Here is a 56,497-nt window from a genome sequence, read left to right as displayed (position 1 = left end):
CGAATGCACCGCGCGCAACCGAGGCGTCGCCCAGCGGTTCGCCGGCCTAGCGCCCGCGTCTCGGCATCCCGTGCGCGGATGACGCGCCTCGCGCTCACGACGCCTGTCGTCCTGACGAATCCCATCACGACGTCCCCGCCCCGGCGCGGACGCTGCGAGGAGACCCACATGTCCGACAAGATTCACGACTTCATCGCCATCGGCCTCGGCCCGTTCAATCTGGGGCTCGCCTGTCTGACCGACCCCGTCGAGTCGCTCGACGGGCTCTTTCTCGAGCGCGAGTCGGCCTTCGACTGGCATCCGGGGCTGCTGCTGGAGGACGCCAGCCTGCAGACGCCCTTTCTCGCCGATCTGGTCACGCTCGCCGATCCCACCAGCCGCTTCAGCTTTCTCAACTACCTCAAGGCCGAGGGCCGGCTCTACCACTTCTACATTCGCGAACACTTTTTCGTGCTGCGCCGGGAATACAACCGCTACTGCCAGTGGGTCACCGGCCAGCTCGACACCCTGCGCTTCGAACGGTCGGTGGAGCGGATCGACTACGACGACGAGGCGGGCTGCTATACGGTGACCGCCCGCCACACCCGCAGCGGCGAGCCGCACCGCTATCGCTGTCGCAAGCTGGTGCTGGGGACCGGCACCGAGCCGATGATTCCGGCCTGCTGCGAGAACGCGCGCGAGCGCCTCGTTCACTCCGCGGACTATCTCGATCACAAGGCCGCGCTGCAGGCGAAGCACTCGATCACCCTGGTCGGCAGCGGCCAGAGCGCCGCCGAGATCTATCTCGATCTGCTCGAGGAACAGCGGCAGCACGGCTACTCAATCGACTGGGTGACGCGCTCGCCGCGCTTCTTCCCGCTGGAGTACGGCAAGCTGACGCTGGAGATGACCTCGCCGGACTACATCGACTACTTCCATGCGCTGCCGGAGACGACCCGCGACCGTCTGACAAGTGAGCAGAAAGGGCTTTACAAGGGCATCGATCTCGATCTGATCAACGCCATCTACGACCGGCTCTACGCCCGCTCTCTCGAGGGGCCGGTGAACACCCAACTGGTGACCTGTGCCGCGCTGGAGAGCTGCCGCTTCGACCCGGCGCACCGTCGCTTCGCGCTCGGTTTCGTGCATACCGAGCAGGCGACCCGCTTCGACCACGTCACCGAAGGGCTGATTCTCGCCACCGGCTACGCCCCGCGCGACCCGGCGTTCCTCGCCCCGATCGAGCAACGCATCGAGCGCGACGACGCCGGGCGCTACGCCGTCGGCCGTCACTACAGCGTCGATGCCAACGCCGAGATCTTCGTGCAGAACGCCGAGCTCCACACCCACGGCCTGGTCGCGCCGGATCTCGGCATGGCGTGCTACCGCAACGCCTGCATCATCCGCGAACTCGCCGGCCGGGAGGTCTACCCCATCGAGCGCGGTTTCACCTTCCAGGACTTCGGCGCGCCGCAGAGCGAGCGCTTCACGCCCCGTCTCGAATCCCAGCGCGTTTCCGCCTGAATCGACCGCCCGCCAGGAGACACGATCATGAATCTGCCACAGACCCCCTTGCCGAACCGCGATACCGCTCACCGTCGAAGCGACGGCCACGACGCCGACACCGGCCGGCGTCGGACCGACGATGTCTACACCCGAGCGCGCACCTTCCAGCGCGACTGGCCAGGCATCGGCACCCTGGCGCTGCGCCCGCTGGACCCCTTGCACGACCTCGAATGGGTCCACGACTGGGTCAGCCGCGAGACCGCCCGTTTCTGGGGCATGACCGGCCACACCGTGGATCGAGTCGCGGCGTTCTATCGCGAGATGCAGGCGAGCCGCCGCGCCCAGGCCTATCTCGGCCTTCACGACGGCTGCCCGGCGTTTCTGGTGGAACTCTACGACCCGGCGAGCGACCCGGTCGGCGAGCACTACGCCGTCGCCCCCGGCGACCGGGGCATGCACTTTCTCGTCGCGCCGCTGGAAGACGGATGCACGCCGATCCACGGCTTCAGCCAGGCGGTGATCGACACCGTCGTCGCCTTTCTCTTCGACGACCCGGCGACGCGGCGCATCGTGGTCGAGCCGGACGTCACCAACGCCAGGATCCACCCGCTCAACCGCCGCGCCGGTTTCGTCTACGACCGGCAGATCCAGCTCGCCGACAAGACCGCACACCTGGCGTTTCGCTACCGCGAGCCGCCAGCGCAACCCCGCGAGGCGGGAGCGTCGCTCGACGCCTCGACCGCGCATCTGGAACCCCAGCGCTTCGCCCGCGCCAACCGCGAGCTGCTGGCCAAGGCGATCGCCGAATTCAGCCACGAGCGGCTGCTGCACCCGGAGGCGCTGGGCCCCGCCGATGCCGACGGCTGGGGGGATTACCGGCTGAGCGGCGACGATGCGCGCATCGAGTATCGTTTTCGTGCCCGCCGGATGGCGCTGGATCACTGGGTCATCGACCGCGCCACGCTGATCAAGACACAGGATGGCGAGCCACGCTCACTCGACGTCGCCGCCTTTCTCCTCGAGTGCCGTGAGCGCCTGGGGATCGCCCCGGACAATCTGCCGACCTACCTGGAGGAGATCGCCAGCACCCTTGCCGGCATCGCCTACAAGCTCGGCCGCGACCTGCCCGCCGCCGACGCGCTGGCGCGGGCGGACTTCCAGACGCTGGAGATGGCGATGAGCGAGGGCCACCCCTGCTTCGTCGCCAACAGCGGGCGCATCGGCTTCGACGTCGAGGACTACCACCGCTACGCCCCGGAGGCCGGCGCCGCGGTACGCCCGATCTGGCTCGCCGCCGCCCGCGCCTGCACCGAGTACAGCGCCATCGACGGCCTCGATATCGATACCCTGATGCGCGATGAGCTGGACGCCGCAACGCGTGAGCGCTTCGAGACCACGCTGCGCGACCTCGGCCTCGACCCCGACGACTACGTCTTCCTGCCGGTGCATCCGTGGCAGTGGCGGCACAAGCTTGCGGTCACCTTCGCCGGAGAAGTCGCCGAGCGCCGCCTGGTGAGGCTCGGCGAAGGGGACGACGACTACCGCGCGCAGCAGTCGATCCGCACCTGGTTCAACGTCTCGCGCCCCGAACGGCGCTACGTCAAGTTCGCGCTGTCGATCCTCAACATGGGCTTCATGCGCGGGCTCTCGAGCTATTACATGCGCGGCACGCCGGCGATCAACGCCTGGGTGGCAGGTGTCGTCGCCCATGACGCCGAGTTCACGGCGAGCGGGTTTCGCGTGCTGCGCGAAGTCGCCACGCTCGGCTATCACCACGCGCACTTCGCGGCCGCTACCGATCGCCAGAGCCCGTACCAGAAGATGCTCGCCTGCCTCTGGCGGGAGAGCCCCTACGCGGCCCTCGGCGACGGCCGGCGGCTGATGACGATGGCGGCGCTGCTCCACCGCGACGACGAGGGTCGCGCGCTGCTCCCGGCGCTGATCCGTGCGTCCGGCATCGACGCGCACGCCTGGATCGAGCGCTATCTCGGCGTCTACATGACGCCGCTGCTGCACGCCTTCTACGCCCACGACATGGTCTTCATGCCCCACGGCGAGAACCTGATCCTGGAGCTCGACAACCACGTGCCGGTGGGGGCGATCCTCAAGGACATCGGTGAGGAGACGGCGATCTTCGACGACGGCCAGACGCTCCCCGAAGCCGCTCGGCGAATCGCCGTCGAGGTGCCGGAGTCGCTCAGACTGCTGTCGATCCTGACCGATCTGTTCGACTGCTTCTTCCGCTTTCTGGCGCCGATCCTCGACGAATCCGGGCTGATGCACGCCCGCGATTTCTGGGCGCAGGTCGCGGCCTGCGTCCACGCCTACCAGGCGCGCCACCCGCAGCTCGCCGACAAGTTCGCCCGCTTCGACCTGTTCACGCCGACGTTTCGGCTCTCCTGCCTCAATCGGCTGCAGCTGCGTGACAACCGCCAGATGATCGATCTCGCCGATCCGGCCAAGAATCTGCAGTTCGCCGGTGAGCTCACCAACCCCATTGCCGACTATCGCGCCGCGCCGGCTTTCGATGTCGATGTCGATGTCGATGTCGATGGGACAGGAGACACCACTCCCCCTGAGCGGGAGGCGTAACGCGAAGACACATCGCGACACGATCATCCGACATTTATGCGAATGATAATTATTATCGTTTTTGTCATGATCGTGCCCCGCTTTCATTACCGGTCACGATCATGCAAAACGTCTTCTTCGAAACGCTCTATCGCCAATACCGCCCGGAGCTGTTGGGCTTTCTTCGCCACCGCGTGGGCTGTCGCGAGCTCGCCGCGGACCTCTGTCACGAGGTCTATCTGCGCCTGTTCCAGACGCCCGACGACACGCTGCCGGACGACCCGCGGGCCTACCTCTTTCGCGTCGCACGCAATCTGCTGATCGATCGGCACCGGCGCCCGTCACCCGCGCTGATCGCCATCGAATCGGTGGAGACGACGCTGAGCTGCCCTCGCGCCTGCCCGGAGACCACGGTCTGCGATCGACAGTGCGTGCAGCAGCTCGGCGAGACGCTCGCCCAGCTGCCGCCCCGGCCGCGTCAGGCGCTGATCTGGCATCGCCTGGAAGGGCTGACCCAACGCGAGATCGGCGCGCGCCTCGGCGTCTCCGAACGCATGGCGGGGCGCTATATCGCCGAGGCGGTCACGCACTGCCGGACGGCGCTGAAGACGATGGAGGGCGGCGATTAACGCTGGCGATTGGCGGCGGTGAGATACCAGCCCATGCCAATGGAATGCGGTGCGGTGGGCGTAAAGCCGAACTGACGATAGAGCCGATGCGCTTCGCCGTCGGCGAGCAGGCTGACGAAGGCGTTTTCCGGCGCCTCGCGCAGCAGATAGTCGCGGATCTCGCCCATGATGCGCTTGCCGAGCCCGCGCCCTTGATGAGCCGGCATCACCGCGATGTCCACCACCTGATAGAAGAGGCCGCCGTCACCGATCACTCGGCCCATGCCGACGCTCTCGTCCTCGTGCAGGACCTGGATCGCGAAGAGGCTGTTGGGCAGGCCCAGGGCCGCGCCCTCGTTGCTGCGGCTTCGCATGCCTGCCGCCTCGCGAAGCGCCATGTAAGTAGCGACGCTGGGCGGCTCGTGGATCACTCGGTAGTCGTCTTGGGCCATGATCGTCCTCTCTCTCCTTCGGCAGGGGATGGACCCTCGACCTTGCCATGGCCGGCGAGCGGCTGTCGCCTCACCATCCAGCGCGGCACCCTCGAGGTCGCCCGCAGTAGCGGCACCAGCAGCCAGAGCATCGGTGCGACCACCCAAACATAGAGAAAGCGAGCGACGATCAGTAGCGGCAGCAGCACGATCGTCCAGAGCAGGAACTGCCCCAGCCAGGCCGGCCAACCCAACCAGCCGGCGAGATTGGCGCCGAGCGCGCCGACCAGGCTGGGGTGCTCGATCACCACGTAGGCGGTGCCCATGACTGCCGCGACCCGGGCGGTTCTCGACAGCGTTGCGAAACGCCCGCTGCCGGCGATGGCATCGACGGCAGCGAGGCGCGCGCCCTGCCCTTCCGCCGCGGCGCCGACGCGTGCCGCCCGTCCGGCGCGGAGCACCTTGACCGCGCTGCCCATCACCAGCAGGTCGACACCCGCCCAGCCGATATCGGCGGCATCGATGGTTTCGCCCCGGCGCCACTGGCTCTCCAGGTTGCGCACGCCGCCGGTGAAGAAATCCCCGACGTCGCTGACCAGACGCTCGCTCTGCAAGCGCGTGACCTCCCCCTCGGGACCGACGACGAACTCGCGCAGGAAGTCGTGGCCGTCGCGCTTAAGGGTCGCGACGGCGATCTGCCCCCGGCGCTGCGGCGTCAGTGCGGTGGGCTCGGCAGACGTGGCTTGCGACGCGGCGTTCGAGGCCTGACCGTCGCCGTCGGTGGCCGCCTGATCTTCGCCGAACCCGCCGTCGCCGAACCAGCCGTCGAGCGCCTGGCTGGCAGACCGGTAGCGCTCGCCGAGCCAGTGCTGGGCGCGCACGGTGGCAATGTCGTGCTCGCGGTAGTAGCCCACCGGCAGCACGGCATCCGCCCCGAGGCGACTCAGCACCTGCTGAAAGGCGGGTTCGAGCCCGTGAGCGAGGAGTACCTCCCTCGCGACCTCGCCGTGATTAAGAATCGCCAGCTGTGCGCTCATCCATAGCGCCGGGGTGTCGGCGTAGTCGAGAAAGAGCGCATTGACCGGCGCCGACTCCGAGGCGAGCGCCGGGGCGAGCTCGGGCAGCGCCTGCTTCGCTTCCAGGCGTATCAGACGCTCGTCGAACGACTCGGCGCTATCCGTGACGCTCAGGACCGCCGCCAGCCCCAGCGCGACGACGAGCGTCGCGAGTGCAATTTTCATGGCCTCTCTCCTTGGCGCCTTGGCGTCGGCGCTACTTTACCGGGCAACTGGCCGACTCTACGCCGCCACGGGGTTGGCGAGCCACAAAGACGGCGATTGGACTCCCGCGCCCTTGTCGAGAATCGAGGCGCGAGCGAGAAACAGCGACGCTTGCCTTTGATAACCGTTCGTATCTGCATTAGGATGACATCCTGTCAATTCGCCCATCCCTGTCGTGAGGTGTCCCGCCCATGTTCGAAGTCCAGTCGGCCAGCTTCGAGATATCGGGAAAGACCCTGCTCTCCCCCATCGACTTCACCTTCGGTGAGGGGCAGATCTACGGTCTGATCGGTCACAACGGCTCGGGCAAGTCCACGCTGTTGAAACTGCTCGCCCAGCAGCAGCCGGTGAGCAACGGTCGCATCACCCTCGACGGTCGCCCGCTCGATCAGTGGAAACCCCGCGAGTTCGCTCGCCACGTGGCCTACCTGCCGCAACAGCTTCCCAGCGCGGACAACCTCACCTGCCGTGAGCTGATCGGCTTCGGCCGCTACCCCTGGCACGGCCTGCTGGGTCGGCTGTCGCGCCACGACCAGCGCCAGATCGATCGCGCCATCGCGCTCACCCAGACCGAAGCGTTTGCCGACCGCCTGGTCGACACGCTCTCCGGCGGCGAACGCCAGCGGGTCTGGCTCGCCATGCTGCTGGCTCAGGGCAGCCGCTATCTGCTGCTCGATGAGCCGCTGGCCGCGCTCGATATCGCCCACCAGGTCGAAGTGCTCGCACTGGTGCGCAAGCTCTGCCGCGAGCTGGGCCTCGGGGTGATCATCGTCCTGCACGACGTCAACATGGCGGCGCGCTACTGCGATCACCTGGTCGCCCTGCACAGCGGCTCGCTGCTCGCCGAGGGCGACCCCTCGAAGATGATGAACGGCGTCAATCTCGAAGCGATCTACGGCATCCCGATGCAGGTCATGAACCACCCCGGTACCGCCTGCCCCATCGCCGTTCTGCAGTAAGCCTACGCCGTTGCAGCCGTCCGTCAGAGCGAGTCGAGCCAGGCCTCGACGATCGGGTCGCGCTGATCCCGGCTCATCGATTCGACCCCTTTATCGACCAGCGCGCGCTTGTTACCGGTATGCGGATTCGTGACGTAGGTACGGATCGTGGGGCGGCGGTCGGGGTTGGCGCTCCAGCGCAGATTGAATGCCGCCAGCGTGGGAAACCAGACCTGCGACGTGTACGGCAGATTGTCGTGAATCCACCACGCCAACGGCGTCCAGTCGCCGCACGCTTCGTAGCGCTCCAGTAGCGCAGGTACGACGATGCACGCCGTGGCGCCGGCATGGCCCTGAGCATCGGGATAGTCCCAGATATGGTGGCCATTGTTGGCGTCGTTGGACGCACAGCTGAACTGGTTTCCGTTCTCTGCACCTATCGCATTGATGGTCGGGCTACGATACGCCGAGCGAATCGCGATGCGCCCGAATCTCTCCTGAAGCGGCTCCAGCAGCTCCTCACACAGTGAACGCCCCGCCTCGATCGCGCGGTCCGGGTAATCCGGAACGTTCGGCACCGCTTTCATCTGACTGATTTCAGAATGCAGGAAATCGCGCATGAAAAAATGGCGCGACAGTCTCACGCGGCCCAGCTGCTCCAAACTTTTCACGGAACTCGGCTTTTGCATCCTGCTCTCTCCACACCGGCGTTGAACCCTTGGAATACTCGGCCCGTTATAACAAACCGTGGACTCGACCGCTGACCCGTCACGCCTGCGCGCGTCCAGTCCATCGAGGGTGGTACCCTCTCGTCCGATATCTTCGGATGACATCCCTCTCCCTTCCGCACGCCAGCCAACGGACATACCCATGACGACTTCCGCTCGCGACACGCTCCAACGCGTCTTCGGCTTCGACGACTTTCGCGGCGGCCAGGGTACCGTGGTCGAGCGCGTCATCGCCGGGCGCTCGACGGCGGCGATCTTCGCGACCGGCGCGGGCAAGTCGCTCTGCTATCAGCTGCCGGCGCTGCACCTGCCGCATTTGACGCTGGTGGTCTCGCCGCTGCTGGCGCTGATGCACGACCAGCTCGTCTTTCTCCAGCGCCACGGCATCAGTGCCGCCAGTCTCGACTCGACCCAGGACCGCGACACCGCCCGCGACATCATGGAGCGGGCGCGCCAGGGGGAGCTGAAGATCCTGATGGTCTCGGTGGAGCGCCTCAAGAACGAGCGCTTCCGCCACTTTCTGCAGCGCGTCGAGATCTCGCTGCTGGTGATCGACGAGGCGCACTGCATCTCCGAGTGGGGCCACAACTTCCGCCCGGACTACCTGAAGCTGCCGGACTATCAGCGCGAGTTCGGCATTCCGCAGGCGCTGCTGCTCACCGCGACGGCGACACCCGCGGTCATCGCTGACATGCGCGAGAAGTTCGCCATTGCCGAGCCGGACGTGATCACCACCGGCTTCTACCGGCCCAATCTCGAGCTACTGGTCGAGCCGGTGCCTGCCGAACGCCGCGTGCAGGCGCTGATCGAGTGGCTCGCGGCGCCGCCGACGGATACGCCGACCGGGGGCGCTGCGGCCGATGACCCCGTGTTCGACGCCAACGCGCCCACCATCGTCTACGTCACCCTGCAGCAGAGCGCGGAATCGGTGGCCCGGGCGCTGGCGAACGCGGGTTTCGCCGCACGCGCCTACCACGCCGGGCTCGATGCCGAGACCCGCGAGGCGATCCAGCAGGGTTTCATGAGCGGTGAGATCCCCTGCATCGTCGCGACCATCGCCTTCGGCATGGGTATCGACAAGGGCGATATTCGCCGCGTGATCCACTTCGATCTGCCCAAGTCGATCGAGAACTACAGCCAGGAGATCGGCCGCGCCGGCCGCGACGGCAAGCGCTCCCGCTGTCTCACCCTCGCCGGTCGCGACGGCCTGCGCGTGCTCGAGAACTTCGTCTACGGCGACACCCCGGAGCGCGAGGCCATCCGCCACGTGCTCGAGGAGATCGCCGCGGCGGGACGCCAGCCGGACCGGCAGTGGCCGGTGCTGCTCAATACGCTCTCCAAGGAGTCCAACGTTCGCCTGCTGGCGCTGAAGACGCTGCTGGTCCGCCTCGAGATGCTGGGGGTGATCGCCCCGCGCTTCGCCTATCTCGCCGAGTATCGCCTGCGCTACATCGAATCGAGCGAGACGCTGATCCAGCGCTTCGAGGGCGAACGCGCGGATTTCGTCCGGCTGATCGTCGACAACGTTGCCGTGGCGAGAACCTGGGGCACGGTGGACTTCGAGCGACTCTTTCGCGCGGGCGAAGCGGCGGGCATCGACGCTTCTCGTGCCCGGGTCATCACAGCGCTGGAGTATTTTCAGGAGAAGGGCTGGGTGGTGCTCGAGGGCAAGCGCATGACCGATGTGTTCGAGGTGCGCACGCCCGATTTCGACATCGAGACGCTCACCGAGACCCTCGCCGCCGAAGGCGAGACGTTCGAGCGCCGCGAAATCGAGCGGCTGGAGGCGATGCTCGCGCTCTTCGAATCACCGACCTGTCTGAGCCGACGCCTGGCGAACTACTTCGGCGACGACCGCCTGGCGGGCAAGGATGACGGCTGCGGGCACTGCTCGGTCTGCTACGGCCGTGTCGCCCAGCTGCCGCCACCCACACCGCTGCCGGCGCCAACCGAGGCGTCTCTCGCGGCAACGCTTGCGCCATTCGTCGCTCGCCATCGCGAGCAGTTGGGTTCCCCGCCCAGCGCCAAGCGCATGGCGCACTTCCTGTGCGGGCTGCCGATGCCGGTCTTCACGCCGCTCAAGGCGCGCTCGCTCGGCGGTTTCGCGAGCTTCGAGCAGTACGCCTACCCGCAGGTGCGTCAGTGGGCGGCGGCGCTGGCCGAATCCTGAAGCGAGGTGCAAAGCGCTGACGGCTGACGGCGGCGATCCGGCGGCCCGGCGGCCCGGCGATCCGGCGGCCCGGCAATCACCGACCGGCCACGAAAAAGCCGCCATCGATGATGGCGGCTCTTCTCGGATCGGCGAGGGTCTCCAAGGATCGACGGCTCAGCTGTCGCTGGTGCCCTCGAGCCACTCGTCGACCGTATCCTGGTTCTCTTCGACCCACTGCTTGGCGTTCTCGTAGGGGTCGGCGCCCTCTTCCTGGTTCATCAACATCACTTCGCCCATCTGCTCCGGGGTCCAGTGGAAGTTGTCCAGGATGGCGTAGGCTTCCGGCATCTCGTCTTCGAGACCGTTGTGCACGATGGTGTTGATCTGCTCGGCGTCGCCGAAGGCTTTTTCCGGGTCGTCGAGGTACTCGAGATCCCAACGCGCGAACATCCAGTGCGGGGTCCAACCGGTGACGACGATGTCTTCTTCGTTCTGGATGGCGTTACCCAGCGAGGAGGTCATCGCCGCGCCGCTGCTCGACTGCAGCGACAGCTCGTCGAGTTCGTAGGTCTCCATCGCCTCTTCGGCCTGGGCCATCAGACCCGCACCCGGGTCGATCCCCACGATTTGGCCGTCGAACAGATCGGCGTTGTCGTTGAGATCGGCAATGGAGGATACCTTGTCGTGGGTGTAGCTCGGCACGACCAGCCCGAGTTTGGTGCCCTCGAGGTTCGGACCGAGATTCTCGACGTCGTCCTTCACGCGTTCGAGATAGTCGCCATGAGTCGTCGGCAGCCAGGCCGCGACGATCGCATCCGCATCACCGGTGCCGACCGCCTGCCACATCACCGCCGCGGAGAGCGAGTTCATGTTGACTTCGAAGCCCTGCTGCTCCAGCACGGCGCGAACCACGTTGGTCGAGGCCACTTCGGATGCCCACTCGACGTAGGCGAGGTCGATGGTTCCCTTGCTCTCGTCCTGCGCTTGGGCCGCACCCGCCGTGCCGGCGGCGGCCAGGGCCGCCGCAAGCGCGATACGACGTGAAGAAATCGAGATCATTTTTTCGACACCTCTTTGCAAATTGTTGTTCGTCTTCCACGGCTTAGCACCGTAAAGCTGCGTAAATGATTGTAGTCGTCCCCGCCGATCAATCAACCGCGACGGCCGAATTCGTGAGCAATGATCCTCGCCAAAAATGCGCCTGTCGGGCGCTGAAGCCCCAAATCGTCGCCCCTTTCGCCCTGCCGAAGAGGGGCGAAAATTCGCTTGCCGCGTGACAGAAATCGACCGGATTGGCGTCAGCTAACTCGCGTAAAAGCTCCCCTCGACCCGCAGATCACCCGCCATCTTGAACGCCTGTCGAATCCATCGCCGAGCGCGGGGCGTAGAGGGATAGCGGCCTGTCGTAAACAAGCGGCACGCCGTATACTGGATAAACGAACAGTTATCGAGCGGAGCGCTCATCATGGAGTTGATCGACAAGCTTTCCATCCTCGCCGATGCCGCGAAGTACGACGCCTCCTGCGCCAGCAGTGGCGCGCCCAAACGCTCGTCGCGCGGCAAGGCCGGTGTCGGCGCTTCGGATGGTATGGGTATCTGCCACAGCTTTACCCCGGATGGGCGCTGCGTCTCGCTACTCAAGGTGCTGATGACCAACTTCTGCCTGTTCGACTGTCAGTACTGCGTCAATCGCCGCTCGAGCAACATTCCGCGTGCCCGCTTCACACCGGAGGAGATCGTACGGCTCACGCTCTCCTTCTACCGCCGCAACACCATCAGCGGACTCTTTCTGAGCTCCGGCATCATTCGCTCCAGCGACTACACCATGGAGCAGATGATCGAGGTGGCACGCCAGCTTCGCGAAGTGCACGAATTTCGCGGCTATATCCACCTGAAGGCGATCCCCGAGGCCGACCCCAAGCTGCTCGAGCAGGCGGGACGCTATGCCGATCGGCTCAGCGCTAACGTCGAGCTGCCGACGCTAACCAGCCTGAAGACGCTGGCGCCGGAGAAAGAGTTGGGCACGATCCACTCGGCGATGGGCCAGATCCGCGAGGGGATCGATGCGGCCAACGACGATGCTCGCGCCGATGCGCGCCATCCGCCGCGAAGCGCCAACCCCAAGCGTCAGGCACCGCGCTACGCCCCGGGCGGGCAGAGCACCCAGATGATCGTCGGCGCGGATGCCACCGACGATCGCACCATTCTGCAGTCCGCCCAGCAGCTCTATCGCAGCTTTCGCTTGAAGCGCGTCTACTATTCCGCGTTCAGCCCCATCCCCGAGCGCCCGGCGGGTCTGCCGCAGGCCGCACCGCCGATGCTGCGCGAGCACCGTCTCTATCAGGCCGATTTCCTGATTCGTACCTACGGTTTCCAGGCCGAAGAGATACTCGGTGGCCCCGGCAATCTGGCGCTGGATATCGACCCCAAGCTCGCCTGGGCGCTGAACCACCGCGAGGCGTTTCCCGTCGATCTCAACCGGGCCGAACCGGGCATGATCGGCCGCGTCCCAGGCATCGGTTTGAGAAGCGTCCAGCGCCTGGTCGAACTCCGACGTCATCGCAAGATTCGCTTCCAGGATCTGGTGGCACTGCGCTGTCGACTGGAGACATTGAAGCCGTTCGTGATCACCCAGGACTATCGCCCCGCCGATGCAGCGCGAGACAGCCAGCGGCTGCGAGAGACGATGACAGCGCCGGAGCCGGCGCAGCTGGCACTGATCTGAACGTCTTTCGACGAGCGTTCGCGCCCCCCTTCGTTCGCGCCCCGTTAGCGAGGAGAATCGAAATGCCTGGAATCGACATGTCTGGGATAAACAGCCACGCCGGCACGGCGGCCATGGTCGCAAGCGCCGTCGATTTCGACGCCTGGCGTGCCCGGGCGCGTGAGCTGCTGAAAGCCGGCGTTCATCCGGCGAGAGTCACCTGGCGGGACGGCAGCGACGTCTGCGACGACCTGTTCGCCGAAAGCGCCGATGCGCCACAGCCGGTAATACGCAATGCGCCGGCCCCCAGAATCGCTCGCGCCCACCTGCAAACGCTCCAGCGCGCCGCACGCTATCGTCCGCAGGGTCACGAGCTTGGCCGCTGGCCGCTGCTCTACCAGACGCTGTGGCGACTTTCCCGTGGCGACGAAACGGCGCTCAACGCCGCCGACGCGACCGGCGCAGAAGTGCAGCGACGCGTCCACGCGGTCAAGCGTGAGGCGCACCACATGCATGCCTTTCTCCGCTTTCACAACGATGTCGAGACGGGAGACGAAAGCTTCATCGCCTGGTTCGAGCCGGCCCACGACGTTCTCGATCTGGGCGCCGAACACTTCGCCGATCGCCTGGGCAACGCGCGCTTTCGCATCGCCACGCCGCAGGGAGGCGTCGAGTGGGACGGCGAGCGCTTCACCTATCACGCCAGCTGCCCTGTCGAATGGCACGCCCGCGCACAGGCGGCCGCGACGGCCGACGACGATCGCACGCTCTGGCGCACCTACTTCGTCAGCACGTTCAATCCCGCCCGGCTCAATCACAAGGTGATGACGCAGCACATGCCACAGCGCTTCTGGCGGCATCTCAGCGAAGGGGATCTGATCCCCGCGCTCGAGGCCAAGGCACGCCACGGCGGTCAACGCCTCGCGCAGGAAGCGAGCGTCGGTGAACGCAAGGGGAAGGCGCTGCCACCGGGCCGTCTACGGCGTGACGCCGACGCTTGACGTCACACCCGCGCCGGCGTCGCCGCTAGGCGTCGTCGATCCGCGCGACCGCGTCGAGACTCGCAAGTTTGCGCTCCTCTCCCGTCAGCTCGCGAAGCTGACCGTCGCGCATCTCCAGCAGTCGATCGGCATGGACGAAGTAGTGATCGTCGTGGCTGATCGCGAACACCGTGATACCGAGTTCGCGGAAGCGCGGCATCAGCTCGCGATAGAAGGCGCGCCGGAACTGCGGGTCCTGATCCGCCGCCCACTCGTCGAGCAGCAGAATCTGACGCTCCTCGACCAGCGCCATCAGTAGTGCAAGCCGCTTGCGCTGCCCCTGCGAGAGATCCGTGTCCATCACCTGTCCCGCCTCCAGGCGCAGCTTGCGGGCCAGGTCGAGAACCTGCAACCAGTCCTCCAGCAGGGCCGGATCCGCCTCGGCGCCACCCGGCCCCATGAGCCGATCGAACTGATGGAAATCGGTATGCACCGCGGAGAAGCGCTGGCGATAGCGCTGCCACTCCGCTGGCGTCACTGGCTCGCCGTCGATGAGAATCTCCCCGTCGTGCGGGCGGTAGAGGCCGGTGAGCAGCTTGGCCAGGGTCGACTTGCCGCTGCCGTTGCCGCCGATCAGGTAGACCTGCTCGCCGCGCTCGAGGCGAAACGTGATCGGCCCCACGCCGAAGCCCTCGTGGCCGTCCTTCGCCGGGTAGCGATAGACGACGTCGCGAAGCTCCAGGGTCTGCCATTCGCCGTGGTGCTCGACGAGATCGAACGAGGCCTCGAAGGGCGCAAGCTCGAGCTCGCGCAGCTTGTCGAACGAGACCTGCGCGGTGATCAGCGTGGGGGTCGCACCCACCGCCTGGATCAGCGGTGAGCGCAGGAACAGTAGCGTCAGCGAGAACGTCGCCGCCACCGCCGTATTGGCCCAGCCCACCGCGTTGGCGAGAAAGAACACCACGCCGATGGCGCCGAGCATCATGATGTTGGTCCAGTTGCCGGCGCTCAGGTGATAGGTGTCGGCCCGGATGATGTGATCGCGGTAGGTGCGCGCATCGACGTCGTAGACCTCGTCGATCAGATGGCGGGCGCGGTCGCGGTTGAGCGCGAGCTCCTTGCGTCCGTGAATCAGCGTCTCGTAGTCGCGGTAGAGCCGGTCGTCGGTGGTACGCGTGATGTGAATGTGGTGATAGACCTTCGATACCAGCCACCATCCCACCAGCATGGTGATCGCGATCCACACCGCGGTGACCAGCAGCAGCGGCGGCGAGAGCCAGAAGAGATAGCCGATCGAGGCCAGCGTGATGACGATGCCCTGAACCAGCTCGGGCAGGCGGACGAAGGCGATGGTGACGTTGCGGATGTCGCTGGACAGACTCGCCAGCAGGTGCGCGCTGCCGAGCTGCTCGAGGCGCTCGAGGTCGGTATCGAGAATGCGCTTGACCAGACGCCCGCGCAGGCGATAGACGAAGTGATGCCCGAGGGCCGTTAGCGCCAGCTGTGAGCCCAGCGTGACCGCCAGCAGCAGGACGACGAGGCCGATGAACGGCGCAAGCGTCGTCGCGGCACTCGCCCCGAGCGCCTCGGCCCCGGTCACGATCAGGTAGTGGTTGATGAAGGCGATCACACCGATACCGAGCGCGGCACTCAGCAGGCTGAGCAGCATGACGCCGACGAACGGCCAGCGATAGTGACGAAAGACGACGCGCAGCAATTCCATGGCGATTCCGTGGGCGGGTGGAGTCCATCGAGACTGGCGCGGTAGACGCCGATATCGACGCGGTCCGCCTCGACGCAGGCGCGAATGATTCTGATCTTCAGTTTCGAAGTCAAGCCGCGGGCCGATTCACGCCTCGTCGTCGCCGAGCACCATCTGGATTCGCGCCCGCAGCCAGCGCTCTGCCGGATCGGTGTCGTGCACGCTCTGCCACACCATGCTCAGCGGCGACGGCGCTCGCTCCAGCGGTAGCTCGTCGACCCGCAGCCCGCCCTGGGCGGCGAGTACGTCGGCGGCATACTCGGGCACGGTGGCGATCATGTCGGTGTCCTTGAGCAGCGACGCGAGACTGTTGAACTGCGGCACCGCCAGCACGATCCGCCGCTTGCGTCCGAGGGTCGTGAGCAGGTCATCGACGTAGCCGTGGAGATCGCCATCGAAGGAGACCAGGGCATGCGGGCGCTCGCAGTATTCGTCCAGCGTCAACGCGCCGAGGCGACCGTCGGCTCGCAGCACCTTGGGCCGGGCGTAGCGCAGCGTCTTCTGCTTGGCATTGGCGGGCAGCTCTCGGGCATATCCCACCGCCACGGTGATCTCCCCGGTATTGAGCAGCTGGGGCATCAGATGGAAGTCCGCGCGACGCACCACGAGCACGATACCCGGCGCCTCGCCACGCAGCCGTTTGAGCAGCGCCGGCAGCAGGGCGAACTCCACGTCATCGGTGAAACCGACGCGAAATATCGCCTCGCTGGTGGCGGGGTCGAAGTTGCTGGTCTGGCTGAGAACGTTGGAGATGGCATCCAGCGCCGGCTGCAACTGCTCGTAGATCTCCAGCGCGCGTGCGGTGGGCACCATCTGACGCCCGGTACGTACCAGCAGCGGATCGTCGAAGATGTCTCGAAGCCTGGCCAGCGCCGCGCTGGTCGCCGGCTGGCCGAGAAACAGCCGCTCGGCGGCACGCGAGACGCTGCGCTCCTGCATCAGCGTCTCGAACATCACCAACAGCTTGAAATCGATCCCACGCAGGTCGCTACGATTCATGAATGCCTCGTCTGGAACGAGCATGACAGCGCCACCGCCATCCTCGTGGATGTTGCCTTGCCCGCCCGGTTGGCCGTCGACTCGGCTAGGCTTTCGCTACGCTACGGGCGCTCGTCGATCTTCAATGCATCGATACGCGTTATAGAGAGTATCGATTAGCCTGCATAGTATTCGTCACGAACCGTGGTTACAGTCGACAACCGCTACTGGATTCGACCGTTCCCGACGAACGTTCGTCGTCACCTTTTTACTCAACCTATTCACCCCACTGACCGTACTGACCGAGGTGCACGATGTCCCGCGCAATACAATTCCAACGCTTTGGCGGCGCCGAGATCCTCGACATCATCGACCGCGACACTGCCGCCCCCGGCGAGGGCGAGGTGCTCGTCGCCCCCGAGGCGATCGGCATCAACTGGTTCGACGTGCTCTGGCGCCGCAACATGGCCCCGACCAAGGCCAAGCTACCCGCCGGGCTCGGCAGCGAAATGGCGGGCGTGGTCATCGACACTGGCCCCGGCGTCGACGATTTCGCCCCGGGAGACCGGGTCGCCTCGATTCCCGCCTTCGACCCCAACCGCTATTCGAGCTACGCCGAACGAACCCCGCTGCCCGTCGAATCGCTGATCCGCTATCCGACCTGCCTGACGGCCACCGAAGCCAGCGTACACTATGTGCCGTCACTGCTGAGCTGGCTGGCGTTTCGCGAGGTGGCCTCGCTCGCCCCCGGCGCGAGCGTACTGATCACCGGTGCCTGCTGCATCTCCGGCCCCTACGCGGTGCAGGTCGCCAAGGCACTCGGCGTGAGAGTGATCGCGGCGACCCCGTTCGATAGCGCCATCGACTATCTCCGCGGCCTGGGCGCCGAAGCGGTGGTCCACACCGAAACCCAGGATCTGGCCAAAGCGGTCGACAAGCTGACCGACGGTCGCGGCGTGGACATGGTGCTCGACGCGCTTGGCGGGCCGCAGATGAGCCTGCTGGGAGACGTCGTGGCCCCCGGCGGCGATCTCGTGCTCTATGGTCTGCTCGGCGGCAACGAGACCTCGTTCCCGGCAACGGCGGCGTTCAACAAGAACATCCACTTTCACGTCCACTGCCTGTCGAATTTCAGCGGCCGCCCCGAGATCGGTATTCCCCAGAATCGACCGGTGCTCGAGCGCGCCATCGCCGCTATCGATGCCATGACCGAGCGCGGCGATCTGGCGCCTCAGATCGACCGGCAGTTCGATTTCGACGAGGTCGTCGAGGCGCATCGCTATCTCGAGAGCTGCGCCAATCATCACGGGCGGATCGTGCTGAACGTGGCGGGCGACAGGGCGTGATGCGACACCTTCGACATTGCCAGGCCGCCGCGGGATTGACGACAATGCGGCTTTTGACTTTCGTCGCACATCACCGCTAGGGGTCTTTCATGTTCGCTCAACTCTTCGCCGTCATGGCTCCGGTCCTGGTCGGCGCGGGGATCGGCTTTACCTGGATACGTTGCGGCTACGCCTATCCGACGGAGTTCGTCACCAAGCTGGTCTTCAACATCGGCACGCCGGCGCTGGTGGTGGCGTCGTTGGCGAACGCCGACGTGGAGCCGGGTGACTTCTGGCGGACCCTGATCGCCACCTTTCTCGTGCTGGCGGGAATGGCGGTGGCAAGCTTCGGCGTCGCGGCGCTGCTGGGTAAATCCTGGCGCGTCATCATTTCGCCGATGATGTACCCCAACGCCGGCAACATGGGGCTACCGGTCTCGCTCTACGCGTTCGGGCATTACGGTTTCACCTTCGCCATGGCCGCCTGGGTCGCCAACGCGCTGATCCAGTTCACCGTGGGGATGGCGCTCGCCTCACGCGGCAGCCCCTGGAAAGCGCTGACGCGAAACCCGACGCTCTACGCCATCGCCCTGTCGCTGACGCTGTTGCTGACGGGCACCTCGCTGCCTGCCTGGGTGGACAATACGGTCCACCTTCTCTCGGGGCTGACGATCCCGCTGATGCTGATCACGCTTGGCGTGTCGCTGGCGAGCATTCAGGTGAAGAGTCTGTCGTCGGGCGTGCTGTTCACGCTGTGCCGCGTCCCCATCGCGCTCGGGCTCTCCTTCGGATTCGCGACACTGCTCGACCTTCCCCCCATCGCCGCCAGCGCCGTCGCGCTTCAGATGAGCATGCCGGTCGCGGTCTACAACTACCTCTTCGCCCAGCGCTCGCGCCGAGAGCCGGAGTATGTCGCCAGTCTGGTCTTCTGCTCGACGCTGATGGCCTTGATCTACGTTCCCGTCGTGCTCGCCTTCGTCATGGAATGAGACCATTTCATGACAGCGGCGGCTTGCAAAGCGGTGGTCAGCATCTACCTTGAAAGAGTGATCTCCGCGTAAATTCGTGGGATTACAAGCAGTTGTAGATCAACTCAAATGCAAGGCAGGAGTATCGAATGCGCACACTGACATGGAAGCAGACGTTTGGCGCCGCCCTGATCGCCGGTACCGCAATGACCCAGACCGCGGTCGCGCAGGAAGGCAGCCAGCAGGACGTTCAAGGACTCTACTCCGCCGAAGAACTGATGGACGCCGACGTCTATCTCACCAGCTCACCGAATGACGAAGTCGGTGAAGTGGAAGACATTCTGCTCGGCGAAGACATGGGCGTGCAGGCGCTGGTGATCGAAGCCGGCGGCGTGCTCGACATGGGGGATCGCGAGTTCGTCGTCGAGAAAGGCGATTTCACGGTTGAAACCGAGCGTGGCGACGACTTGGACGATCTCGAGTACCGTATTCTCCTGAACATGGACGAGAGCGAGCTCGAGCAGCGCCCCGAGTACGATAACGACTGGTGGCAGCACGCCAAGAACGACGCTGCCGATGCCTGGGAAAATACCAAGCAGAACGCCAATAGCGCCTGGAACGATACCAAGGCGGCAACGTCCAGCCTGCTCAAGGACGCTGGCGAAGCACTCGACGACAACTGAGTTGCCCTAGGCTCACTCATCGAGAGTCGAGCCGAGGCCGAGCGCCAGACAGTGCTCCAACGAAAAAATCGCCGGCTTGTGCCGGCGATTTTTTTGGCTTCCAACAAGGCTGGCGAGACGGGTAAGACCCTCTACCCGCCGAGACCTGCGCTTACTGCTGCGCCATGCCTTGCACGCGCTGCATCAGCTGCGGATCCTGCTGGATCGCCTGACCGATCGAGTTGAACTGCTCGACGCTCATGCCGCTGTCCTGCACGGCCTGAACCATCTCGTCGTTGGCCTGCTGACGAATCTCCTGCTGCTCTTCGTCACCGGAGGCGTTCTGCAGCTGCTCGGTGTAATCCTGCGAGACTGCGGCGATTTCCTGCGAGGCATCGGCGAACTGCTGAAGCTGCTCGTCGGAGAAATTCTGGGCCGCGGCGCCCTGGCTCTGCGTCTGCGCGCCGCCGTTGGCCGTGTCCTGAGCCATGGCCGGTGCACTGACGATGCCTGCCGTCATGGTCGCTGCCGCGATTAGTGCCGTGATCCTTTGCATGATGCCTCCAAATCTCAATTTTACGTATTGCCCCCCGTGGGATGCCGCTTGAGCGCGAGAGTTCCCACGAAAATGTATCGCTAGGCAATTTAATGTTGCCTTAACGATGCGCGACGACGCAAAAACCCCGCGCGATCGACGCCGATTCAGTGCGTTACCGCGTCTCGAGCGTCGTCGTCTGCGATACGCGTTTCGATGCCGGAAAACCCCGCCACGATCTCTTTCAAAGGCGCTAACCTGATACCGGCAGACCGGAGCGTGAGGCGCCATCGACGGGGCGTACCGCCTTCTTCGCCTGTCCGGATAGGCAGATGACACCTCGAACCCCGAGCCCCCATACTAAGGAGAGCGTCAATGAAGCGCTGGTTGATCCTGGCCGCTCTGGCCGTTGGAGTTTTCGGCATCGGCAATGCGCAGGCCCAGACCGCCGATCAGCGGGCGAATGCCGCCAATCCGCTGATCACCGACAAATGGCAGTTTCGCCCGCTAGTCTTGATAACACCTAGCGCCGACGCGCCCGCCTATCGGGCACTGCGCGAGCAGCTGGCGCAAACCGAATCCCAGTTTCGCGACCGGGAGATGATGCTCTACACCGTCGAAGGCGGTGAGGGAATGCGCCATGGCAAACCCATGACACCCTACGAGACGCAGGCGCTGCTCGATGCTCTCGACGTCGAGGCCGACCAGGGCGTCACGCTCGTGCTGGTCGGCAAGGATGGCGGCAAGAAAGTCCAGCAGCGGGGTCAAGTCGATCTACAGCAGATCTACGACACGATCGATCGCATGCCGATGCGCCGGGCCGACAGCGGGAGCTGAAGCGGCGCACCGGATCAACGCCAGCGGGCGAACTGTGCCTGCATCTGTCGCCGCGTCCGATGCGGCGATACCGGTACCAGGCGTAGCTGGGTACCCGGCGGGCACTGGCCCAGCCGCGCGCAGGCCAGTGGCGTCAGCGCGCCCAGCCTTGGGTAGCCGCCCACGGTCTGGCGGTCGTTGAGCAGCACGATGGGCTGACCGTCCGGGGGAACCTGAACCGCCCCCAGCGGAATGCCCTCGGAGATCATGCCGCCGGCGCCGTTGCGAAGCGCCTGTCCGATCAGGCGCACGCCCATGCGGTCGGCGCGGGCGTCCACCTCCCAGCGCTCGTTGAACGTGGCGAAGACGCTGGCGCCGTCGAACTGCGCGATCTGCGCCCCGGGGACCATCTCCAGGTCAACGGTCTCTTCGGTGAAGCGCGGCGGCGTCTCGATGACGCGCGCCTCGCCCGCCGGCTCGCGGCCCGCGGCGACGATGACGTCGTCGACCGCCAGCGCCCGCCCCTCGCCGTCGAGTCCGCCGAGGCACTCGCGTATCACGCTCGACGTGCTGCCCATGAACGGTGTCGCCGCCACGCCGCCGGGCAGCGCCAGGTAGGCTCGAAGCCCCGATGTCGCCTGACCGAAGGCGAGCGTCTGGCCCGCGTCGACGCGAAAGCGGGTGTGGGGTGGCACCGGCTCGCCGTCGAGCGTCGCTCCCAGCTCGCCACCGGCGAGCGCCAGCGTCGTCGACGTCTGCACCTCGACGACGAAACCGCCGAGGGTGATCTCGATGCCGGCGGCGTCGACGGCGTTGCCGAGCAGCCAGTTGGCCCAGCCCAGCGAGACCCAGTCGACGGCCCCGCCCTGGGTCACCCCGAGATGGCGCACGCCGAAGCGACCGCCGTCCTGCACCAGCGCGAGCGCCCCGGCATCGCGAACGATCAGTGTCGCGCCCTTCTCTTGCGCCGCCATTGGCTCGCCCTGGTTGATCGATTCGTCTGCGCCCATCAGCTCGCCTCCATCGGTGTCGGATCGCCACCCTGCTCGACGAAGGTGTCGCGGTCGATCGCCTCGAAGCGAACACGGTCGCCCGGTCGGAAGAGGCTCGCCTCGTCTCGCGAGCGGTCGAAGAGGGTGACCGCCGTGCGCCCGAGAATGTTCCAGCCGCCCGGGGAGCGCATCGGGTAGATCGCGGTCTGACGCTCGGCGATGCCCACGCTGCCGGCCGGCACGCGCTGACGCGGGGTCGAGAGCCTCGGCGTGGCCAGTGCCTCCTCGACCAGCCCCATGAAGGCGTAGCCGGGGGCGAAACCGAGGGCGAAGGCGCAGTAGTCGCGCTCGCAGTGGCGCCGAATGACGTCCGCCGGCTCGACCCCGAGTCGCTCGGCGATGGTGACGAGCTCCGGGCCGACGCTCTCGTCGTACCAGACGGGAATGACGTGATGCCGCCCTTCCCGATCGCTCGCCGGCGCGAGATCGGCGAGCGCTTCGACGATCATCGCTCGCGCCTCGGCCTGGCCGAGACGCAGGGCGTCGTAGTGCAGCATCAGCGTGGTGTAGGAGGGCACGAGATCGATCAGCGCCTCGTCGAAGCGCTCACGCAGTGCCGCATCCGCGGCGAGAATCCAAGGCATGTGCGCTTCGTCGATCGCCTCGAACAGACGCACCGTCAGCGTGTCATAAGCGACGGTCTCGATTCGGGGCCGCGGCGCGCTCATGCCGACTCCAGGGCTGCGAAGGCCTCGCGAATCGCCTTCACGGCGGCGATCGATTCGGCGTTGTCGCCGTGGACGCAGAGCGTATCCGCCGTCAGCTCGAGCGCACTGCCGTCGCTCGCCACGAGCGCCTCGCCGCGGGCGAGCTTGACCGCCTGTGCAACGATCGCCTCGGCGTCGTGATGAACGGCACCCGCAAGCCGACGCGACATCAGATGCCCCTCGGGGTCGTAGGCGCGGTCGGCGAAGGTTTCGAACAGCAGCGCCACGCCCTGCTCGTCGGCGATCTCGCGGGCGACGCGGGTGTCCGCCGTCGCCAGGGTCACGAGAGGTAGGTCAGCGTCGTAGCGCGCCACGGCGGTAACGGCGGCACGCAGCAGTGCCGGATCTCGAGCCATGTCGTTGTAGAGCGCGCCATGAGGTTTGATGTAGCTGACACGCGTGCCCGCCACCCGGCAGAACGCCTCCAGCGCCCCGATCTGGTAGAGCATCAGATTCTCGATCTCCGCCGGCGAACAGGCCATCGAGCGTCGACCGAAACCGGCCAGATCGGGATAGCCGGGGTGCGCACCGATGCGCACCTCGTGAGACGCTGCCAGCGCCACCGTCCGACGCATGACGTCCGGGTCGGAGGCGTGAAAGCCGCAGGCGATATTGGCGCAGTCGACGAACGGCATCACCGTCTCGTCGAGGCCGAGCGGCCAGTTGCCGAAGCTCTCGCCCATGTCGCAGTTGAGCAGGGGAACGCGCATCGATTCACCTCGCGGCGTGGAGTGTTGTTATGAAGCCCTCGCCGACATCGAGACACCGACGGCGCCCAAGGGCCACCGGCGATGTCGAAAGGCCACCGATGGTGTCGAAAGGCCACCGGCGACGTCGAAGGGCTAGCGGCGACGTCGAACGAGCCAGCGCTCGTGTCGTAAGGACCACCGGCAATGTAAGAAAGTCGCCGCCGCCCGGTCCAATCGTTTTTGGCGATGCGCGATATCGGGGGACCCTTTCACCCCGCCACCCGCGTCTCTTCGCCAAGCCGCCGCTCCGCGACGACCGCTCGACGTCGACGACCGATTCAGGTCGAGGCTCGATCGACGGTCGCGATGAATCTCGGGTTCCAGGCCCGTGTCGCGGACAACGACGTTTGACGTCTCGGCCCCGGCATCGAAAACTTCCTCATCGCCAAGGCGCAGGAGAGACAGGATGTTCGATTTCAAGGAGCTCGAGGCCTTCGTCTGGGTGGTCAGGCTGGGCTCGTTTCGCAAGGTCGCGACGAGGCTGCACCTGACGCAGCCCTCGATCTCCGACCGCATCACGCGCCTGGAAGCCGCAGTCGGCGAGTCGCTGCTCGAGCGCTCCGCCCGCCCGGTCCGGCCGACGCTGCGCGGTCGCGAGTTCTACGCGCACGCCGAGCGGTTGCTGGACAATCGCGACGAGGCGCTGCGCCTTTTCCAGAACCAGGATGACTTCTCGGGCACGCTACGCCTGGGGGTGATCGAGACCATCGCCCACAGCTGGTTCAGCGATTTTCTGACGCAGCTCGCCGAGCGCTACCCGGCGATCACCATCGAGCTCACCGTCGATATCTCGCCGGCGCTGCACCAACGGTTGGCGGACAACGACCTCGACATGATCTTCGCCATGGACGGCGCGCCCTCGCATCTGAGCGTCGAGCAGCTGCCGCTGGCGACCTACGAGATGGGGCTGTTCATCGCGCCCTCGCTGGTCGGGGCGCTAGGGGACGGCGACCTGGAGGCGCTGTCGCGCTTCGCCTTCGTCTCCTTCAGTCGCCTCGCTCGCCCCTACGGCGAGCTGGTGAGCTACCTCGCCGAGCGAGGGGTTGACGACCCCAAGATCCACTGCGCCACCACGCTGATGACGATCGTACGCATGACCGTCGATGGCGTCGGCATCGGCTCGCTGCCGATCTCCACCGTCGCCGATGCGTGCGAGCGGGGCGAGCTATTGCGCCTGGACCTGCCGGTGCCGCTACCGGCGATGGTCTACGACGCGATCTGGCGTACCAGCAACTATCCCAGCTTCTGTCACCGGGTGACTCAGCTGGCGCAGGCGTGCGCGACCCGATACGCCGACGCCCACCGCGTGGGCGACCCGTGCCCGCGGGTGAAAGTCTTGACCGATACTCGACATAAGAATTAACGATTTGACCTGATCGACGCCGTCCCCGAAGAATGATTGCGGCGCCGGTCGTCGACTCCCATGGAGACGACGCCCGGCGCAACAGCACTCCAACCGCCTCACTCAACAACAACTCGAGGGCGATACGATGCGACACCTTCCCCTGATCTGCGGGCTGACGGCCAGCGCACTCACGCTTGCGACATCGGCCGGCGCCGCCCAGTGGAACCTGGCCACGCCCTACGGCGATGCCAGCTTCCACACGCAGAACACCCAAGCGTTCGCCGAAGACGTCGCCGAGGCCACGGATGGCGAGTTGACGATCAACGTTCACAGCGGTGGCTCGCTGATCAGCCACGCCGAGATCAAACCCTCGGTGCGCCGCGGTACGGTGCAGGCCGGCGAAATATTTCTCTCCACGCTCTCCAACGAGTCGCCGATCTACGAAGTCGACACCCTCCCCGGGCTCGCCACCAGCTATGAAGACGCCTTCGATCTGTGGCAGGCGTCCAAACCGATCATCACCGAGCTGTTCGCCGACGAGGGATTGATGCCGCTCTACGCGGTCGCCTGGCCGGCCCAGGGCATCTATACCGACTTCGAACTCACCGATGCCTCGCAGTTCGAGGGGCTGCGCGTGCGTGCGCCCAACATCAACACCCAGCGTTTCGTCGAGAACCTCGACGGCATTCCCACCCAGACCGAAGAGGCTGACATTCCCACGGCGTTCAGTACGGGGCGCGTCGATGCCATGATCACCTCGGTCTCCACCGGCAACTCGATGGCCGCCTGGGACTACGTTTCGCACTACAGCGACGCCAAGCTCTGGCTGCCCAAGAACATCGTCTTCGTCAACCAGCGCGAATTCGACCGCCTCGACGAGGCGACCCAGCAGGCCGTGCTCGACGCCGCCGCCGAGGCCGAGCGCCGCGGCTGGGAGATGAGCCGTGAGGACGGCACCGAAAGCAGCGAAGCGCTCGAATCCCACGGTGTCAGCGTCAGCGAACCGAGCGAGACCCTGCAGGCGGACCTCAACGCCGCCGGCGACACGCTGTTCGAGGCGTGGCAGGCGCGCGCCGGGGATCAGGCCGAAGCGCTGATCGAGAGCTACCGCGAGCGTCAGTCCCAGTAACGCCGCCGAGCGCGCCCTGACTTCCCGGCCGGGGCGCCGCTCCCACCCGCTCACTCAGCGCGGAGTCTCTCATGACGTATCGATTCGACCCCCTCTATCGGCTCGGGGCGTGGGGTGCGGCCGTCTGCATGATGGCGATCTGCGCCCTCGTCACCGCCCAGGTGCTGCTGCGCTGCCTCGATGCGGGGCTGGTGGCTTTCGGCGCCGGGCGGCTCGGCTATGAAATCAGTGGCGTGTCGGAGATCGCCGCCTATCTGCTCGTCGGCGCGACCTTTCTCAGCCTCGCCTACACCTTTCGTCATCACGCCCACATCCGGGTCACGCTGATCGTCTCGAAGCTCGCGCCTCGCATTCGGGTGTGGAGCGAAGTCGCCTGTCTGGCGGTCTCGCTGGCGCTCACGGTGCTACTGAGCTGGGAGCTCGTCGGCTTGGTGAACGAAAGCCTCGAGTACGGTGATGTCTCCGCCGGGCTGCTGGCGATTCCGCTCTGGATACCCCAATCGGTGCTGGTCGTCGGGCTGCTGCTGCTCTGCCTGGCGCTGCTCGAGGCGCTCATCGGCACGCTGCACCAGGCCGTCGTCGCCCCATCGCGTTTCTCGCCGCCCGGCGACAGCCACGACCTGAGCGGAGAGGGATGATGCCGGCGACGCGACTCCCGAACGCCACTACCGCGCCGCTGCGCTCTGGCGCCTTCCCTTCTCCTATCGTTGCAGGTGCCCGCCCGTGCTGACGCTCAGTCTCGCCACCCTTTCGACGCTCGCCGTTCTGCTCGGCGGCGGCGTCTGGATCGCCTTCGCCCTGCTCGGCACCGGCTGGATCGCGCTGAGCGCGTTCACGACCTTCGATGTCGGCCCCATTCTCGCCTCGGATTTCTGGGGCGCCAGCTACGGCTGGGATCTCACCGCGCTACCCATGTTCGTGTGGATGGGCGAGATCCTTTTCCGCTCCGGCCTCGCCGACAACATGTTCCGCGCGCTGTCGCCCTGGCTGAACCGAATCCCCGGGCGTCTGCTGCACTCGAACATCATCGGCAGCGGCCTGTTCGCCGCGGTCTGCGGCTCCTCCGCCGCCACCTGCGCGACGGTCGGCAAGATGACGCTGCCGGAACTCGAACGCCGCGGCTACAGCGAGACGCTGGCGGTGGGCACGCTGGCCAGCGCCTCCACGCTGGGGCTGCTGATTCCGCCGTCGATCATGATGATCGTCTACGGCGTGGTCACCGAGCAGTCGATCTCGCGGCTGTTCATGGCGGGGGTCGGCCCGGGTGTGCTGCTGCTCGGGCTGTTCATGGGCTATCTGGTGATCTGGTCGCTGACCGCCGGCCGCAACGGCGGCGCGGGCCATGCCGAGCCGACGCTGTCGCTCGCCGACAAGATTCGTCACAGCTGGCAGCTGTTGCCGCTGCTGGCACTGATCGGCGGCATTCTGGGGAGCATCTACGGCGGCGTCGCCTCGCCCACCGAGGCCGCGGCCATCGGCGTGGTGCTGTCGATGTTGATCGCCCGACTCAACGGCCACTTCGACCGCGGAATCTTTCTGGAATCGATGTTCGCGGGGCTCAGAACGTCCTGCATGATCGCCTTCATCATCGCCGGCGCGTCGTTTCTCTCCTCGGCGATGAGCTTCACCCAGCTACCCGCGCAGCTCGCCACCGCGATTGGCGAGCTGGGTCTGTCGCCGAATGTTCTGCTGATCGTGCTGACGCTGTTTCTGCTGGTGCTGGGCTGCTTTCTCGACGGCATCTCGCTGATCCTGCTGGTGACGTCGATCGTCATGCCGCTGATCGACGCCGCCGGCATCGATCCGATCTGGTTCGGCATCTATCTGGTGATCGTGGTGGAGATCTCGCAGATCACGCCGCCGGTGGGCTTCAACCTGTTCGTGATCCAGGGGCTGACGGGCAAGAACATCTTCACCATCGCCAAGGCGACGCTGCCGTTCTTCCTGCTGATGCTCGCCGCCATCGTATTGATGCGCCTGGTGCCGGAGATCGTGCTCTATCTTCCCCGGGCGATGAGCGGCTGACGCCGCGAGCCGCGAGCCGCGAGCCGCGAGCCGCAGGAGAAGCCTGACTTGGGCACACAAAAAAACCGCGACCGTGTCGCGGTTTTTCGTTCCGAGCTGCGCTGTCGCCAGCGCAGCGTCGAGACCCGTTATTCGATGAAATCTTCCACCGTGCGTCGCTGACCCAGCATCAGCGCGTCGGCGACGTGGCGGAAGGGGGCGACGTCGACATCGGACTCGCCTTTCTGGATCAGTGAGGCAAAGCGCTCGTAGAGCCCGGGATATTCGACGTCCGGGCCGGCGTCCACTTCCTCGCCGTCGATGGAGAGCCGGCTGCCGCCTTCGGAGAGGGTCAGGCGCCCTTCGTCGGTCTCGACGTGAATCTCCCAGATCGGCGGCGTTCCGGTCTGGCGGAAGTCGAACTCGGCGTGAATCGGCATGTTGACGCCGTCGACGAAGTCCAGCGAGGCGGCGATGGGCGTCTGGCAGTTGCCCGGCATCTGGAGTTCGGCGTCGGTGAGATGGAACGGCCGCGGCAGAATCGCGGTGACGATGGAGAGCGCGTTGATGCCGGGGTCGAACACGCCCATACCGCCCGGCTCCCAGATCCACGCCTGCCCCGGGTGCCAGACGCGAACGTCCTCCTTCCACTCGATGTCGACGCGGCGAATCTTGCGCGTGGCGAGCCAGCGTCGCGCCGGCGCCACGCAGTAGGCGTGGCGGGAGTGCCAGCTAGCGAACAGCGTCACGCCGCAGCGGTGGGCGTCCTCGCGCAGCGTCTCGATCTCCGCAAGCGTCGCCCCCGGCGGCTTCTCCAGCATCACGTGCTTGCCGTGGGCCATCGCCAGCCGCGCCTGGGCGGTTCTCACGCTCGCCGGGGTGCAGAGGGATACCGCGTCGATCGTCGGCCCCGCTTTCAACAGCGCGTCGAGCGACTCGAAGTTGGCGGTGTTGGCGACCTCGGCGTTACGGCTGGCAACCGCGCTCAGGCGGTAGCTGTCGTTGGCGTCGATGGCCGGATGATGCTGATCGCGGGCGATCTTGCCGTAGCCGACGATAGCGAGACGGATGACATCCATGGCGGAAAATTCCTCGCGGGTGAACGGTCACTACCGCAGCACATAGACGATGGCCGCGGTCAGGACAGAGACGATAACGATGCCGATCATGACATCCCGCGGCACCCGCTCCAATCCTTCTTTGGCCAGCAGCGCAATGCGCGCATCACCCGGCGCCGGCGTGTCGCGAGTGCCCAGCAACCTGGCCCAGAGCGCGGTGAAAAGCGCCGTGGCGACGAACAGAATGCCGCCGATGATGGTGAAGTGGATCGGCAGCACCCCGGTCTCCACCAGCACGAACAGCACCGCACTCAGGGCGTGACCGCACCCCAGCCCGCGCAGCGCCGCCGAGGGGCCCAGCGACTTGAACCAGAGTCCCATGAGGAAGGTCGCTACCAACGGCGAGGCGACGAAAGCGAACACCTGCTGCAGGTAGGTCCAGAGACCGGAGAAGTACTGGATCATCGGCCCCCAGAGCGCGGCGATCGCCGCCAGCCCGAAGGTGCAGATACGCCCCCACTTGGCGAGCTCGGCGTCACTCAGCTTGGGTCGCGCCGGCTGGATGAAGTCCACGGTGAGTAGCGTCGCCGACGCGTTGAGGGTCGAGGAGAGCGTCGACATCAGCGCGGCGATGAGTCCCGCCAGGATCAGCCCGGTGAGTCCCACGGGAGTGAACTCCGCCACCATGGTGGGATAGACCTGATCGGGATGCTCGAGCCCCGGCAGCAGCGGCACCACCATCGCCCCGGGGATCGTCATGATGAAGATCGGCAGCAGCTTGAGCGCGGCGGCGAAGATCGAGGCGCGTCCGGCGGCGCGGATGTCCCGCGCCCCGAGCAGGCGCTGCACCACGTACTGGTTCATCGCCCAGTAGTAGAAGCCGACGATCGGCACGCCGGTAATGAGTCCGAGCCAGGGCACGCTCGGATCGTCGAGGGGACGGATCAGCGAGAGTCGCTCGGGGCTCACCGCTTCCTTGACGTTGCTCCAGCTGTGGTCGAACTCGCCGAAGATGATCCAGGTCATTGCTGCCGAGCCGCCGATCAGCACCACCGCCTGCAGCACGTCGGTGTAGACCACCGCCTTGAGTCCCCCGAAGGCGGTGTAGACGCTGGTGAACAGCGCCAGCAGCGCACACACCTGCCACAGGTTGGTGCCGGGGATGAAGGTCGTGACGATCAGCCCGCCGGCGTAGAGCGTGCCGGCGGTATCCAGGATGATCGAGAGAAAGAGCGTGATCACCGAGAGATACTTGCGCAGCCGGGAGTCGAAGCGTCGCTCCATCAGCTCCGGCATGGTGGTGACGCGGGCCCGCATCAGCACCGGCAGCACGAAGATCGCCGCGAACATCAGCACCACCCCGGCCATCCACTCGTAGTTGGCCGCCGAGATACCGTGCTGATACGCCGCCCCCGGCAGGCCGATCAGCGTGTCCGAGGAGATGTTGGAGGCGAACAGCGAAAAGCCGATCGCCATCGGCCCGAGCGTGCGCCCGGCCAGAAACAGCTCGTCCGGTGTGGTGCGTCCGCGCGCCGTCTTGTAGCCGATGGCGGTGACGATGAGGAAATAGACCGCAATGACGGCGAAATCGCCGAGTCCGAGGTTGTTCATGAACCGTTCGCCCTATCGCTATTGTTGTCGTTAGCGCAGGCATGGCGTCGGGGTCAGTCAGTTCTTCGAGCGTCGCCGACGTCGGTTGCCAGACGCGCGAATGCCGGGCGTCGGTGACGACCGGCATCGAGTTCAGGCTAGCGATTTTGGTTGGCGATTGACAGCTCTGGCGCGGTCCCGCGGCCTACCCCACGCCGGCGAGCGCTCACGACGCCGGCAGGGCGGCTTCGAGTATCCGTGCGACATGAAGCGCCTCGCGAGCGGCGCCGTCGCGAATCTGATGGCGACAGCTGGTGCCATCGGCGACGATCCAGACGTCTTCGGCAGACTCGCGTATCGCCGGCAGCAGCGAAAGCTCCGCCATCTGCTGCGAGGCCTCGTAATGTTCCGCCTCGTAGCCGAAACTCCCCGCCATCCCGCAGCAGGAGGAGACGATGGGCGTGGCCTCGAAATCGGGAATCCAGCCGAGCACGGTCATCACCGGCGAGAACGCATCGAACGCTTTCTGGTGGCAGTGGCCGTGTATCCGCGCCCGGGAGACGGCGAGCGGCGCGAAATCGAGAGCGAACCGCCCCGCCTCGCGCTCGGCGACCAGAAACTCCTCGAAAAGCTGGGACGCCGCGGCCAGACGCTCTGCCTGCGCGCCGAAGCCGTAATGGAGAAACTCGTCACGTAGCGTCAGCAGGCAAGACGGCTCGAGGCCGACGATCTTCACGCCCCGCTCGACGTAGGGCATCAGCGCCTCCAGGGTGCGCTCGGCCTCGCGTTTCGCCTCGCTCACGCGCCCGGCGGCGAGATAGGTCCGCCCGCAGCAGAGCGGTCGCGTCCGCTTGCGCCGGTTGAGATGGACCCGATACCCCGCCGCCTCCAGTACTCGCCGGGCGGCACGGGCATTGTCAGGCTCGAAGTAGTTGTTGAAGGTATCGACGAACAGCAGCACTTCGCCCGCCGGGGTATCGCCGGCTCGAGAGCCGAGTGAGCCGTCACCGGCGGCGCGCGCTTCCCGCCCTGCCGCGCGGAGAAAGTCGCCGCCGAAGACCGGCAGCGTTCGCGCCTCGGCGAAGCCGAGGGCGCGCTTGGCCCGCCCGCCGAGCCAGGCAACGCGCTCCAGACGCGCGGCGAGACCGCCGACGCCGCCGACGCCGCCGACGCCGCGCATCCACGGCGCGTAGCGCGGCAGCGCCGAGACCAGGCGCTCGCGCAGCCCGAGGCCCTTCACCTTGAGCCGCGCCGCGCGCGCCTCGATCTTGAACTTGGCCATGTCGACGCCGGTCGGGCAGTCGCGCTTGCACCCCTTGCAGGAGACGCAGAGATCGAGGGTTTCCGCGACCTCGTCGCTGGCGAGGCCCTCCTCCCCGACCGCGCCGGAGAGCACCAGGCGCAGGGTATTGGCTCGCCCGCGGGTGACGTGGCGCTCGTCGCGGCTGATGCGATAGCTCGGGCACATGGTACCGGCGTCGAACTTGCGGCAGTGGCCGTTGTTGTTGCACATCTCCACCGCCTTGGCGAGGCCGTGGGCCGGATCGCCGCCGCTGCCCGGCGCCCCCTGCTCGCCACTCGCCGGGTCGCGGGTGACGTTCCAGGCGGACCAGTCGAGTTCGGTGGCGACGGGGATGATCCGGTGATCGCTGGGAAAGCGGAAAAGGCGCGCGTCGTCCATCTTGGGCGGATCGACGATCTTGTTGGGATTGAAGCGGTTGTCGGGGTCGAACAGTCGCTTGATCTCGCCGAAGGCGGCGTTGAGTGCATCGCCGAACTGCCAGGCGATCCACTCGCCGCGGCAGATACCGTCGCCGTGCTCCCCGGAGTAGGCGCCCTTGTAGCGACGCACCAGCGCCGCGGCCTCCTCGGCGATGGCGCGCATGTGCTCGGCCCCGCCACGGCGCATATCGAGGATCGGCCTGACGTGCAGCGTGCCGACGCTTGCATGGGCGTACCAGGTACCCTCGGTGCCGTGTCGACGAAAGACCTCGGTGAGCTGATCGGTGTACTCGGCCAGATGCTCCAGCGGCACCGCGCAGTCCTCGATGAAGGAGACCGGCTTACCGTCGCCCTTCATGCTCATCATGATGTTGAGCCCCGCCTTGCGCACGTTCCAGAGCGCCGCCTGCTCGCTCGCGCTGGTCAACCCGACGACGCTACCGGGCAGGCCGAGATCCCCCATCAGTTCTTCGAGCCTTGCGAGCTGCACCCGCTGCTCGTCGTGGTTTTCACCGGCGAACTCCACCAGCAGCAGCGCATCCGGCCGGCCGATCAGGGATTTCTCCACGGTGGGGCGAAACGCCGGATTCTCCAGCGCCAGCTCGATCATGGTGCCGTCCACCAGCTCCACCGCCGCCGGCCCCAGCGCGACGATGTGCTGGGTCATGTCCATCGCCTGGTAGAAAGTGGGGAAGTTGATGACGCCGAGCACCTTGTGAACCGGCAGCGGCGAGAGCTTCAGCGTCAACCGGCGCGTGAACGCCAGCGTCCCCTCCGAGCCGATCAGCAGATGCGCCAGGTTGGCGCGCCCGGCGGCGTCGTAGGGGATGGGGTTGCGACAGTCGAGAAAGTCGAGGTTATAGCCGCCTACGCGGCGAAGTACCTGCGGATAGTGCTCGCGGATCGCCGTCGCCTCCCGCCGGGCGATCGCGATCACCGAGTCGGCGAGTCCGCTCAGCGGCGAGCCAGGGGCGATCTCGTCGAGATAGCCGAAGCGGGCGTCGCGACCGTCCGCCAGCGTGGCGTCGAGGCTTGCGACGTTGTGGACCATGTTGCCGTAGCGGATCGATCGGGAGCCGCAGGAGTTGTTGCCGGCCATGCCGCCGAGGGTGCACTGCGCCGAGGTCGACACGTCCACCGGAAACCAGAGCCCGTGGGGCTTGAGCCAGGCGTTGAGATGGTCGAGTACCACGCCGGGCTCCACCTCGACCGTACGCGCGTCGAGGTCGAGATTGCCGATCCCGGTGAGCCAGCGGCTGGTATCGATCACCAGTGCCTCGTTGACGGTCTGGCCGCACTGACTCGTTCCGCCACCCCGCGGCAGCACTGCTACACCCGCCTCGCGGGCGATCTCCAGCGCCAGCGCCAGATCCTCCTGATGCCGCGGCACCACCACGCCGAGCGGCATCATCTGATAGATGGAGGCGTCGGTGGCGTAGCGGCCCCGGGCACCGACGTCGAACGCCACCTCGCCACGGAGCTCACGACGCAGCCGCCGCTCTAGCGTCTCCAGCGTGGCGCTGGCCGAGGTCGCAGTGTCCGATGGGGCGCTGCCCGAAGGCGTCGGCCGTTGGGTGATGACGTTCATGGGCACTCCCTAGCGATCGCGCGACGCGTTGGGGTTGGCCGGCGTCCCCGGAGCGGGGTTGTCGGCGAAGAACTCGAGGGCGGCCTGCATCCCGCTGCCGAACAGCTCGACGCCACAGAGCTTGAGCCCGGCCTCGCAGCCGCCGAGCGTGGCGATCAGGGTGAGGTCGTTGCAGTCGCCGAGATGGCCGATACGGAACATCCGCCCCTTGGCGCGCCCAAGCCCCGTACCCAGCGAGAGATCGAAGCGCTCGTAGATCGTGCGACGAACCTGATCGGCATCGATCTCTTCCGGCATGACCACGCCGGTGAGTACCGGCGAGTAGAGCGCGGGCTCCTGGCACTGGATCGCAAGCCCCCAGGCGTGGACCGCCCGGCGGACCCCTTCGCCCCAGCGCTCGTGACGGGCAAAGACATTGTCGAGCCCCTCGTCGAGCAGCATGTCCAGCGACTCGTTGAGGCCGTAGAGCAGATTGGTATTGGGGGTATAGGGCCAGTAGCCCGTGGCGTTGGCAGCGAGAATCTCGTCCCAGGCCCAGAAGCTTCGCGGTAGCGTCGCCCGCTTGGACCGCTCCATCGCCTTCGGCGAGAGCGCGTTGAAGCTGATGCCCGGCGGCAGCATCAGCCCCTTCTGCGAGCCGGAGACGGTGACGTCGACGCCCCACTCGTCGTGGCGATAGTCGGCGCTGGCAAGTCCCGAAATGGTATCCACCATCAGAAGCGCCGGATGACCGGCGGCATCGATGGCACGTCGCACCGCAGCGATGTCGCTGGTGACCCCGGTCGAGGTCTCGTTGTGCACCACGCAGACCGCCTTCAGCCGGTGCTCGCGATCCTCGCGCAGGCGCGCCTCGATTCGGTCCGCCTGTACCCCGTAGCGCCAGCGCTGGGCCTCGTCCAGCTCGATGAATTCCGGCTCGAGCCCCAATCGCCGCGCCATCTGTCGCCAGAGCGAGGCGAAGTGACCGGTCTCGAACATCAGCACCGCATCCCCCGGGCTCATCGTATTGGCCAGCGCCGCCTCCCACGCCCCGGTCCCCGAGGCGGGATAGATGATTACCGGATGCTCGGTCTTGAAGATCCGTTGAATCTTGCCCAGCAGCTCGAGTCCGATTTCGCCGAACTCCGGGCCGCGGTGATCGATGGTGGGCAGGCTCATTGCCCGCAGAATTCGGTCCGGCACCGGCGACGGCCCGGGGATCTGCAGGAAGTGACGGCCGGAGGGGTGTCGATCGAGCGTCAGCATGGGGTCTCTCCTGGGAAGGCGTCGCGAACGGCGAGTGGAGACGACGGCAACGGCACCGTCATTCACTGTTTTTTGCATTCATTACGCAATATGCACGAGAATATCCGGGCCACCTACCGCGACATAAGTCCAACGTCACCCTGCGCGCAGGGAATCAGCCTGCGTGACTCGCGCGAGACAGCCCCCAGTGACGGCGATAAAGGACGCCGGCGGTGGTAAAAGATGAAGAGCAAGAAGACGTCAGCGGCGCCGTCGCTTCGACACTGACCCGGGCCGCCTCTCGCCAGGCCCTGAATCGCGAAGGATTCCCGCCATGCCCCCATCGAACGAGAGCGCCCCCGCCTCGCCGCCGCTGAAGATCGCCCGTGCCACGCTTCACGACCGCATCGTGGAGCGCCTTCACGACATGCTCATCGAAGGCGAACTCGCCCCCGGCGAGCGGCTCAACGAAGTCGCTCTCGCCGCCCGGCTGGAGGTCTCGCGCACGCCCCTGCGGGAGGCGCTTCGCGTGCTGGCCTCGCAGCGACTGGTGACGCTCTCGCCCCATCACGGCGCTTTCGTCACGCGGATGACCCGCGCCGAGATCGACGACGCCTTCGAGCTGATGAGTGCGCTGGAACGCTTCTCCGCCGAGCTCGCCTGCGAGCGCGTCACCGAGTCCGAGATCGCCGCGATCCGCGCCGAGCACGCCGAGATGATGGCGTACTGGGCGCGCCGGGATCTCCCCCGGTACTATCGCGCCAATCAGCGCATTCACGACCTGATCAACCGCGCGGCACGCAACGACGAACTTCGTGAAACGTATCTCGCTCTCAACCGGCGCCTGCACCCGCTACGGCTCTCCTCCAACCGCTCGGCAGCCAAGTGGCAAAAGGCCGTCGAGGAGCACGAAGCGATGCTTGCCGCCCTGGAGCGTCGCGATGCCGCTGAGCTGGGTGAGCTGATGCGCCGTCATCTGCTGGAGAAACGCGATGCGGTGCTCGAGGGCTGGTCGCACGAGGACCGGTAGACCGGGAATCGAAGGAAAGCGAGCCGCCCGCCGAAGTGTCGACGAGAAAGGCACCGACGGAACGAAGGCCGGCGAGACAGGGACCGGCGAGACAGGGACCAGCGAGGAGGCAGACCCAAGAATGGATCGGCTATAGGCAATATCGGCCAGAGAAGGAATAGACCAGAGAAGGGAGCGGCCGGACGCGCGCCGCTCAGTCGAGCCTGCCCAGAAAGGCGGTACCCCCGAGGTTGCGCATCTGGCGCTCGATCCAGGCGGCGCGCTGGCTCACCTGAGCGGAGGGCTGCGACGCGCTGCGCCCGCGCGGATTGGGCAGAATGGCCGCGAGCCGCGCTGCCTGAGAGACGCTGAGGCTGGCGGCGGAGGTGTTGAAGTAGCGCTCTGCGGCGGCTTCCAGACCGAAGACGCCGGTATCCCACTCCGCGATGTTGAGATAAACCTCGAGAATGCGCTGCTTGGGCCAGAGCGCCTCCATCAGCAGGGTGAACCACGCCTCCAGCCCCTTGCGGATCCAGCTGCGCCCGGTCCAGAGAAAGAGATTGCGCGCCGTCTGCTGGCTCAGGGTGCTGGCGCCGCGCAGGCTACCGCCGTCGGACCAGTTCGTCAGCGAGCGCTTGATCTGGGCGACATCGAACCCCCAGTGCTCGGGAAAGCGCTGATCCTCCCCCGCCATCACCGCCAGCTTGGCGTTGTCCGACAGCCGCTCCCACGGCGTCCACTGCTGGTGAATCTGCAGGTTCTCGCCGTCGAACCAGGAGGCGACCTTGCGCTCGGCCATCACCATCGAGCCGAACACCGGCACGAAACGAAACAGCAGCACGAACAGCACCGACAGCCCGACGAAGGCCGCCATGGCGATCAAAGAGTAGCGCAGCAGCCTGCGGGGCCAGCCTGACGTCATGGAAAGCGCTCGAGCTCGGGAGTAGGCTTGCCAGTATAACAAGGGCTTGCCGCGCTGCGTCGGCGAGTACCGCCGACAGGGAGTCTCGCATGCCGATCGAATCGTTCATTCGTCGTCTGTCGACGCTCGATGCCAGCGCCGCCGCCCCGCTGGCCGAGCGTCGGCGGCTCTACGACGCGCTGCACCGCACGCACCGTCCGCCGGACCCGCCCGGTTTGCGGGTCGAGGCCGAGCGCCTCGCTGGCGTGGAGGTACGCCGCTTCGTTTTCGCCGACGGCGACGGCGCGCCGGTGGTCTATCTGCACGGCGGCGGCTGGAATCTCGGCTCGACCCAGAGTCACCACGGCATCACCGCCGATCTGGCCGCGCGGCTCGCCCGCGAGGTGATCAGCGTCGACTATCGTCGGCTGCCGGAGGCGAGCTACGCCGAGGCGCTGGCGGACTGTCGCGCGGTGGTGAACGCCGCCTCCCCCGCCGCCCTCATCGGGGACAGCGCCGGCGGCCGGCTGGCCCACGATGTCGCTCACCTCGATGCCTTCTCCAGCGTGCTCGGTCTCATCTATCCCGTACTAGGGACACCGACGCCCGAGACGCTGGGGCCGGATGGCCCGCTGCTCTCGCGTGCCGACGTGCTGGCGCTGTGGGAGATGGCCGCGCCCACCGTGCCGGCGATCGACCCGGCCGTTCCTCCCGCCCCCGCCATCGAGGCGCTCGCCGTGGAGCGCGATCCGCTGACCCGGCCGCTGGAGCAGGCCGTCACGCAGTGGCGTGCCGCCGGCGCATCAGTGGGTTATCGCTGTGCCCCTGATATGGTGCATTCGGCGCTGCACGGCCACGCCGAACTGGACGCCATGCATCACGCCTGGGGGGCGTTCTGCGCGGCCATTGGCGAACGGATCGCGAACGACGCCGCGTCTTCACCCGGGTCTGTCGCTCACGCCGCCTCGGTCGGAACGCCCCGCTAGCTCTCGCCCCGGGCGCGAACGGCATCGATCGCCGGCTCGCCATCGGTCGTCGTCACGCCGTCGAGCCACTCGGCGACGGTAGCGTCGTGGTCACGAATCCACTCGCTGGCCACCTCATCGGCCGGCCGCTCTTCGTGGCTGTATTGATAGACCCAGTCGTTCTGCTCTTCGATATCCACCGTGAACTGCGACAGAAAGCGATAGAGATTGGCATCGTCGCTCTCGAGCGTGCCCGGCACCAGCGTCCACACGGTGCTGAGAATGTCCGCCACGCCGCTGTCGTCGCTATCCTTCAGGTAGTAGAGGTCGTAGTTGACGTTCATCCAGTGCGGCTCCCAGCCCACGAACGTCACCCACTCCTCGGCCTCGATCTTCTGATCGGCGTAGGCGAGCATCGCCGCCGTCGAGCTTTCCTTGAGCTGCCAGTCGCCGAGCCCCGCCTTGTCGGTTTCGATGGCCGCGAGAATGGCGTCGTTGATGCCGGTTCCCGCCTCGATTCCCTGGATCTCGCCGTCGAAACGCTCCGGGTAGCGCGTCAGGTCGGCCACACTCTCCACACCCGCCGCATGGACGTACTCGGGAACCACCAGGCCGGAGTTGGCGTTGCTGATGTTCTTCGCGGGGTGGGCGAGCGTGCCATCGGCAAGACGCGGCTCGGTCATCGCCTCCTGCACCGGATACCAGTTGCCGAGATAGACGTCGAGCTGATCGTTGACGAGCCCGTTCATGATGACGCCGACGGCCAGCTCGTTCTGGCGGGTCTCGTAGCCCATCGCCTCGAGCAGCTGCGCGGCGACTTCAGTCTTGACGGTGACCCCGGGCCAGGGCGAGACGCCGAAGCGCACGGTATCGAGAGCGGCGTGGGCGCTGCCGGTCGCAACCAGCGTTGCGGCGGCGAGTGAGTGGACAACGGTCTGGCGTCGTAGCATCGAAAGCACCTCTGGCGGTCGTCGGAAGAGCGTGACGGCGACAATCGCTTGACGAGGGGTCGACGACACGGACTGCCCGCTACTATGACGTAATGCCCGGCGCCGGCTTGACACCAAGCGACACTCTCCGTGCACAAGGTGACACCGAACGCGGCTGACCCACCGGCCCGTTTTGATGGGAGGCCACCACGGCCGCGGCCGCCTCGTGCCAGGTATCTCTGCGGCTGTACGGCCAGGGCCGTGAGGCATCACCCTTCAATTCACTCTTCAATTCGCTCTTCAAGGGAACGTCGCCGCCGACGGCTCGTATCCAGCGCGCCTTCGACGGCCTCCATTGACCAGCGACCAGCGGCTAACTAGCCATAAAAAAAGACCCGCGACGGATCGCGGGTCTTTGAGTCGACGGCGCCCGAGTCAGACTCGGGCGTCGGGGCCAGGCATCTAGCCCAGGCGTCAGGGCTAAGCATCAAGCTAGGCGCGAAGCCGCTCGGCGTGATAGCGCAGGTGCTCATCGATGAAGCTAGCGATGAAGAAGTAGCTGTGATCGTAGCCCGGATGCCGACGCAGCGTCAGCGGGTGATCGTGCTCTTCACACACGGCTTCCAGACGCTCCGGCTTGAGCTGCTCGTCGAGGAAGTTGTCCGCCTCGCCCTGATCGATGAACAGCGGCTGGCGCGAGGAGCCCCGTGCCACCAGCTCGCAGGCGTCGTACTGGGTGCGCAGGCCGACGTCGTCACCGAGATAGTTCTCGAATGCCTTCTGGCCCCAGGGCACCTGGGTCGGGTTGACGATCGGCGCGAACGCCGACACCGCGGCGTAGCGACCGGGCTGACGCAGTGCCAGTACCAGTGCGCCGTGGCCGCCCATGGAGTGGCCGCTGATCGACTCGCGACCGTTGACCGGAAAGTGCAGCCGCACCACGGAGGGCAGCTCTTCGGTCACGTAGTCGTACATGCGGTAGTGCCGCGACCACGGTTCGACCTTGGCGTTGAGGTAGAACCCCGCTCCGGAGCCGAAGTCGTAGCTCTCGTGCTCGCCCGGCAGGTCCAGGCCGCGGGGGCTGGTATCCGGGCAGACGATGGCGATACCGAGTTCGGCGGCGGTGCGCTGCGCGCCGGACTTCTGCATGAAGTTCTCGTCGTTGCAGGTGAGTCCGGAGAGCCACCACAGCAGCGGCACCCGATCCTCTTCGGCCTGCGGCGGCAGATAGATCGCGAAGATCATGTCGCAGTCCAGCGCCCGCGAGTAGTGCTTGTAGCGCTTGACCCAGCCACCGTGGCTCTTCGTGGCCGAGACCAGCTCCAGCTGTTCGCTCATCGACATGCGATTCTCCTCTCCTCGTGCGCCGCTTTTCATGCGCGCCTAAACCGGCGCCAGAGCGACTCTCCATAATGCTCCGAGGCCAGCATGGCTCTGACTTTTCGCGCGGCCTCGGGCGCGATAAATCAAAAATGCAGAACGGTTCGGATGCTCTTGCCCGCGTGCAGCAGGTCGAACGCTTCGTTGATCTGCTCGAACTTCATGTCCTGAGTGACGAACTCGTCGATCATCAGTTCGCCATCCATGTAGCGCTGGACGTAGTCCGGCAGCTCGGAGCGCCCCTTGACGCCGCCAAAGGCGGAGCCTTTCCAGACGCGTCCGGTCACCAGCTGGAACGGTCGTGTCGAGATCTCTTCGCCGGCACCGGCAACGCCGATGATGATCGACTCGCCCCACCCCTTGTGGCAGCACTCCAGTGCCGAACGCATGACGTTGACGTTGCCGATGCACTCGAACGAGTAGTCGACGCCGCCGTCGGTCAGGTCGACGATCACCTGCTGGATCGGATCGCTGTAGTCCTTCGGGTTGACGAAGTCGGTGGCCCCGAACTGGCGCGCCATCTCGAACTTGTCCGGATTGACGTCGATGGCGATGATGCGCCCCGCCTTGGCCATCTGGGCGCCCTGGATCACGGCCAGGCCGATCGCGCCGAGGCCGAAGACCGCAATGGTCGCACCCGGCTCGACCTTGGCGGTGTTGAGCACCGCGCCGATACCGGTGGTGACGCCGCAACCGAGCAGGCAGATCTTGTCTAGCGGCGCTTCCTTGGAGACCTTGGCCAGCGACACTTCCGGCACCACGGTGTACTCGGAGAAGGTCGAGGTGCCCATGTAGTGGTGCAGCGACTGACCGTCCTTCGAGAAGCGCGTGGTGCCGTCCGGCATCAGGCCCTTGCCCTGCGTCGCGCGCACGGCGCTGCAGAGGTTGGTCTTGCCGGAGAGGCAGAATTTGCACTTGCCGCACTCGGCGGTATAGAGCGGAATGACGTGATCGCCGGGCTTGAGCCCTTCGACGCCTTCACCGACCTCCTCGACGATACCGGCCCCTTCGTGGCCCAGAACCGAGGGAAAGAGCCCTTCCGGATCCTTGCCGGAGAGCGTGTAGGCGTCGGTGTGGCAGACGCTGGTCGCGACCATGCGCACCAGCGCTTCTCCCGCCTTGGGGCCTTGAACGTCGATCTCTTCCAGGGTCAGCGGTTTGCCCGCTTCCCAGGCTACGGCAGCACGGGATTTCATGGTCTGGTCTCCTTTCTGAGGTGGGTCGCCCACGTCTCGCCGGCGGGTCGACCGAATCGATCTCAGTCTAGGCGCTCGCTCCCCGGCAATAAACCCGATGCATGACAGATGATTGTTGCCGATGTGCAATAATCCATCGCATCGAATGGATTCAGACGCCGAGGAGCACACATGTCACGCTGGGATGGCATCGAGGCCTTCGTCGCGGTGGTTCGCCTGGGTACGTTCTCCCGCGCGGCGGCGTCGCTGAAGGTGTCGAGTTCACACGTCAGCCGTCAGGTCAGCCAGCTGGAGCAGCAGCTGGGCACGCCGCTGCTCTACCGCACCACGCGCCAGATCCGACTGACCGACGGCGGTGCGGTCTACTTCGAGCACTGCCGGGCGCTGCTCGATGGTTTCCGCGAGGCCGAAGATGCGCTCAATGCGCTGCAGACACAGCCCCAAGGGCGGCTGGCGCTGAGCTGCGCGACCACGTTCGGCGAGCGCTTCATCGCGCCGCTGGTCAACGACTTCCACCGCCGCTATCCACAGCTGGACGTTCACCTTCACTTCACCAACCGCTCGGTGGAGCTGATCGATGAAGGCTTCGACGTGGCGATCCGCATGGGCGTACTCAAGGATTCCAGCCTGCTGGCGCGGCGGCTGTGCGACCGGCGAGAGTACGTGGTGGGATCGCCGGACTACTTCCAGCGCATGCCCGCCCCTCACAGCCTGTCGGAGCTCACCCACCACAGCTGTCTGGTGGGCTCGCGGGACAGCTGGCTATTTCAGGTGGACGGCCGGCGCCGGGAGATCAAGGTCTCCGGCAACTGGCGGGGCAATTCGGGGCCGGCACTGCTGGATGCGGCGTGCAAGGGGCTGGGGCTGGCGCAGCTGCCGGACTACTACGTCGAAGAGGCGCTGGCCCGCGGGGAGCTGGTGTCGGTGCTCGACCGCTACCAGTTCACCGACACGGCGGTGTGGGCAGTCTATCCCCGGCACCGCCAGCTCTCGTCGAAGATTCGGCTGCTGGTGGATTTTCTCGCCCAGCAGCTCGGCGATTGAACGGCTCGGTCGCGGGCCGCATCGCCCGCCGAGCGAGTGGGCTATCGATCGTGGGGACAGCTGATCGAAGGGCCCGTCGATCGGATGGAGCGTTGATCGAATGGCCCGGTGATCGCACGAGGCGAAGGCGAGTCAGTCGTCGCGCTCGGTCGTGAAGAAGTGGGCGATACCGTCATTGAGGTAGGCGTCGGCGAACTCCGCTTCTCGCGCCAGGGCGTCGGGGTCCGGCAGTTCGATACGCTGTCGCGCCCGCAGGATCAGCCCCTCTTCGCGAAAGGTGGTCAGCGTGCGGCTGACGTGAACCGAGGAGAGGCCGAGAGCGTCGCCCAGGTGCTGCTGCGAGAGCGGTAGCCGGATGCTGTTGCCGTCGCGGGCCCGCGTGCGGGCGAGGCGCACATACATCTCGTAGATGAGGTGCGCCAGCCGCTGGCGTGCGCTGCGGCGCGCCAGATTCACCAGCCGCTCGGTGAGCAGCGCCTGCTGATGCGAGGAGATGGCGAAGAAGATCGCTGATAGCGTCAGCGACTCGCGGAAGACGTTGAGCAGCCGGCGATGGGGGAAATGACAGACGACGCCGTCTTCGAGCATGGCGACCCCGGCAAGGCGCTCCTTGAAGGCGAATTCGCGCAGCCCGATGATGTCGCCTGGCAGGTAGATTTCCAGAATCTGACGCGAGCCGTCCTCCATGTGACGGAACGAGTAGGCCCAGCCCCGGCTCAGCGTGCAGAACTCGCGCGCGGTGTCCCCCTCCTGCCACAGGATCTGATCGGCGCGAACCTTGCTCGGGCTCTGCTCGAGGCCCGCCAGTAAAGCCTCGTCGTTCTTGGAGAGCGTACGGTAGTGCTCGAAATGACGCGTAATGCAACTATCTTCGCTCATATCCCCTTGCCTTTATCGTCTTTTTACGGACATCGATGCGGCCGACACCCGATGGAGAGCAGCGATATTGGCATAGCAACGACGCCTTGTCGTTATCCGTGATTATGGCCGCCGGATTCGATTCGTGTTTTCAGGATCCTATCGCGCGAAACGTTCGCGCTCGGCGCTCCGGTAACGTCGAACACCGCCGCGAGTCAGCACTCGATGGTGTTCACGGCCAGCCCGCCCCGCGAGGTCTCCTTGTACTTGTCCTGCATGTCGCGACCGGTGTCTCGCATGGTGCGGATCACCTTGTCCAGCGAGATGAAGTGCTCGCCGTCGCCGCGCAGCGCCATCTGCGCGGCGTTGATCGCCTTCACCGCGGCAATGGCATTGCGCTCGATGCAGGGCACCTGAACCAGCCCCGCCACCGGATCGCAGGTCAGCCCCAGGTTGTGTTCGAGCCCGATCTCGGCGGCGTTGGCGACCTGTTCCGGCGTACCGCCCAGCAGCTCGGCCAGCCCCGCGGCGGCCATGGCGCAGGCGGAGCCCACCTCGCCCTGACAGCCCACCTCCGCCCCGGAAATGGAGGCGTTGGTCTTGCAGAGAATGCCGATCGCCCCCGCCGCCAGCAGAAACCGCACGACGTCGCGCTCGCACGCTTCGGGCTCGAACTTCATGTAGTAGTGCAGCACTGCCGGTACGATGCCCGCGGCGCCGTTGGTGGGCGCGGTGACCATGCGCCGGCCGGCGGCGTTCTCCTCGTTGACCGCCAGGGCGAAGAGATTGACCCAGTCCATCGCCGAGAAGGTGGCGGCGATGAGCCCCTTCTTGTCATCCAGCGCCAGCAGATGGCGATGCAGCGACGGCGCGCGTCGACGCACGTTGAGTCCGCCGGGTAGCACGCCCTGCTGGTCCAGCCCGCTGTCGACGCACGCCTTCATCGCCAGCCAGATCTCCCACAGCCGGCTGCGGGTCTCGGCTTCGCTGCGCCAGACGCTCTCGTTGGCGAGCATCACGTCGCTGATCGACATCGACTCGCGCCGGCAGATCGCCAGCAGCTCGGCCCCGGTTCTGAAGGCGTAGGGCAGCGCCACCGTGGGCGTCGCCGGCTCCTGGTGCGCTGCCTGCTCGGCGTCGACGACGAAGCCGCCGCCCACGGAGTAGTAGACGTTGGCGTAAACACTGCCGGCCGCGTCGAACGCCTCCAGGCGCATGGCGTTGGTGTGGTAGTCGAGAATCTCGTCGCACCAGCGGATATCCCGCTCGCTGTCGAAACGGACGCCGCGCACGCCACCGAGCCTCAATTCGCCGTCGCGCTCGAGAGCGGCGAGCTTCAGCGCCAGGTCGTCCGGGTCGACCGAGATGGGGCGCTCGCCCATCAGCCCTCCGAGCACCGCGCTATCCGTATTGTGCCCCTTGCCGGTGGCGCTGAGCGAGCCGTAGAGCGTGATGGAGACACGCTCGACCACGTCGAGCAGCGTGCGCTCGCGCAGCGCCTCGACGAACTCGAAGGCCGCCTGCATGGGCCCGACGGTATGCGAGCTCGAGGGGCCGATACCGATCTTGAACAGGTCGAATACGCTGAGGGTCATGACGCTCTCCTTTCGCCCTGTCGCATCCCCGCTACCCAGTGTCTCGAAAGCGTTCGGCGTTCGATGACGGCGGCGACTTGGCAAATGGGCTGGAATGTAGTTTGACTTCAGTGTGCCCGCCGGTTACACCGGTCTCAATCCACTAAATCTGCCAAGCCTTTTAGCGTGACTAAACCATGCTGACCCCTCTCAACTCCCAGACCCACGCTTGGCTGAAGGTATTCGCCGTCAGCGCCAGGCACCTCTCCTTCACCCGCGCGGCGGAGGAGCTGCACGTCACCACCGGCGCGGTGAGCCAGCAGATCAAGCAGCTGGAGGATCGCCTGGGGTTTCGGCTGTTTCGACGCCTGCCGCGTCAGCTGGCGCTGACCGAGGAGGGTGAACGGCTCGCCGGGGTGGTATCGCAGGCCTACGACGCCGTAGGGCTCGAGGTCGACCGGCTGCGGGGCGGGGTGATGAGCGGAGTGATGCGCCTGCGCTGTCTGCCGTCGTTTCTCGCCAAGTGGCTGATGCCGCGACTGCCGCGGTTACAGGCGCGTTTTCCGGAGATCGAGCTGCACGCCAGCGCCGAGGACAGCAACCTCTCGCTGCTCGACGGCGGTTTCGACCTGGCGATCGATCTCAACGACGGCCACTACCCGGGGCTGCAGACGACGCCGCTGATCGACGAGCAGATCTTCGCGGTCTGCTCGCCGCAGCTGCTGCGCCGGCGACCGCCGCTCACCCACCCCAATGTGCTAGGTTATTATCCGCTGCTGCACGACGTCACCGCCTGGCGCGGCAGCCACGACTATGCGGAGTGGGAGCACTATCTGGCAGCGATCGGCGGCGAAGGCGTCAACGTGCGCCGCGGCTACACCTTCAACCGCAACCAGCTCACCGTAGAGGCCGCCATCGCCGGCATGGGCGTGGCGATCGCCCGGCGCACCCTGATCGGCGACGAGCTCGATAGCGGCCGCCTCATCGCACCGTTCGAAGGAACCGTGACCACCGGCAAACGCTATGGCCTGGTCTACCAGCAGGGCGCGCTGGACGATCGCCGCGTACGCGCGATCCACGACTGGCTGGTGGAAGAGGCGCGACGCTCGACGCTGGCGGCCCTTCCCGCCGCGGCCGAGGCCTTCGACGCCGACTGAGCGTCGCGACTCGCCGTCGTGGCGCACCGCATCCTGCGCGCTCGGCGCACACCACCGCTCCCCCAGCGCGCTACGCTCTGCTCTCTCAGCGCACCACGCCCCGCTCTCTCAGCGCGGCGAGTCGCGCGTCGTCGACCCCCAGCGTCGCCAGCACTTCCTGGGTGTGCTGGGCGAAAGTCGGCGCGGGCCGACGGATCCGGGGTGGCGTCTGGGAGAGCTTGCTGGCGAAGCCCAGGGTCTGCATTCGACCGATCACCGGGTGATCCAGCGTCTGAATCATCTCCCGCTCGCGATAGTGCGGATCCTCCATGGCGTCGGCGAAGTCGTTGATCGGCCCTGCCGGCACCCCCGCCGCATCGCACAGGCGCAGCCAGTGACTCATGTCCTCTTCGACGAACAAGGATTCGAGCAGCGATTCGAGCGCCTCGACGTGATGTCCCCGATCGCTGTTGGTGGCGAAACGCGGGTCGGCGATCAGCTCGGGTCTGCCGAGCACGTCGTTGCAGAGCCGCTCCCAGGTGCGCTGGTTGGCGCATCCCAGCATCAGGTAGCCGTCCCGGGTCTTGAGCGCCTGGTACGGCGCCGAGACCCGATGTCGCCACCCCGTCGGCTGGGGGACGCGCCCTTCGGCGAAGTAGGCCGCCGCCTCCCAGGTGAACCAGGGCAGCCCGCACTCGGCGATGGCGACGTCGACGAACTGGCCTTCACCGGTCTTCTGTTTGTGAATGTAGGCGGCGAGAATGGAGTAGATGGCGGTGAGGCCGGCGCCGATGTCGTAGACTGCGATGCCGGTCTTGAGCGGGCGTCCGCCGGCCTCGCCGGTCATCGACATCAGCCCGGTCATCCCCTGGGCGACCAGATCGAAACCGCCCTTCGTGCGATACGGCCCGGTCTGCCCGTAGCCGGAGATCGAGCAGTAAACCAGCCCGGGGTTGATCGCCTTGAGCGTCTCGTAGTCGATCTTCAGCGACTGCGTGACCCCGGGGCGATAGTTCTCCACCACGACGTCCGCCTCGCGGGCGAGCTGGTAGAAGATCTCGAGCCCGTCGGCCTCCTTGAGATTGAGCGAGATACTGCGTTTGTTGCGGTTGATCTGGGCGAAACAGGTCGATTCGTCGTTGACGTAGGGGCCCATCTGCCGGCTGTCGTCGCCGCCCTGCGTCTTCTCGACCTTGACCACGTCGGCGCCCATGTCGCCGAGCACCATGGTGCAGTACGGTCCGGCCATGATCTGTGAGATGTCGAGTACCTTCATGCCTTCCAGCGCTTGCATGGCGTCTCTCCCGGCGTCGTTGAAACGGCTGATGAGTGGTTCGGAGACGTGGCGGCGGCGTCAGCGCCCCTGCCAGGTGTAAGGCGTCTTGTCGACGAAGCGGCGAACGGCGCCGCGAAAATCCTCGCTGGTGTAGCAGCGCGCGATCAGGTCGTCGGCGGCGTCCGAAGCCGGCCGCCGGGTCTCTAGCACCTGATTCACGCAGCGCTTGGCGGCGCGCATCGTCAGCGGGGCGTGGCCGGCGAGCCGCTCGGCCAACGCCTCGGCGCAGCCATCGAGTTCGCCACCGGCGACGACGCCGTCCAGCAGGCCGACGGCCGCGGCCTCCTCGGCCTCGATCATTCGCGCAAGCATCAGCACCCGCTTGGTCCGGGCGACACCGAGACAGTCCACCAGTCGCGAGACGTTCGTGATCGACATGCAGTTGCCCAGCGTCTTGGCGATGGGGATGCCGAACTTGAACGCCTCGTTGGCGTAGCGAAAGTCGCAGGCGAGTGCGATGGCGGCCCCACCGCCGACGCAGTAGCCGTCGATGAGCGCCACCGTCGGCGTCTCCACCCGCTCGAGCCCGCCGATGATCGCGTCGATCCGGCGCTCGTAGTCGATACCGTCCTCGGGGGTGGTGAAGTCGACGAACTGGGTGATGTCGGTGCCGGCCACGAACGCCTCGCCGCCCTCCCCGCGCAGTGCGATGAGGATGACCTCTTCGTCCTTGTCGAAGCGCTCGCACGCCTGCGCCAGGGCTTCGTACATTCGCCAGGTCATGGCATTGCGCGCGCCGGGCCGGTTGAAGCGGATCCAGCCGATACGGCCTCGCTTCTCGCAGACGATGTCGTCGTCGGGGGCCGTCTCGCGGCGGCGCAGGCTGTCGTTGTCGCTCATGGCATCGGCACTCCTCATTGTCTAGATCGCTAGGTCATTGCCTCGATCGCTAGGTCATTGCCTCGATCGGCGGGTCGTTTCTCGGCGTGTCGTCTCGGTTCACGTCGATCGCCTCAGGTGCCGTAGATCAGGTTCACCAGCAGCAGCGCGACGTCCGGCACGTAGGTGTTGAACAGCAAGATCACGAAGAGCACGCCCAAAAACCAGAGATTGGTCCGGGTCGTGCGCCAGATGTCCGCCTTGGCGATGGAGCAGGCGGCGATCAGCACGCTGGCGACCGGCGGGGTCTGCTGGCCGATGGCGAGGTTCAGCGTCACGATCAGGCCGAAGTGCAGCGGGTCGATCCCCACTTCGAGAATCAGCGGCAGCACGATCGGCACCACCAGGATGATCGCCGCTGCGGAGTGCAGGAAAATCCCGAGGATCAGGAAGATCACGTTGAGCAGCGCGAGAATGACGTAGCGGTTGTCGGTCAGCCCGCTGATCGAGTTGGCGAGCTGCTGCGGCAGCTGGGATTCGGTCAGGTAGAGTCCGACCAGCGCGGAGCTCGCCACCAGCAGCATCACCACCGCCGTCTGTACGCCGGCGTCGAGGCACGCCTTCCACAGTGTCTTCAGCGAGAACTCGCGGTAGATCACCGCGCTGATGAAGATCGCCACCACCACGGCCAGCGCCGCCCCTTCGGTGGCGGTGACGATGCCGCCGAAGATGCCGCCCAGGATGATGACCGGGATCAGCAGCGCCCAGATCGCCTCCTTGAACGACGACCAGACACGGCTCGCCTGAAAACGCCCCTCGGACGGGAAGTTGTGCTTGCGCGCCAGGAAGTAGCAGACCACCGCCAGCCCCAGCGCCCCGAGCAGCCCCGGAAAGATACCGGCGACGAACATCTTCACCACCGACTCGCCGGACATCACCGCGTAGAGGATCATGGGAATGGAGGGCGGCAGAATGATCGCGAGGCTCGCCGCCGACGACGAGATCGCCGCGGCGAACTCGCGTGAATAGCCGCGCTTTTTCATCGCCGGGATCAGCAGGCTGCCGAGGGCCGAGACCCCGGCCACCGCCGAGCCGGAGATCTCGGCGAAGAAGATCGACGAGCCGATGGTCACCATGGCGAGCCCGCCCTTGACGAAGCCGACCAAGGACGCGGCGAAGTCGATCAGCCGACGCGAAATGCTCGAGGCGTTCATGATCGCCCCGGCGAGAATGAACAGCGGAATGGCGATCAGCGGAAAGTTGGTTGCCCCCTCGAACATGGTCAGCCCGATATTGGGCAGCGCGTAGACGCCGTAGCTCGAATAGACGGCGATGGCGCCAACCAGCCCGAGGGCGATCGCGATCGGCACGTTGAAAACGATCAGCGCCAGCAGGCCTGCAAACATCAGAGCGAGGATCATGGGCGCGTCCCTCCGGCGTCGATAGCGGGGGCCGGCGTCTGGCTCGCCTGATTGGGGCTGAGCCCGACCTCCTCGAGTTCGTGATCGATGAACCCTTCGCCGCGCGCCTGGCGAAGCACGTCGGGCAGGCGAAGCAGCTCGGCGATGATGAAGAGGATCGAGGCCACGGGTAGCGCCGACTGGGTGAGCTGCAGCGACACCGACGGCAGGCTGATCATGGTCGAGCCTTCGAGAATGGAGACGACCTGCCAGCCGGTGAAGGCGAGCAGCAGGAAGAAGGCGATCGTCACCATTTCACCGAGTAGCGCCACCGGCACTCGCAGCGCCGGTCGGAAGGCGTTGACGATACTCGGGCAGGCGATGTGCGCGCCCTTGGCGGCGGCGAGCGCCGAGCCGTAGTAGGTCAGCCACGCCAGGGAGATGGAGGCCGCTTCGTCGTACCAGGTGAAGGGGGAACCCATCAGCCGAGAGAGAAACCCGACGATCACGATTCCCGCCAAGGCGAGCATGTTGAGGACCACGATGATTTCGAGCAGCCGCGTGAAGCCATCGCGAAGTGTATTCAGCGCTCTCATGAACGACTCCTTCGGTCACCGGGCGCCACGCGCCCGGTGGCTCGGTCAGCTGGCGGATTGCAGATCGCGGACCGTGTCGAGCATCTCCTGGCCGCCGTCGACCTCGTCGATGAACTTGTCGTAGACCGGCTGCGAGGCATCGATGAAGGCCTGGCGATCGACCTCGTTCACCTCCAGCCCGGCGTCGCGCATCTTGGCGAGCGTCTCTTCATCCAGCGCTTCGCCCCGCTCGAGGGCGTAGTCCTCCATCTCGGTCGCGGTCTCTTCGAGCACGTCGCGCACGTTCTGGGGCAGCCGGTTCCAGCTCATGCCTGCGGTGACGAAGGCCGGGGTGTAGATGTGATCCGACAGCGACAGATAGTCCTGGACCTCCTGCAGCCGCGAGGCGTAGGTCTGGACCAGCGGATTCTCTTGGCCGTCCATCGCACCGGTCTGCAGCGCTACGAAGACCTCGGAGAGCGCCATCGGCGAAGGGTTGGCGCCATAGCTCTTGAACATCTCGACGCGCCAGATGCCCTGGGGAACGCGAAGCTTGATGCCTTCGAGATCGGCGGGCACTTCGATGGGACGGACGTTGTTGGTGATCTGGCGAAAACCGTTCTCCCATACGCCGATGATGTGATAGCCACGCTGCTCGGCCACGGGGAAGAGCGTCGGGCGGACGACCTCGTCGCGCACTCGCGCCATGTGGTCGCGGTCGGCGATCAGGTAGGGCATTTCGAACAGCGCGAATTCCGGGGCGACGCTACTCATGACGGTCGACGGCAGCGCGAGATCCACCGTCCCCAGCTTGAGCTTCTTGAGCAGCTCGGAGTCGCCGCCCAGCTGACTCGAGCCGTAGACCGTCACCTTCGCCTCCCCTTCGAGCTTCTGGTTGGCGCGCTCGGCGAATTCCCCCGCGACATCGGCGAACAGCGAGTCCGGCTCGCCGACGTGTGCGAGCTTGACCTCGACGCCCTGTGCGCTGACCTGGCCTGCAGTGGCCGTCAGTGCGAAAGCGAGCAGACCGATCTTCAGAGTCTTCATCACGTGAATCCCTCGGTTGTTGTACTGAACGCGCCGTTCGCGCTCCCACCGTCAGCCAAGACGCGTCGACGAGCCGTCGGCACCGGTGCCGTGCGTGCCGAATGGATTATGAATTCATAATTCACGCCAACCCAACGCCCCATTGGTCTATTGCCGGAAAGTCTCAGAGCGGTGAGTGGTGAAAGGCGTCGTCGCGGGGAGGGAAGGCTTGCCGCGGATGACAGGGAAGACCTGCAGCGGCTGGCAACGTAAGGAGCAAGAAGCGTCTACGCGGGCGCAAGCGCCTCGCACGAGGCGAGCAGTCAGCGGCGACACCGACCGGCGCCCACGATTACCGAGGGAGTTCGCGAGCAGCGCGAGAGAATCCGAGGGGCGCCCATGTAGGTCGCCAAGAGCGCCCATGTAGGTCGCCAAGAGCGCCCATGTAGGTCGCCAAGAGCGCCCATGGCACGGGCTCAGGACAGAGGGCCATGCCAAGGACCCGAGACAGAAACCGACGACAGCCGCCGAGGACAGCGAGCGTCGGCAGGCATTCGGCGAACGCCGGCGGGTGAAAGCGTCAGTCGTCGATGACACCGCTGGCGGCGGCGACGTTGAGCTTGTGGCGTAGATGCTCGCGCAGGATGGCACCCATGCGCTCGCCATCACGCTGGCGCAGGCAATGGATCATCGCTTCGTGTTCCGCGACGGCCTGAGCCCAGTGCTCGTCGCTCATCGTCGTGGCATAGCGCACCCGCTGGATGCGATGGCTGAGACTGTTATGCGTCTCGCGCAGCACGTCGTTGCGTGAGGCGGCCATGATGGCGTCGTGTATCTGATGATTGAGCGCGAAATAGGCATGAATGTCGCCGGCCCGATAGTGCTCGAGCATACGATCGTGCAGCGCCTGTATCGCATCGATCTCTTGTTCGGTGATATGGCAACAGGCGAGCTCGCCCGACAGCCCCTCCAACGCCCCCATGACGCTGTAGGTCTGTTCGAGGGTCGAGCGCGTCAGCCGCATGATCCGCGCGCCGCGATTGGGCAGCAGTTCGACCATCCCCTCGGAGGCGAGCACCTTGAGCGCTTCGCGCAGCGGCGTGCGGGAGATACCGAACTGCTCGCAGAGCTGTTTTTCGGGGACGCGGGCACCGGGTAGCAGCGCGCCGTCGTTGATCATGTCGCGGATCCGGGCGGCCGCCTCGCCGTAAAGCGTGTTCTGCTGAATCTTGACCATGCTCGGCTCATGTCGGTGAACAGCCGGCATTCTCCCAATGGTGAATAGCCGATGCTAGCCAAAACGCATTATGAATACCGAAAAGGAGATTCTGACCATGCCGCGAAATATCTATCTGCTGCAGCAGTCGCTGCCGCTGGCGCAAGCCCGGTGCATCGTCGACGGCGCCATCCTCTATGCAGGGGGGCAGGACATGAACCCGATCACCGTGACGGTCGTGGATCTCAGCGGAGAGCCGATCGCCAGCGATAGAATGGATGGCTGCGCGCCGCTTCGCGTCGCCGTCTCCCGGGGTAAAGCCAAGGCGGCGCTGGGTTACGGACTTTCCAGCGGCGTCATTGGCGAGCGCAACGATTCACGACCTGCCTTTCTGGCCTCGGTGGCGGCAGCGGCCGGAGGGGAGTTCATCCCGGTGGCTGGCGGTGTACTGATACTCAACGAGCGCGACGAAGTGATCGGCGCGGTCGGCGTGAGCGGGGATAGCTCTCACAACGATGAGTGCGCCGCGCTCGCGGGGATCAAGAGCAGCGCTCTCAAAGCGGGCATCGAGCCTTGAATGTAACGCAAGCTTAAAAAATTCTTAACGAACATTTCTCGACTCGACGTCGGCTGATATTATTAGCCGACTATCATTTATACCGAGAGTCGATCGTGCTTGCTACCCCTCCCCTTCAGCCGCTTTCGTTTCGCGCCGTTGCGATTCGCGCCGTCTTCTACATTCTTGCGCTAGCCGCGCTGACGCAGGCGGCATTCGTCATCGATGCGCGGCGTGCGGGTGGGCCGGATTTCAGTGAAGTGTCATTCACCGAGATCACCCAGGCGCTAGTGCTGCTGGCGTCGTCGCTATTGATGCTTTATGCACGGCAGCGTCAAAAGGTTTTCCCCACGGCGGCGCTGCTCCTCTGGGGGCTGTTCTTCGCCTCGTTCATCCGCGAGAACGATCTCTGGCTCGACACCTACGTCTTCGATGGCGCTTGGCAGGTACTGGCAACGTTGACCGCATTGCCGGTACTGATTCTCACGCTGCGTCGACGTCACCAATTCCTGAAAGAGTTCCATCGTCTGGCGGATACCCTGGGATTCGGTCTGTTCGCCGGCGGGTTTCTCGTTACCTACCTCTTCTCGCGACTCTACGGGCGCGGCGAACTCTGGCACGCGCTGATGGGTGAGCACTACCTGCGCGTGGTCAAGGACGCCGCCGAAGAGATGACCGAGCTGACAGGCTACGCCCTGATGCTGTTCGGCTGCATCGAGATCGTACTGCTGGCGCGCCGTCTGCAGCGTCGGGCAGCTCTCGAACCGTCGACGACCTGAACCGATCGATTCACAGTCGTTCTCATAGGACAACGTTTCGACGCCGCTCTCATGGAGCGACGTCTCGATGCCGAAAGACCGATCGTCCATAAAAAAAAGCGTATCGCAACGATACGCTTTTTTTCACGACTCTCGCCGAGACTCGAGGCAACGACCTTTTAGTCGTGAGCGACTTTCGGCGGATCGATCTCCAGCTTCTGCGCCGCGATCACGGCCTGCGTCCGTGAATGAACACCGAGCTTTCGCAGAATCGCCGTCACGTGGGCCTTGATGGTCGCCTCGGAGACGTTCAGCTCATAGGCGATCTGCTTGTTGAGCAATCCCTCGGTGAGCATGTTGAGCACGCGAAACTGCTGCGGTGTCAGCGAGGCGATCGCTTCTGCGAACCGCGCATCCTCTTCGTTACCGTCCCCCATGGCAGCGGCCATTTCGGGGGGCAGCCAAACTTCGCCCTGCAACACTTCACCGATCGCTTCGGCGATCGTGTCCAGCGAGGCGGATTTGGGAATGAAACCCGAGGCGCCGTAGTCGATGGCACGACGAACGACGTCCATCTCCTCACTGCCGGAGACGACCGTCACCGGGATGTCCGGCATCTGTCCCCGGAGCTGGATCAGACCCGAGAAACCGTGGGCGCCAGGCATGTGCAGATCGAGCAGGATCAGATCGGCGTCGGGATGGCGAGTGACGACTTCCGTCGTCGCCTCCATCGTGTCCGCCTCGACGATCTCCGCCTGAGGGGACACCTGTCGCAGCGCCTGATTGAGCGCCGCCCGGAAGAGTGGGTGGTCATCGGCGACGATGAATTTCTGGGCGAAAGCCATTAAATCTCCTCCGGCATTATCGGGATGGTATCCACTTCTGCCATTCGAAACGACATGGCCAAAAACGCGGTTAACGGCATGTTACCCCATGCACTCGGGGATTCCCAAGTCTCTCAGCTGACTGCGGAAGTTCCCTAGTATTTCACTGAAAAAACCGGCTTTTTGCGCGAAGAAAAGTTAAATTCTTTCGCACAATTGGCCGGCTTTACGTTATCGATCAATAACCCAATTCTACGCTTAAAAACGCTATTGCTTCGTCAGCAGTCGTTGTCATGCCGCTATTCATATAATTGACTAGTTACTGGAGTATTAGGGCGTTCATTCGATTTGTCACTCCTCGCGATGACGCGTGTCGATCAACTCCTCGACGACACTCGGGTCGGCCAGCGTCGAGGTGTCGCCGAGCCCGTCGGTTTCATTGGCCGCAATCTTTCGCAGGATGCGGCGCATGATCTTGCCAGAGCGCGTCTTGGGCAGCCCGGGCGCCCACTGGATGGCGTCCGGTGTGGCAATCGGGCCGATATCCTTGCGCACCCACTGCCTGAGCTCTTGCTTGAGCGCATCGGTCGGTTCGACGTCGTCATTGAGCGTCACGTAGACGTAGATCCCCTGCCCTTTTATGTCGTGCGGGAACCCCACCACGGCGGCTTCGGCGACCGCGCTGTGTGCCACCAGCGAGGACTCGATCTCTGCCGTTCCCATGCGGTGTCCCGAGACGTTGAGCACGTCATCGATGCGCCCGGTGATCCAATAATCACCGTCTTCGTCTCGACGGCAGCCGTCACCCGTGAAGTAGACGCCTTCGTAGGTCGAGAAATAGGTCTGTACGAACCGCTCGTGGTTGTTCCAGATCGAGCGGGCCTGCCCCGGCCAGGAGTCGAGAATCACCAGATTGCCTTCGGTCGCGCCTTCGAGACGCTCGCCTTCGTTATTGACCAGCGCCGGCTGCACGCCGAAGAACGGCTTGGTCGCACAGCCGGGCTTGAGATCGGTTGCTCCGGGTAGCGGTGTGATCATGTGCCCCCCGGTTTCGGTCTGCCACCAGGTGTCGACGATCGGGCAGCGCGAATTGCCGATGACCCGGTAGAACCAGTCCCAGGCCTCGGGATTGATCGGCTCGCCAACCGTGCCCAGGATGCGCAGCGAGTCGCGACGGCTGTCATCCATGATGTGCTCGCCGTGGGCCATCAGCGAGCGGATGGCGGTCGGCGAGGTGTACAGGATCGCGACGTCGTGCTTGTCGATGATACGGCCGATGCGGCCATGATCGGGATAGGTCGGCACGCCCTCGAACATGAGCGTCGTCGCCCCGTTGGCGAGCGGCCCGTAGACGATGTAGCTGTGTCCGGTGATCCAGCCGACATCGGCCGCGCACCAGTAGACTTCGCCATCGCGGTAGTCGAAGACCGTGCGATGCGTCAGCGCCGAATAGAGCAGATACCCGCCGCAGGTGTGCTTCAACCCTTTCGGCGTTCCCGTGGAGCCGGAAGTGTAGAGGATGAACAGCGGATCTTCGGCGTTCATCGCTTCGGCGGGGCAGTCGGTGGACTGTGCGTCCACGAGCTCGTGGAACCAGCGATCGCGGGACTCGTGCCACTCGATGTCGCCGCCGGTTCGGCGCAGCACGATCACGGATTCGGCGACGTCGGTGCCGTCGCGAGTCAGCGCGGCGTCGACGTTCTCCTTGAGCGGGATCTGCTTGCCGCCACGCACCGACTCGTCGGCGGTGATCACCAGGCGGGACTGCGAGTCGACGATCCGTCCTGCCAGCGCATCCGGCGAGAAACCGCCGAACACCACCGAGTGAATCGCGCCGATCCGCGCGCAGGCAAGCATCGCCATGGCCGCTTCCGGCACCATCGGCATGTAGAGCGTGACGGTAT

The 56,497-nt window shown here is 65.7% G+C and carries 50 protein-coding genes (2 of these 50 running past the window's edge); 22 read left to right on the top strand and 28 right to left on the bottom strand.

The window, feature by feature from the left end:
- The 4 genes from DOM33_RS08515 to DOM33_RS08500 form a co-directional block, all read left to right on the top strand.
- Positions 1 to 50, top strand: partial view of a pyridoxal phosphate-dependent decarboxylase family protein gene (locus DOM33_RS08515; RefSeq protein ID WP_110667893.1) — the 3' portion only. The gene continues 1,609 nt to the left of window position 1, outside the view; only the last 50 of its 1,659 coding nucleotides appear in the window; its start codon lies off the left edge, out of view; it ends in the stop codon at positions 48 to 50.
- A 118-nt stretch (positions 51 to 168) separates the two neighbouring features.
- Positions 169 to 1,503: a lysine N(6)-hydroxylase/L-ornithine N(5)-oxygenase family protein gene (locus DOM33_RS08510; protein WP_110667891.1), complete on the top strand. Its 1,335-nt coding sequence runs from the start codon at positions 169 to 171 to the stop codon at positions 1,501 to 1,503.
- Positions 1,504 to 1,530: 27 nt separating this feature from the next.
- A complete protein-coding gene (locus DOM33_RS08505; RefSeq protein ID WP_110667890.1) occupies positions 1,531 to 4,077 on the top strand; it encodes a GNAT family N-acetyltransferase in 2,547 nt (848 codons plus the stop codon).
- 101 nt (positions 4,078 to 4,178) lie between these two features.
- Complete coding sequence (locus DOM33_RS08500; RefSeq protein WP_110667888.1) at positions 4,179 to 4,685, top strand: RNA polymerase sigma factor; 507 nt, start codon at positions 4,179 to 4,181, stop codon at positions 4,683 to 4,685.
- On the opposite strand, the gene DOM33_RS08495 is transcribed toward DOM33_RS08500, so the two are convergent.
- Both DOM33_RS08495 and DOM33_RS08490 read right to left on the bottom strand, forming a co-directional pair.
- The gene (locus DOM33_RS08495) at positions 4,682 to 5,116 is read right to left on the bottom strand and encodes a GNAT family N-acetyltransferase (protein ID WP_110667886.1); all 435 of its coding nucleotides are present in this window, start codon (positions 5,114 to 5,116) and stop codon (positions 4,682 to 4,684) included. The genes DOM33_RS08500 and DOM33_RS08495 overlap by 4 nt on opposite strands.
- Positions 5,092 to 6,336 carry a hypothetical protein gene (locus DOM33_RS08490; protein WP_204352652.1) on the bottom strand — a complete coding sequence of 415 codons (1,245 nt, stop codon included), beginning with the start codon at positions 6,334 to 6,336 and terminating at the stop codon, positions 5,092 to 5,094. Before DOM33_RS08490 ends, DOM33_RS08495 begins: the two co-directional genes overlap by 25 nt.
- A gap of 230 nt (positions 6,337 to 6,566) precedes the next feature.
- On the opposite strand from DOM33_RS08490, the gene DOM33_RS08485 reads away from it, so the two are divergent.
- Positions 6,567 to 7,334, top strand: a complete 768-nt coding sequence (locus DOM33_RS08485) for an ATP-binding cassette domain-containing protein (RefSeq protein ID WP_110667885.1) — start codon at positions 6,567 to 6,569, stop codon at positions 7,332 to 7,334.
- A gap of 23 nt (positions 7,335 to 7,357) precedes the next feature.
- Here the strand turns inward: DOM33_RS08485 and DOM33_RS08480 are convergent, their stop codons facing one another.
- On the bottom strand, positions 7,358 to 7,984 hold the full coding sequence (locus DOM33_RS08480; RefSeq protein WP_204352651.1) for a hypothetical protein: 627 nt from the start codon (positions 7,982 to 7,984) through the stop codon (positions 7,358 to 7,360).
- A 199-nt stretch (positions 7,985 to 8,183) separates the two neighbouring features.
- Between DOM33_RS08480 and DOM33_RS08475 the strand changes: the two genes are divergently transcribed.
- The gene (locus tag DOM33_RS08475) at positions 8,184 to 10,211 is read left to right on the top strand and encodes a RecQ family ATP-dependent DNA helicase (protein WP_110667881.1); all 2,028 of its coding nucleotides are present in this window, start codon (positions 8,184 to 8,186) and stop codon (positions 10,209 to 10,211) included.
- A 156-nt stretch (positions 10,212 to 10,367) separates the two neighbouring features.
- Here the strand turns inward: DOM33_RS08475 and DOM33_RS08470 are convergent, their stop codons facing one another.
- Entirely contained in the window at positions 10,368 to 11,252 is an 885-nt protein-coding gene (locus DOM33_RS08470) for a glycine betaine ABC transporter substrate-binding protein (RefSeq protein ID WP_110667880.1), read from the bottom strand.
- Positions 11,253 to 11,658: 406 nt separating this feature from the next.
- Between DOM33_RS08470 and DOM33_RS08465 the strand changes: the two genes are divergently transcribed.
- Together DOM33_RS08465 and DOM33_RS08460 are read left to right on the top strand one after the other, a co-directional pair.
- The gene (locus DOM33_RS08465; protein WP_110667878.1) at positions 11,659 to 12,918 is read left to right on the top strand and encodes a putative DNA modification/repair radical SAM protein; all 1,260 of its coding nucleotides are present in this window, start codon (positions 11,659 to 11,661) and stop codon (positions 12,916 to 12,918) included.
- A 77-nt stretch (positions 12,919 to 12,995) separates the two neighbouring features.
- Complete coding sequence (locus tag DOM33_RS08460; RefSeq protein WP_204352650.1) at positions 12,996 to 13,898, top strand: TIGR03915 family putative DNA repair protein; 903 nt, start codon at positions 12,996 to 12,998, stop codon at positions 13,896 to 13,898.
- 25 nt (positions 13,899 to 13,923) lie between these two features.
- Here the strand turns inward: DOM33_RS08460 and DOM33_RS08455 are convergent, their stop codons facing one another.
- Together DOM33_RS08455 and DOM33_RS08450 are read right to left on the bottom strand one after the other, a co-directional pair.
- A complete protein-coding gene (locus DOM33_RS08455; protein ID WP_110667876.1) occupies positions 13,924 to 15,600 on the bottom strand; it encodes a multidrug ABC transporter permease/ATP-binding protein in 1,677 nt (558 codons plus the stop codon).
- A 126-nt stretch (positions 15,601 to 15,726) separates the two neighbouring features.
- The gene (locus DOM33_RS08450) at positions 15,727 to 16,638 is read right to left on the bottom strand and encodes a LysR family transcriptional regulator (protein ID WP_110667874.1); all 912 of its coding nucleotides are present in this window, start codon (positions 16,636 to 16,638) and stop codon (positions 15,727 to 15,729) included.
- A gap of 293 nt (positions 16,639 to 16,931) precedes the next feature.
- Here DOM33_RS08450 and DOM33_RS08445 point away from each other — a divergent pair, with 293 nt between their 5' ends.
- From DOM33_RS08445 to DOM33_RS08435, 3 genes are all read left to right on the top strand, one after another.
- The gene (locus DOM33_RS08445; RefSeq protein ID WP_110667872.1) at positions 16,932 to 17,963 is read left to right on the top strand and encodes a zinc-dependent alcohol dehydrogenase family protein; all 1,032 of its coding nucleotides are present in this window, start codon (positions 16,932 to 16,934) and stop codon (positions 17,961 to 17,963) included.
- Between the two features lie 89 nt (positions 17,964 to 18,052).
- The gene (locus tag DOM33_RS08440) at positions 18,053 to 18,931 is read left to right on the top strand and encodes an AEC family transporter (RefSeq protein WP_110667870.1); all 879 of its coding nucleotides are present in this window, start codon (positions 18,053 to 18,055) and stop codon (positions 18,929 to 18,931) included.
- Positions 18,932 to 19,059: 128 nt separating this feature from the next.
- A complete protein-coding gene (locus tag DOM33_RS08435) occupies positions 19,060 to 19,593 on the top strand; it encodes a PRC-barrel domain-containing protein (RefSeq protein WP_110667868.1) in 534 nt (177 codons plus the stop codon).
- Between the two features lie 151 nt (positions 19,594 to 19,744).
- Here DOM33_RS08435 and DOM33_RS08430 read toward each other — a convergent pair whose 3' ends face one another.
- Positions 19,745 to 20,128 (bottom strand): DUF4168 domain-containing protein, encoded by a 384-nt coding sequence (locus DOM33_RS08430; RefSeq protein WP_110667866.1) that lies wholly within the window; start codon positions 20,126 to 20,128, stop codon positions 19,745 to 19,747.
- 354 nt (positions 20,129 to 20,482) lie between these two features.
- On the opposite strand from DOM33_RS08430, the gene DOM33_RS08425 reads away from it, so the two are divergent.
- Positions 20,483 to 20,944 (top strand): DUF4174 domain-containing protein, encoded by a 462-nt coding sequence (locus tag DOM33_RS08425; RefSeq protein WP_110667863.1) that lies wholly within the window; start codon positions 20,483 to 20,485, stop codon positions 20,942 to 20,944.
- A gap of 14 nt (positions 20,945 to 20,958) precedes the next feature.
- Here the strand turns inward: DOM33_RS08425 and DOM33_RS08420 are convergent, their stop codons facing one another.
- From DOM33_RS08420 to DOM33_RS08410, 3 genes are read right to left on the bottom strand one after another with little or no spacing between them, the layout of a single operon-like run.
- Positions 20,959 to 21,933: a 5-oxoprolinase subunit C family protein gene (locus DOM33_RS08420; protein ID WP_239495306.1), complete on the bottom strand. Its 975-nt coding sequence runs from the start codon at positions 21,931 to 21,933 to the stop codon at positions 20,959 to 20,961.
- Positions 21,933 to 22,643, bottom strand: coding sequence for a 5-oxoprolinase subunit PxpB (gene pxpB, locus DOM33_RS08415; protein WP_110667861.1), 711 nt, complete (start codon positions 22,641 to 22,643; stop codon positions 21,933 to 21,935). The genes DOM33_RS08420 and pxpB overlap by 1 nt, the downstream gene beginning before the upstream one ends.
- Positions 22,640 to 23,392 (bottom strand): 5-oxoprolinase subunit PxpA, encoded by a 753-nt coding sequence (locus tag DOM33_RS08410; RefSeq protein ID WP_110667859.1) that lies wholly within the window; start codon positions 23,390 to 23,392, stop codon positions 22,640 to 22,642. The genes pxpB and DOM33_RS08410 overlap by 4 nt, the downstream gene beginning before the upstream one ends.
- Positions 23,393 to 23,837: 445 nt before the next feature.
- Here DOM33_RS08410 and DOM33_RS08405 point away from each other — a divergent pair, with 445 nt between their 5' ends.
- The 4 genes from DOM33_RS08405 (at position 23,838) to DOM33_RS08390 (ending at position 27,930) form a co-directional block, all read left to right on the top strand.
- Positions 23,838 to 24,794, top strand: coding sequence for a LysR family transcriptional regulator (locus DOM33_RS08405; RefSeq protein ID WP_110667856.1), 957 nt, complete (start codon positions 23,838 to 23,840; stop codon positions 24,792 to 24,794).
- A 127-nt stretch (positions 24,795 to 24,921) separates the two neighbouring features.
- Positions 24,922 to 25,905: a TRAP transporter substrate-binding protein gene (locus DOM33_RS08400; RefSeq protein ID WP_110667855.1), complete on the top strand. Its 984-nt coding sequence runs from the start codon at positions 24,922 to 24,924 to the stop codon at positions 25,903 to 25,905.
- Between the two features lie 71 nt (positions 25,906 to 25,976).
- A complete protein-coding gene (locus DOM33_RS08395; protein WP_110667853.1) occupies positions 25,977 to 26,543 on the top strand; it encodes a TRAP transporter small permease in 567 nt (188 codons plus the stop codon).
- Between the two features lie 85 nt (positions 26,544 to 26,628).
- Entirely contained in the window at positions 26,629 to 27,930 is a 1,302-nt protein-coding gene (locus DOM33_RS08390; RefSeq protein ID WP_110667851.1) for a TRAP transporter large permease, read from the top strand.
- Between the two features lie 128 nt (positions 27,931 to 28,058).
- Here DOM33_RS08390 and DOM33_RS08385 read toward each other — a convergent pair whose 3' ends face one another.
- The 4 genes from DOM33_RS08385 to DOM33_RS08370 form a co-directional block, all read right to left on the bottom strand.
- Entirely contained in the window at positions 28,059 to 28,988 is a 930-nt protein-coding gene (locus DOM33_RS08385) for a Gfo/Idh/MocA family protein (protein WP_110667849.1), read from the bottom strand.
- Positions 28,989 to 29,018: 30 nt separating this feature from the next.
- A complete protein-coding gene (locus DOM33_RS08380; RefSeq protein ID WP_110667847.1) occupies positions 29,019 to 30,578 on the bottom strand; it encodes a sodium:solute symporter family transporter in 1,560 nt (519 codons plus the stop codon).
- A gap of 205 nt (positions 30,579 to 30,783) precedes the next feature.
- Complete coding sequence (locus DOM33_RS08375) at positions 30,784 to 33,867, bottom strand: FAD-binding and (Fe-S)-binding domain-containing protein (protein WP_110667845.1); 3,084 nt, start codon at positions 33,865 to 33,867, stop codon at positions 30,784 to 30,786.
- Positions 33,868 to 33,876: 9 nt separating this feature from the next.
- Entirely contained in the window at positions 33,877 to 35,112 is a 1,236-nt protein-coding gene (locus DOM33_RS08370; RefSeq protein ID WP_110667843.1) for a pyridoxal-phosphate-dependent aminotransferase family protein, read from the bottom strand.
- A 313-nt stretch (positions 35,113 to 35,425) separates the two neighbouring features.
- Between DOM33_RS08370 and DOM33_RS08365 the strand changes: the two genes are divergently transcribed.
- Positions 35,426 to 36,121 carry a GntR family transcriptional regulator gene (locus DOM33_RS08365; RefSeq protein ID WP_110667841.1) on the top strand — a complete coding sequence of 232 codons (696 nt, stop codon included), beginning with the start codon at positions 35,426 to 35,428 and terminating at the stop codon, positions 36,119 to 36,121.
- 193 nt (positions 36,122 to 36,314) lie between these two features.
- Here the strand turns inward: DOM33_RS08365 and mtgA are convergent, their stop codons facing one another.
- Positions 36,315 to 37,022, bottom strand: a complete 708-nt coding sequence (mtgA, locus tag DOM33_RS08360; RefSeq protein WP_110667839.1) for a monofunctional biosynthetic peptidoglycan transglycosylase — start codon at positions 37,020 to 37,022, stop codon at positions 36,315 to 36,317.
- Between the two features lie 89 nt (positions 37,023 to 37,111).
- On the opposite strand from mtgA, the gene DOM33_RS08355 reads away from it, so the two are divergent.
- A complete protein-coding gene (locus DOM33_RS08355; protein ID WP_110667838.1) occupies positions 37,112 to 37,987 on the top strand; it encodes an alpha/beta hydrolase fold domain-containing protein in 876 nt (291 codons plus the stop codon).
- On the opposite strand, the gene DOM33_RS08350 is transcribed toward DOM33_RS08355, so the two are convergent.
- From DOM33_RS08350 to DOM33_RS08340, 3 genes are all read right to left on the bottom strand, one after another.
- The gene (locus DOM33_RS08350) at positions 37,984 to 38,916 is read right to left on the bottom strand and encodes an ABC transporter substrate-binding protein (protein ID WP_110668618.1); all 933 of its coding nucleotides are present in this window, start codon (positions 38,914 to 38,916) and stop codon (positions 37,984 to 37,986) included. The two genes, DOM33_RS08355 and DOM33_RS08350, sit on opposite strands and share 4 nt — an antisense overlap.
- A 471-nt stretch (positions 38,917 to 39,387) precedes the next feature.
- On the bottom strand, positions 39,388 to 40,239 hold the full coding sequence (gene fghA, locus DOM33_RS08345; protein ID WP_110667836.1) for an S-formylglutathione hydrolase: 852 nt from the start codon (positions 40,237 to 40,239) through the stop codon (positions 39,388 to 39,390).
- 122 nt (positions 40,240 to 40,361) lie between these two features.
- Complete coding sequence (locus tag DOM33_RS08340) at positions 40,362 to 41,471, bottom strand: S-(hydroxymethyl)glutathione dehydrogenase/class III alcohol dehydrogenase (protein ID WP_110667834.1); 1,110 nt, start codon at positions 41,469 to 41,471, stop codon at positions 40,362 to 40,364.
- A 171-nt stretch (positions 41,472 to 41,642) separates the two neighbouring features.
- Between DOM33_RS08340 and DOM33_RS08335 the strand changes: the two genes are divergently transcribed.
- Positions 41,643 to 42,515: a LysR substrate-binding domain-containing protein gene (locus DOM33_RS08335; protein ID WP_110667832.1), complete on the top strand. Its 873-nt coding sequence runs from the start codon at positions 41,643 to 41,645 to the stop codon at positions 42,513 to 42,515.
- Positions 42,516 to 42,647: 132 nt separating this feature from the next.
- Here the strand turns inward: DOM33_RS08335 and DOM33_RS08330 are convergent, their stop codons facing one another.
- Both DOM33_RS08330 and DOM33_RS08325 read right to left on the bottom strand, forming a co-directional pair.
- On the bottom strand, positions 42,648 to 43,394 hold the full coding sequence (locus tag DOM33_RS08330) for a Crp/Fnr family transcriptional regulator (RefSeq protein WP_110667830.1): 747 nt from the start codon (positions 43,392 to 43,394) through the stop codon (positions 42,648 to 42,650).
- Positions 43,395 to 43,588: 194 nt separating this feature from the next.
- Positions 43,589 to 44,968: an L-serine ammonia-lyase gene (locus DOM33_RS08325; protein ID WP_110667828.1), complete on the bottom strand. Its 1,380-nt coding sequence runs from the start codon at positions 44,966 to 44,968 to the stop codon at positions 43,589 to 43,591.
- Positions 44,969 to 45,144: 176 nt separating this feature from the next.
- Between DOM33_RS08325 and DOM33_RS08320 the strand changes: the two genes are divergently transcribed.
- Positions 45,145 to 46,104 carry a LysR substrate-binding domain-containing protein gene (locus DOM33_RS08320; protein WP_110667826.1) on the top strand — a complete coding sequence of 320 codons (960 nt, stop codon included), beginning with the start codon at positions 45,145 to 45,147 and terminating at the stop codon, positions 46,102 to 46,104.
- An 85-nt stretch (positions 46,105 to 46,189) separates the two neighbouring features.
- On the opposite strand, the gene DOM33_RS08315 is transcribed toward DOM33_RS08320, so the two are convergent.
- From DOM33_RS08315 to DOM33_RS08290, 6 genes are all read right to left on the bottom strand, one after another.
- Positions 46,190 to 47,377: a CaiB/BaiF CoA transferase family protein gene (locus tag DOM33_RS08315; RefSeq protein ID WP_110667823.1), complete on the bottom strand. Its 1,188-nt coding sequence runs from the start codon at positions 47,375 to 47,377 to the stop codon at positions 46,190 to 46,192.
- A gap of 60 nt (positions 47,378 to 47,437) precedes the next feature.
- A complete protein-coding gene (locus DOM33_RS08310) occupies positions 47,438 to 48,259 on the bottom strand; it encodes an enoyl-CoA hydratase/isomerase family protein (protein WP_110667820.1) in 822 nt (273 codons plus the stop codon).
- Between the two features lie 113 nt (positions 48,260 to 48,372).
- The gene (locus DOM33_RS08305) at positions 48,373 to 49,659 is read right to left on the bottom strand and encodes a TRAP transporter large permease (RefSeq protein WP_110667818.1); all 1,287 of its coding nucleotides are present in this window, start codon (positions 49,657 to 49,659) and stop codon (positions 48,373 to 48,375) included.
- On the bottom strand, positions 49,656 to 50,234 hold the full coding sequence (locus tag DOM33_RS08300; RefSeq protein ID WP_204352649.1) for a TRAP transporter small permease: 579 nt from the start codon (positions 50,232 to 50,234) through the stop codon (positions 49,656 to 49,658). Before DOM33_RS08300 ends, DOM33_RS08305 begins: the two co-directional genes overlap by 4 nt.
- Positions 50,235 to 50,279: 45 nt before the next feature.
- A complete protein-coding gene (locus DOM33_RS08295) occupies positions 50,280 to 51,260 on the bottom strand; it encodes a TRAP transporter substrate-binding protein (RefSeq protein ID WP_110667816.1) in 981 nt (326 codons plus the stop codon).
- A gap of 559 nt (positions 51,261 to 51,819) precedes the next feature.
- Entirely contained in the window at positions 51,820 to 52,476 is a 657-nt protein-coding gene (locus DOM33_RS08290) for a GntR family transcriptional regulator (protein ID WP_110667814.1), read from the bottom strand.
- 97 nt (positions 52,477 to 52,573) lie between these two features.
- Here DOM33_RS08290 and DOM33_RS08285 point away from each other — a divergent pair, with 97 nt between their 5' ends.
- Positions 52,574 to 53,032 (top strand): GlcG/HbpS family heme-binding protein, encoded by a 459-nt coding sequence (locus DOM33_RS08285; RefSeq protein ID WP_110668614.1) that lies wholly within the window; start codon positions 52,574 to 52,576, stop codon positions 53,030 to 53,032.
- Between the two features lie 95 nt (positions 53,033 to 53,127).
- Positions 53,128 to 53,790, top strand: a complete 663-nt coding sequence (locus tag DOM33_RS08280) for a hypothetical protein (protein ID WP_110667812.1) — start codon at positions 53,128 to 53,130, stop codon at positions 53,788 to 53,790.
- A gap of 158 nt (positions 53,791 to 53,948) precedes the next feature.
- On the opposite strand, the gene DOM33_RS08275 is transcribed toward DOM33_RS08280, so the two are convergent.
- Positions 53,949 to 54,614: a response regulator gene (locus DOM33_RS08275; RefSeq protein WP_110667810.1), complete on the bottom strand. Its 666-nt coding sequence runs from the start codon at positions 54,612 to 54,614 to the stop codon at positions 53,949 to 53,951.
- 330 nt (positions 54,615 to 54,944) lie between these two features.
- Positions 54,945 to 56,497 carry the 3' portion of an acetate--CoA ligase gene (acs, locus tag DOM33_RS08270; protein WP_110667808.1) on the bottom strand. It continues 400 nt past the right edge of the window, so the window shows 1,553 of its 1,953 coding nt (coding positions 401-1,953); its start codon lies off the right edge, out of view; it ends in the stop codon at positions 54,945 to 54,947.

Source organism: Salinicola halophilus, from assembly GCF_003206155.1.
In the GTDB taxonomy this organism is placed as follows: Bacteria; Pseudomonadota; Gammaproteobacteria; order Pseudomonadales; family Halomonadaceae; genus Salinicola; species Salinicola halophilus.
Note: the sequence above shows the minus strand (reverse complement) of the source record. Positions and strands in the feature narration are given on the sequence as shown.

Coding starts and splice junctions, on each gene's coding strand:
- DOM33_RS08310 (WP_110667820.1), bottom strand. CDS start 48,259: ATGAGCGACAACGACAGCCTGCGCCGCCGCGAGACGGCCCCCGACGAC.
- DOM33_RS08320 (WP_110667826.1), top strand. CDS start 45,145: ATGCTGACCCCTCTCAACTCCCAGACCCACGCTTGGCTGAAGGTATTC.
- DOM33_RS08445 (WP_110667872.1), top strand. CDS start 16,932: ATGTCCCGCGCAATACAATTCCAACGCTTTGGCGGCGCCGAGATCCTC.
- fghA (WP_110667836.1), bottom strand. CDS start 40,239: ATGTCGATGAGCGAACAGCTGGAGCTGGTCTCGGCCACGAAGAGCCAC.
- DOM33_RS08425 (WP_110667863.1), top strand. CDS start 20,483: ATGAAGCGCTGGTTGATCCTGGCCGCTCTGGCCGTTGGAGTTTTCGGC.
- DOM33_RS08430 (WP_110667866.1), bottom strand. CDS start 20,128: ATGCAAAGGATCACGGCACTAATCGCGGCAGCGACCATGACGGCAGGC.
- pxpB (WP_110667861.1), bottom strand. CDS start 22,643: ATGAGCGCGCCGCGGCCCCGAATCGAGACCGTCGCTTATGACACGCTG.
- DOM33_RS08435 (WP_110667868.1), top strand. CDS start 19,060: ATGCGCACACTGACATGGAAGCAGACGTTTGGCGCCGCCCTGATCGCC.
- DOM33_RS08465 (WP_110667878.1), top strand. CDS start 11,659: ATGGAGTTGATCGACAAGCTTTCCATCCTCGCCGATGCCGCGAAGTAC.
- DOM33_RS08475 (WP_110667881.1), top strand. CDS start 8,184: ATGACGACTTCCGCTCGCGACACGCTCCAACGCGTCTTCGGCTTCGAC.
- DOM33_RS08410 (WP_110667859.1), bottom strand. CDS start 23,392: ATGCGCGTTCCCCTGCTCAACTGCGACATGGGCGAGAGCTTCGGCAAC.
- DOM33_RS08370 (WP_110667843.1), bottom strand. CDS start 35,112: ATGCTGACGCTCGATCGACACCCCTCCGGCCGTCACTTCCTGCAGATC.
- DOM33_RS08350 (WP_110668618.1), bottom strand. CDS start 38,916: ATGCTACGACGCCAGACCGTTGTCCACTCACTCGCCGCCGCAACGCTG.
- mtgA (WP_110667839.1), bottom strand. CDS start 37,022: ATGACGTCAGGCTGGCCCCGCAGGCTGCTGCGCTACTCTTTGATCGCC.
- DOM33_RS08340 (WP_110667834.1), bottom strand. CDS start 41,471: ATGAAATCCCGTGCTGCCGTAGCCTGGGAAGCGGGCAAACCGCTGACC.
- DOM33_RS08290 (WP_110667814.1), bottom strand. CDS start 52,476: ATGGTCAAGATTCAGCAGAACACGCTTTACGGCGAGGCGGCCGCCCGG.
- DOM33_RS08300 (WP_204352649.1), bottom strand. CDS start 50,234: ATGAGAGCGCTGAATACACTTCGCGATGGCTTCACGCGGCTGCTCGAA.
- DOM33_RS08405 (WP_110667856.1), top strand. CDS start 23,838: ATGTTCGATTTCAAGGAGCTCGAGGCCTTCGTCTGGGTGGTCAGGCTG.
- DOM33_RS08325 (WP_110667828.1), bottom strand. CDS start 44,968: ATGACCCTCAGCGTATTCGACCTGTTCAAGATCGGTATCGGCCCCTCG.
- DOM33_RS08455 (WP_110667876.1), bottom strand. CDS start 15,600: ATGGAATTGCTGCGCGTCGTCTTTCGTCACTATCGCTGGCCGTTCGTC.
- DOM33_RS08380 (WP_110667847.1), bottom strand. CDS start 30,578: ATGAACAACCTCGGACTCGGCGATTTCGCCGTCATTGCGGTCTATTTC.
- DOM33_RS08285 (WP_110668614.1), top strand. CDS start 52,574: ATGCCGCGAAATATCTATCTGCTGCAGCAGTCGCTGCCGCTGGCGCAA.
- DOM33_RS08385 (WP_110667849.1), bottom strand. CDS start 28,988: ATGGATGTCATCCGTCTCGCTATCGTCGGCTACGGCAAGATCGCCCGC.
- DOM33_RS08440 (WP_110667870.1), top strand. CDS start 18,053: ATGTTCGCTCAACTCTTCGCCGTCATGGCTCCGGTCCTGGTCGGCGCG.
- DOM33_RS08450 (WP_110667874.1), bottom strand. CDS start 16,638: ATGAATCGTAGCGACCTGCGTGGGATCGATTTCAAGCTGTTGGTGATG.
- DOM33_RS08365 (WP_110667841.1), top strand. CDS start 35,426: ATGCCCCCATCGAACGAGAGCGCCCCCGCCTCGCCGCCGCTGAAGATC.
- DOM33_RS08375 (WP_110667845.1), bottom strand. CDS start 33,867: ATGAACGTCATCACCCAACGGCCGACGCCTTCGGGCAGCGCCCCATCG.
- DOM33_RS08460 (WP_204352650.1), top strand. CDS start 12,996: ATGTCTGGGATAAACAGCCACGCCGGCACGGCGGCCATGGTCGCAAGC.
- DOM33_RS08355 (WP_110667838.1), top strand. CDS start 37,112: ATGCCGATCGAATCGTTCATTCGTCGTCTGTCGACGCTCGATGCCAGC.
- DOM33_RS08420 (WP_239495306.1), bottom strand. CDS start 21,933: ATGGGCGCAGACGAATCGATCAACCAGGGCGAGCCAATGGCGGCGCAA.
- DOM33_RS08330 (WP_110667830.1), bottom strand. CDS start 43,394: ATGAGCGAAGATAGTTGCATTACGCGTCATTTCGAGCACTACCGTACG.
- DOM33_RS08500 (WP_110667888.1), top strand. CDS start 4,179: ATGCAAAACGTCTTCTTCGAAACGCTCTATCGCCAATACCGCCCGGAG.
- DOM33_RS08400 (WP_110667855.1), top strand. CDS start 24,922: ATGCGACACCTTCCCCTGATCTGCGGGCTGACGGCCAGCGCACTCACG.
- DOM33_RS08510 (WP_110667891.1), top strand. CDS start 169: ATGTCCGACAAGATTCACGACTTCATCGCCATCGGCCTCGGCCCGTTC.
- DOM33_RS08305 (WP_110667818.1), bottom strand. CDS start 49,659: ATGATCCTCGCTCTGATGTTTGCAGGCCTGCTGGCGCTGATCGTTTTC.
- DOM33_RS08505 (WP_110667890.1), top strand. CDS start 1,531: ATGAATCTGCCACAGACCCCCTTGCCGAACCGCGATACCGCTCACCGT.
- DOM33_RS08335 (WP_110667832.1), top strand. CDS start 41,643: ATGTCACGCTGGGATGGCATCGAGGCCTTCGTCGCGGTGGTTCGCCTG.
- DOM33_RS08470 (WP_110667880.1), bottom strand. CDS start 11,252: ATGATCTCGATTTCTTCACGTCGTATCGCGCTTGCGGCGGCCCTGGCC.
- DOM33_RS08395 (WP_110667853.1), top strand. CDS start 25,977: ATGACGTATCGATTCGACCCCCTCTATCGGCTCGGGGCGTGGGGTGCG.
- DOM33_RS08275 (WP_110667810.1), bottom strand. CDS start 54,614: ATGGCTTTCGCCCAGAAATTCATCGTCGCCGATGACCACCCACTCTTC.
- DOM33_RS08495 (WP_110667886.1), bottom strand. CDS start 5,116: ATGGCCCAAGACGACTACCGAGTGATCCACGAGCCGCCCAGCGTCGCT.
- DOM33_RS08485 (WP_110667885.1), top strand. CDS start 6,567: ATGTTCGAAGTCCAGTCGGCCAGCTTCGAGATATCGGGAAAGACCCTG.
- DOM33_RS08295 (WP_110667816.1), bottom strand. CDS start 51,260: ATGAAGACTCTGAAGATCGGTCTGCTCGCTTTCGCACTGACGGCCACT.
- DOM33_RS08490 (WP_204352652.1), bottom strand. CDS start 6,336: ATGAAAATTGCACTCGCGACGCTCGTCGTCGCGCTGGGGCTGGCGGCG.
- DOM33_RS08315 (WP_110667823.1), bottom strand. CDS start 47,377: ATGCAAGCGCTGGAAGGCATGAAGGTACTCGACATCTCACAGATCATG.